This is a genomic window from Brevibacterium sp. BRM-1 (genome assembly GCF_026802075.1).
Lineage (GTDB): Bacteria > Actinomycetota > Actinomycetes > Actinomycetales > Brevibacteriaceae > Brevibacterium > Brevibacterium rongguiense.
The window spans coordinates 1946137-2002177 of the sequence record NZ_CP113788.1 but is presented as its reverse complement, the minus strand read 5'-3'; the positions used below and the strand labels follow the sequence as shown (position 1 = coordinate 2002177).

At 73.3% G+C, this 56041-nt stretch carries 51 protein-coding genes and 3 pseudogenes (2 of these 54 running past the window's edge); 25 read left to right on the top strand and 29 right to left on the bottom strand.

The features are described 5' to 3' along the window. Positions 1–1077: the 3' portion of an L-serine ammonia-lyase gene (locus tag BRM1_RS08755; RefSeq protein WP_268525254.1), read on the top strand. 411 nt of this gene lie to the left of the window's left edge; the window shows 1077 of its 1488 coding nt (coding positions 412–1488); its start codon lies beyond the left edge, outside the window; its stop codon occupies positions 1075–1077. A gap of 61 nt (positions 1078–1138) precedes the next feature. On the opposite strand, the gene BRM1_RS08750 is transcribed toward BRM1_RS08755, so the two are convergent. After that, positions 1139–2068 (bottom strand): LysR family transcriptional regulator, encoded by a 930-nt coding sequence (locus BRM1_RS08750; protein ID WP_160952296.1) that lies wholly within the window; start codon positions 2066–2068, stop codon positions 1139–1141. Positions 2069–2214: 146 nt separating this feature from the next. On the opposite strand from BRM1_RS08750, the gene BRM1_RS08745 reads away from it, so the two are divergent. Then, positions 2215–3135, top strand: a complete 921-nt coding sequence (locus tag BRM1_RS08745; protein ID WP_268525251.1) for an EamA family transporter — start codon at positions 2215–2217, stop codon at positions 3133–3135. Here BRM1_RS08745 and BRM1_RS08740 read toward each other — a convergent pair. Together BRM1_RS08740 and BRM1_RS08735 are read right to left on the bottom strand one after the other, a co-directional pair. Continuing rightward, a complete protein-coding gene (locus tag BRM1_RS08740; RefSeq protein ID WP_268525250.1) occupies positions 3053–4720 on the bottom strand; it encodes an alanine/glycine:cation symporter family protein in 1668 nt (555 codons plus the stop codon). The genes BRM1_RS08745 and BRM1_RS08740 overlap by 83 nt on opposite strands. 88 nt (positions 4721–4808) lie before the next feature. Beyond that, complete coding sequence (locus BRM1_RS08735; RefSeq protein ID WP_160952294.1) at positions 4809–5855, bottom strand: NAD(P)-dependent alcohol dehydrogenase; 1047 nt, start codon at positions 5853–5855, stop codon at positions 4809–4811. 68 nt (positions 5856–5923) lie between these two features. Between BRM1_RS08735 and BRM1_RS08730 the strand changes: the two genes are divergently transcribed. Beyond that, the gene (locus BRM1_RS08730) at positions 5924–7444 is read left to right on the top strand and encodes a serine hydrolase domain-containing protein (protein WP_268525247.1); all 1521 of its coding nucleotides are present in this window, start codon (positions 5924–5926) and stop codon (positions 7442–7444) included. A gap of 27 nt (positions 7445–7471) precedes the next feature. On the opposite strand, the gene BRM1_RS08725 is transcribed toward BRM1_RS08730, so the two are convergent. The 5 genes from BRM1_RS08725 to BRM1_RS08705 form a co-directional block, all read right to left on the bottom strand. Continuing rightward, a complete protein-coding gene (locus BRM1_RS08725; RefSeq protein ID WP_442864219.1) occupies positions 7472–8923 on the bottom strand; it encodes a sugar porter family MFS transporter in 1452 nt (483 codons plus the stop codon). 54 nt (positions 8924–8977) lie between these two features. Next, positions 8978–10159, bottom strand: coding sequence for an aminotransferase-like domain-containing protein (locus tag BRM1_RS08720; RefSeq protein WP_268525245.1), 1182 nt, complete (start codon positions 10157–10159; stop codon positions 8978–8980). An 87-nt stretch (positions 10160–10246) separates the two neighbouring features. Next, on the bottom strand, positions 10247–11041 hold the full coding sequence (locus BRM1_RS08715) for a family 1 encapsulin nanocompartment shell protein (protein WP_160952285.1): 795 nt from the start codon (positions 11039–11041) through the stop codon (positions 10247–10249). Between the two features lie 61 nt (positions 11042–11102). Next, positions 11103–12290, bottom strand: a complete 1188-nt coding sequence (locus tag BRM1_RS08710) for a Dyp-type peroxidase (RefSeq protein WP_268525242.1) — start codon at positions 12288–12290, stop codon at positions 11103–11105. A 160-nt stretch (positions 12291–12450) separates the two neighbouring features. Beyond that, positions 12451–13503 (bottom strand): FAD-dependent monooxygenase, encoded by a 1053-nt coding sequence (locus BRM1_RS08705; RefSeq protein WP_268525241.1) that lies wholly within the window; start codon positions 13501–13503, stop codon positions 12451–12453. Between the two features lie 99 nt (positions 13504–13602). Here BRM1_RS08705 and BRM1_RS08700 point away from each other — a divergent pair, with 99 nt between their 5' ends. Then, on the top strand, positions 13603–15900 hold the full coding sequence (locus tag BRM1_RS08700; protein ID WP_268525240.1) for a thioredoxin domain-containing protein: 2298 nt from the start codon (positions 13603–13605) through the stop codon (positions 15898–15900). A gap of 24 nt (positions 15901–15924) precedes the next feature. Here BRM1_RS08700 and BRM1_RS08695 read toward each other — a convergent pair whose 3' ends face one another. Further along, positions 15925–17232: a M18 family aminopeptidase gene (locus tag BRM1_RS08695; protein WP_160954025.1), complete on the bottom strand. Its 1308-nt coding sequence runs from the start codon at positions 17230–17232 to the stop codon at positions 15925–15927. Positions 17233–17252: 20 nt separating this feature from the next. On the opposite strand from BRM1_RS08695, the gene BRM1_RS08690 reads away from it, so the two are divergent. Further along, entirely contained in the window at positions 17253–18509 is a 1257-nt protein-coding gene (locus BRM1_RS08690; RefSeq protein WP_268525236.1) for an MFS transporter, read from the top strand. 160 nt (positions 18510–18669) lie between these two features. Next, complete coding sequence (locus BRM1_RS08685; RefSeq protein ID WP_160954023.1) at positions 18670–20094, top strand: DUF1684 domain-containing protein; 1425 nt, start codon at positions 18670–18672, stop codon at positions 20092–20094. On the opposite strand, the gene BRM1_RS08680 is transcribed toward BRM1_RS08685, so the two are convergent. Together BRM1_RS08680 and BRM1_RS08675 are read right to left on the bottom strand one after the other, a co-directional pair. Further along, complete coding sequence (locus BRM1_RS08680) at positions 20081–20656, bottom strand: PepSY domain-containing protein (protein ID WP_202411069.1); 576 nt, start codon at positions 20654–20656, stop codon at positions 20081–20083. The two genes, BRM1_RS08685 and BRM1_RS08680, sit on opposite strands and share 14 nt — an antisense overlap. Positions 20657–20722: 66 nt before the next feature. After that, a complete protein-coding gene (locus BRM1_RS08675) occupies positions 20723–22699 on the bottom strand; it encodes a M13 family metallopeptidase (protein WP_268525233.1) in 1977 nt (658 codons plus the stop codon). Here BRM1_RS08675 and BRM1_RS08670 point away from each other — a divergent pair. Both BRM1_RS08670 and BRM1_RS08665 read left to right on the top strand, forming a co-directional pair. Further along, positions 22698–23207: a low molecular weight protein-tyrosine-phosphatase gene (locus tag BRM1_RS08670; protein WP_160954020.1), complete on the top strand. Its 510-nt coding sequence runs from the start codon at positions 22698–22700 to the stop codon at positions 23205–23207. The two genes, BRM1_RS08675 and BRM1_RS08670, sit on opposite strands and share 2 nt — an antisense overlap. A gap of 132 nt (positions 23208–23339) precedes the next feature. Next, positions 23340–24032, top strand: a complete 693-nt coding sequence (locus BRM1_RS08665; protein WP_268525231.1) for a copper resistance CopC family protein — start codon at positions 23340–23342, stop codon at positions 24030–24032. A 4-nt stretch (positions 24033–24036) separates the two neighbouring features. Here BRM1_RS08665 and BRM1_RS08660 read toward each other — a convergent pair whose 3' ends face one another. From BRM1_RS08660 to BRM1_RS08620, 9 genes and pseudogenes are all read right to left on the bottom strand, one after another. Continuing rightward, a complete protein-coding gene (locus BRM1_RS08660; RefSeq protein WP_268525229.1) occupies positions 24037–25146 on the bottom strand; it encodes a glycerate kinase in 1110 nt (369 codons plus the stop codon). 175 nt (positions 25147–25321) lie between these two features. Further along, entirely contained in the window at positions 25322–26551 is a 1230-nt protein-coding gene (locus tag BRM1_RS08655) for an MFS transporter (RefSeq protein WP_268525227.1), read from the bottom strand. A gap of 26 nt (positions 26552–26577) precedes the next feature. Then, on the bottom strand, positions 26578–28215 hold the full coding sequence (gene pgm / locus BRM1_RS08650) for a phosphoglucomutase (alpha-D-glucose-1,6-bisphosphate-dependent) (RefSeq protein ID WP_268525226.1): 1638 nt from the start codon (positions 28213–28215) through the stop codon (positions 26578–26580). Between the two features lie 99 nt (positions 28216–28314). Then, positions 28315–28641, bottom strand: coding sequence for a rhodanese-like domain-containing protein (locus BRM1_RS08645; protein ID WP_160954016.1), 327 nt, complete (start codon positions 28639–28641; stop codon positions 28315–28317). Between the two features lie 19 nt (positions 28642–28660). After that, complete coding sequence (locus tag BRM1_RS08640; protein ID WP_268525225.1) at positions 28661–30166, bottom strand: acetyl-CoA hydrolase/transferase family protein; 1506 nt, start codon at positions 30164–30166, stop codon at positions 28661–28663. Positions 30167–30269: 103 nt separating this feature from the next. Next, entirely contained in the window at positions 30270–31073 is an 804-nt protein-coding gene (locus BRM1_RS08635) for a crotonase/enoyl-CoA hydratase family protein (RefSeq protein WP_160954014.1), read from the bottom strand. Between the two features lie 94 nt (positions 31074–31167). Beyond that, on the bottom strand, positions 31168–31836 hold the full coding sequence (locus BRM1_RS08630) for a TetR family transcriptional regulator (RefSeq protein WP_160954013.1): 669 nt from the start codon (positions 31834–31836) through the stop codon (positions 31168–31170). A 58-nt stretch (positions 31837–31894) separates the two neighbouring features. Continuing rightward, positions 31895–33250 carry a hypothetical protein gene (locus BRM1_RS08625; protein ID WP_268525224.1) on the bottom strand — a complete coding sequence of 452 codons (1356 nt, stop codon included), beginning with the start codon at positions 33248–33250 and terminating at the stop codon, positions 31895–31897. A 344-nt stretch (positions 33251–33594) separates the two neighbouring features. Next, positions 33595–33798, bottom strand: a pseudogene (locus BRM1_RS08620) (integrase core domain-containing protein); the annotation flags it as partial. Positions 33799–33826: 28 nt separating this feature from the next. Here BRM1_RS08620 and BRM1_RS08615 point away from each other — a divergent pair. From BRM1_RS08615 to BRM1_RS08600, 4 genes and pseudogenes are all read left to right on the top strand, one after another. Continuing rightward, positions 33827–34150 (top strand): transposase, encoded by a 324-nt coding sequence (locus BRM1_RS08615; protein ID WP_160954402.1) that lies wholly within the window; start codon positions 33827–33829, stop codon positions 34148–34150. Next, entirely contained in the window at positions 34147–34926 is a 780-nt protein-coding gene (locus BRM1_RS08610; protein ID WP_268525221.1) for an IS3 family transposase, read from the top strand. Before BRM1_RS08615 ends, BRM1_RS08610 begins: the two co-directional genes overlap by 4 nt. Further along, complete coding sequence (locus BRM1_RS08605; protein ID WP_442864352.1) at positions 34904–36253, top strand: IS30 family transposase; 1350 nt, start codon at positions 34904–34906, stop codon at positions 36251–36253. The genes BRM1_RS08610 and BRM1_RS08605 overlap by 23 nt, the downstream gene beginning before the upstream one ends. Positions 36254–36260: 7 nt before the next feature. After that, positions 36261–36560 (top strand): annotated as a pseudogene (locus BRM1_RS08600) (integrase core domain-containing protein); the annotation flags it as partial. Between the two features lie 27 nt (positions 36561–36587). Here the strand turns inward: BRM1_RS08600 and BRM1_RS08595 are convergent. Then, positions 36588–37280: pseudogene (locus tag BRM1_RS08595) on the bottom strand (leucine zipper domain-containing protein); the annotation flags it as partial. Positions 37281–37396: 116 nt separating this feature from the next. Further along, positions 37397–38647, bottom strand: a complete 1251-nt coding sequence (locus BRM1_RS08590; RefSeq protein ID WP_160952798.1) for a CaiB/BaiF CoA transferase family protein — start codon at positions 38645–38647, stop codon at positions 37397–37399. A gap of 137 nt (positions 38648–38784) precedes the next feature. Here BRM1_RS08590 and BRM1_RS08585 point away from each other — a divergent pair, with 137 nt between their 5' ends. The 3 genes from BRM1_RS08585 (at position 38785) to BRM1_RS08575 (ending at position 42340) form a co-directional block, all read left to right on the top strand. Continuing rightward, positions 38785–39807 carry a phosphotransferase family protein gene (locus tag BRM1_RS08585; protein WP_268525219.1) on the top strand — a complete coding sequence of 341 codons (1023 nt, stop codon included), beginning with the start codon at positions 38785–38787 and terminating at the stop codon, positions 39805–39807. 4 nt (positions 39808–39811) lie between these two features. Beyond that, positions 39812–40561, top strand: coding sequence for a histidine phosphatase family protein (locus BRM1_RS08580; protein ID WP_160952800.1), 750 nt, complete (start codon positions 39812–39814; stop codon positions 40559–40561). Positions 40562–40693: 132 nt separating this feature from the next. Further along, positions 40694–42340 carry a thiamine pyrophosphate-binding protein gene (locus tag BRM1_RS08575; protein WP_268525216.1) on the top strand — a complete coding sequence of 549 codons (1647 nt, stop codon included), beginning with the start codon at positions 40694–40696 and terminating at the stop codon, positions 42338–42340. A 15-nt stretch (positions 42341–42355) separates the two neighbouring features. Here the strand turns inward: BRM1_RS08575 and BRM1_RS08570 are convergent, their stop codons facing one another. After that, a complete protein-coding gene (locus tag BRM1_RS08570) occupies positions 42356–43414 on the bottom strand; it encodes an alcohol dehydrogenase (RefSeq protein ID WP_268525214.1) in 1059 nt (352 codons plus the stop codon). Positions 43415–43572: 158 nt separating this feature from the next. Between BRM1_RS08570 and BRM1_RS08565 the strand changes: the two genes are divergently transcribed. Beyond that, on the top strand, positions 43573–44337 hold the full coding sequence (locus BRM1_RS08565) for an SDR family NAD(P)-dependent oxidoreductase (protein WP_160952803.1): 765 nt from the start codon (positions 43573–43575) through the stop codon (positions 44335–44337). Between the two features lie 36 nt (positions 44338–44373). Here BRM1_RS08565 and BRM1_RS08560 read toward each other — a convergent pair whose 3' ends face one another. The 3 genes from BRM1_RS08560 to BRM1_RS08550 form a co-directional block, all read right to left on the bottom strand. Then, positions 44374–45006, bottom strand: a complete 633-nt coding sequence (locus BRM1_RS08560; RefSeq protein ID WP_268525211.1) for a hypothetical protein — start codon at positions 45004–45006, stop codon at positions 44374–44376. Positions 45007–45067: 61 nt separating this feature from the next. Then, on the bottom strand, positions 45068–45709 hold the full coding sequence (locus BRM1_RS08555; RefSeq protein WP_268525209.1) for a response regulator: 642 nt from the start codon (positions 45707–45709) through the stop codon (positions 45068–45070). After that, entirely contained in the window at positions 45706–46938 is a 1233-nt protein-coding gene (locus BRM1_RS08550; RefSeq protein ID WP_268525207.1) for a sensor histidine kinase, read from the bottom strand. Before BRM1_RS08550 ends, BRM1_RS08555 begins: the two co-directional genes overlap by 4 nt. 119 nt (positions 46939–47057) lie before the next feature. Between BRM1_RS08550 and BRM1_RS08545 the strand changes: the two genes are divergently transcribed. Then, entirely contained in the window at positions 47058–47978 is a 921-nt protein-coding gene (locus BRM1_RS08545) for a CPBP family intramembrane glutamic endopeptidase (RefSeq protein ID WP_268525205.1), read from the top strand. Here BRM1_RS08545 and BRM1_RS08540 read toward each other — a convergent pair. Continuing rightward, a complete protein-coding gene (locus BRM1_RS08540; protein ID WP_160952808.1) occupies positions 47968–49296 on the bottom strand; it encodes a beta-eliminating lyase-related protein in 1329 nt (442 codons plus the stop codon). The two genes, BRM1_RS08545 and BRM1_RS08540, sit on opposite strands and share 11 nt — an antisense overlap. A 149-nt stretch (positions 49297–49445) precedes the next feature. Here BRM1_RS08540 and BRM1_RS08535 point away from each other — a divergent pair, with 149 nt between their 5' ends. Genes BRM1_RS08535 through BRM1_RS08510 form a run of 6 tightly spaced genes read left to right on the top strand, consistent with a single transcriptional unit; the run spans position 49446 to position 53807 of the window. Next, complete coding sequence (locus tag BRM1_RS08535) at positions 49446–50780, top strand: sensor histidine kinase (RefSeq protein WP_268525202.1); 1335 nt, start codon at positions 49446–49448, stop codon at positions 50778–50780. Continuing rightward, the gene (locus tag BRM1_RS08530; RefSeq protein WP_160952810.1) at positions 50768–51412 is read left to right on the top strand and encodes a response regulator transcription factor; all 645 of its coding nucleotides are present in this window, start codon (positions 50768–50770) and stop codon (positions 51410–51412) included. Before BRM1_RS08535 ends, BRM1_RS08530 begins: the two co-directional genes overlap by 13 nt. A gap of 29 nt (positions 51413–51441) precedes the next feature. Next, a complete protein-coding gene (locus tag BRM1_RS08525) occupies positions 51442–52296 on the top strand; it encodes a DUF4097 family beta strand repeat-containing protein (RefSeq protein WP_160952811.1) in 855 nt (284 codons plus the stop codon). A gap of 18 nt (positions 52297–52314) precedes the next feature. After that, positions 52315–52443, top strand: a complete 129-nt coding sequence (locus tag BRM1_RS08520) for a hypothetical protein (protein WP_268525198.1) — start codon at positions 52315–52317, stop codon at positions 52441–52443. 34 nt (positions 52444–52477) lie between these two features. Further along, the gene (locus BRM1_RS08515; protein ID WP_160952812.1) at positions 52478–53158 is read left to right on the top strand and encodes a hypothetical protein; all 681 of its coding nucleotides are present in this window, start codon (positions 52478–52480) and stop codon (positions 53156–53158) included. A gap of 1 nt (position 53159) precedes the next feature. Next, on the top strand, positions 53160–53807 hold the full coding sequence (locus tag BRM1_RS08510; RefSeq protein WP_268525196.1) for a hypothetical protein: 648 nt from the start codon (positions 53160–53162) through the stop codon (positions 53805–53807). 30 nt (positions 53808–53837) lie between these two features. Here BRM1_RS08510 and BRM1_RS08505 read toward each other — a convergent pair whose 3' ends face one another. Both BRM1_RS08505 and BRM1_RS08500 read right to left on the bottom strand, forming a co-directional pair. Beyond that, positions 53838–54491, bottom strand: coding sequence for a pyroglutamyl-peptidase I (locus tag BRM1_RS08505; protein WP_268525195.1), 654 nt, complete (start codon positions 54489–54491; stop codon positions 53838–53840). Continuing rightward, positions 54488–55327, bottom strand: a complete 840-nt coding sequence (locus BRM1_RS08500) for a PhzF family phenazine biosynthesis protein (protein WP_268525194.1) — start codon at positions 55325–55327, stop codon at positions 54488–54490. The genes BRM1_RS08505 and BRM1_RS08500 overlap by 4 nt, the downstream gene beginning before the upstream one ends. 85 nt (positions 55328–55412) lie before the next feature. On the opposite strand from BRM1_RS08500, the gene idi reads away from it, so the two are divergent. After that, entirely contained in the window at positions 55413–55961 is a 549-nt protein-coding gene (gene idi / locus BRM1_RS08495; RefSeq protein ID WP_160952815.1) for an isopentenyl-diphosphate Delta-isomerase, read from the top strand. After that, a protein-coding gene (locus BRM1_RS08490; RefSeq protein ID WP_268525193.1) for a DUF402 domain-containing protein crosses the window boundary here: on the top strand, positions 55958–56041 show its beginning. The gene runs 663 nt beyond the window's last position; 84 of the gene's 747 nt are visible here — the first part of the coding sequence; its start codon is at positions 55958–55960; the stop codon falls past the right edge of the window. Before idi ends, BRM1_RS08490 begins: the two co-directional genes overlap by 4 nt.

Genomic DNA, 56041 nt, shown 5'->3' with positions numbered 1-56041 from the left:
GCCCACGAGACCTACTTCTCCGTGGGCGGCGGATTCGTCGTCGCGGCCTCGGACGAGCAGGAGGCAATCGGCCCGGACCTCGCGGACACGCCGGAGACGGCGGGAGAGACGGGGGACGCGGCGGGCGCCGTCGGCGCCTCGGCCCGCACCTCGGCTGCGGAGGCCTTCGCCGTGCCCCCCGGCGCACACGACGCCGTCTACGACTTCGCCTCGGCGGCCCAGCTGCTCGCGATCTCCCGGCGCACGGGACTGGCCTTCTGGCAGATCATGATGGCCAACGAGACGACCGCGCGCACGGAGTCCGAGGTGCGCGCCGGGCTGCTGCACATCCACGCCGTCATGGAGGAGTGCGCGGCGAACTCGCTCGACCGCTCCGGCCACCTGCCCGGCGGGCTCAAGGTGCGCCGGCGCGCCCACGACTGGCACCTGCGCCTCAAGGAGGAGGACCCGGGCCGCGACCCGCGCTTCTACCAGGAGTGGGTCAACCTCATCGCGCTCGCGGTCAACGAGGAGAACGCCTCGGGCGGGCGCGTCGTCACCGCCCCCACGAACGGCGCCGCCGGCATCATCCCGGCCGTCATGCACTACGCGCTGCACTACGTGCCCGCGGTGCTCGAGGGCGGCCAGGACGCGCGCGAGCAGGCGATCGTCGAGTTCCTCCTCACCGCCGCCGCCGTGGGCGTGCTCTACAAGGAGGGCGCGTCGATCTCCGGGGCCGAGGTGGGCTGCCAGGGCGAGGTCGGCTCGGCTTCGTCCATGGCGGCCGGCGGCCTGGCCGCCGTGCTGGGCGGCACGCCCGAGCAGATCGAGAACGCCGCGGAGATCGCGATGGAGCACAATCTGGGCCTGACCTGCGATCCGATCGCCGGGCTTGTGCAGGTGCCCTGCATTGAGCGCAACGCGATCGCCGCGGGCAAGGCGATCAACGCCGCGAAGATGGCCATGTGGGGCGACGGTACGCACCGTGTGAGCCTCGACGAGGTCATCAAGACGATGAAGGACACGGGCGCGGACATGTCCAACAAGTACAAGGAAACCGCGATGGGCGGCCTCGCCGTCAACGTCGTCGAGTGCTGAGCGGCTTGCCGTGCTGAGCCGCTGGCCGGGGTGCTGAGGCGCTAGCCGTGGTGCTGGGCGGTCAGCCGTCCGCGCGCAGGGCGCCCGCCGTCTCCACGGGCTCGAGCTGCTTCGAGGCCTGCGCGAATGCGCGCCTGACCGCCAGCAGCGCGGGGTGGCGCTCACGGCCTGACCGCACCTCGGTGTAGAGGGTACGGGCCGGCCTGCCGGGCAGCGCGTAGACATCGATTCCCTCGAGGTACTCGGCGCCGATGAGCCCCGGGACGAACGACACCGCATGGCCGGTGCGCACGAGCTCCAGGTGGAGCAGGGGATCCGGGGTCTCGACGACGGCCCGGGGCGTGAAGCCGGCCGCCCGGCACGTGTTGAGCGCCCACTGGCCCAGTCGCGACCAGGCCGGCTCGACCGCCCAGGGCAGCTCCGCGCAGTCGGCCAGCCGCCGCGGCGCCCAGTCCCGCGCGCGCGGCACCGCCAGCCACAGGGGATCGCGGCGGAAGTCGCTGCGGTGGGCGCCCGCCACGCGCGGCACCTGGGCACCGGGGAACTCCTCGCCCAGCACCAGGTCGAACTCGTGGGAGAGCAGCTCCAGGTGGGCCTCGTCCACCTCGCGGTGGGTGAGGTGGACGCTGAGGTCCGGGGCGTCGCGGGCGAGCAGGGTGAGGGCGAGCGGCGCGATCTCGAGCAGCACCGTGTGGAAGCTCGCGATCCGCACCGTGCCCGAGGCGGGCCCCTGCTCCGCAGCGAGGTCCGCCTCCGCCGCGTCCAGGGCCCGCAGGATCGTCTGCGCGTGGCGCACCAGCGTGTGCGCGGCGTCGGTGAGGCGCACGGTGCGGCCCACGCGATCGAGGAGTGCCACACCCGCCTCGCGCTCGAGCTGGGCGAGCTGCTGGGAGACGGCCGAGGGCGTGTAGCGCAGGGCCGCGGCGACATTGGCCAGGGTGCCCTGGCGCTCGAGCTCGGCGAGGATGCGCAGGCGGTTGACGTTGAGCACGGGGCCTCCTGAGGGCTGCGCGGGCGGACGGGGCGAAGTCGCGGCTGCGCCGTGGCGAGAGGCGCATCACAATGCAGTATCGCTTCACTCTACCCGTCACAAAGAGTAAGTAGACGTAACCGCGGGTGCGCCCCCACGATGGAGTCATGTCCGCAGATACCGCCCCCCTCCGCATCGTCGCCCCGGCCTCCGGATCGCCCTCCGCCCCCGCGGCCGCCGCCGGCCTCGGCCCGTCGATCCTCATGGTGGTGGGCTCGTGCGTGTCGCTGCAGTTCGGCTCCGCGTTCGCCACGATGATCTTCCCGGCGCTGGGCACCTGGGGGACGACGGCGCTGCGGCTGTCGATTGCCGCGCTCGTGCTGCTGGCGGTGTGCCGCCCGAACCTGCGCGCGTGGACGCGCAGCCAGTGGGCTGCGGTGCTGTGCTTCGGCGCGGCGCTGGCCGGTATGAACGGCTTCTTCTACGCCGCGATCGCGCGCATCCCCATCGGCATCGCCGTGTGCATCGAGTTCCTGGGCCCGCTCGCGCTCGCCGCGGTGCTCTCGCGCCGCTGGAAGGACACCGTCTGGACCGGACTGGCCCTGGCCGGCATCGGGCTGTTCTTCGTCGACGACCTCGTCGGCGATCAGCCGCTGGACCGCCTGGGTGTGCTGTGCGTCCTGGTCGCCGCCGGCTTCTGGGCGCTCTACATCCTCACGAGCGAGCGGGTGGGCCGCCTGGTTCCCGGTACGGGCGGTCTGGCCGGCGCCCTTGCGGTGGGCGCGGTGCTCATGCTGCCGTTCGGCGCGCAGACGGTGCCGCCGATCGTCGCGCAGCCGGGTCTGCTCGTGCCCGCGCTCGCCACGGCCGCGCTCGCCTCGCTCATCCCGTACTCGCTGGAGTTCGCGGCGCTGCGCCGGCTGCCCAAGCCGGTCTTCGGGGTCCTGCTCAGCCTCGAGCCGGTCGTCGCCTCGTTCGCCGGTCTCCTGCTGCTGGGCCAGGGCATCACGGCGCTGGGCGCGTGCGCGATCGCGCTCGTCGTGCTCGCCAGCGCGGGCTCCACGCTGAGCGCGCGCCGGCGACGCTAGGCTCCGCTGCCGGCACCGGGGTCACCGGCGCCGGGACCACCGGCACCCGCGTCACCGGGGCCGGGGGCCAGTGTCGCTTACCCCTGGGCGCTGCCCAGGCGTGGCCCTGCGAGTCGTCGCGGACCTTGCGGCCGCGCTTGGCCCAGAACTCGGGCTGCGTGACCTCGTCCGTGCCGTCCCAGGCCGTGATGCCGCGGCCGCCGTCGATGTCGTCCTCGTGGAAGACGGGCTCGAGGCCCGCCTTGCGCTGCTGGGTGTAGTTCTTCAGCACGCGCAGCGCCTTGTTCGACAGGGCGGCCACCGCGAAGAGGTTGATGACGGCCATGATCGCCATGAAGATGTTCGCCGCGGTCCACACGAGGTCCAGGGCGGCCACGGCGCCCAGGAACACGGCGCCCATGACGATGATGCGGTAGGCCCACAGCGCGCCGCGTGAGCGCGTGAGGTATTCGATGTTCGTCTCGCCGTAGTAGTAGTTGCCCAGGATCGAGGAGAAGGCGAAGAAGAAGATCGCGACCGTGAGGAAGTGGATTGCCCATTGGCCCAGCTCCGCGCTCAGGGCGTTCTGGGTCAGCTGCGCGCCCTCGGCGTCCCCGCCGTACTCCGGGTTGGACAGGAGCACGATGAAACCGGTGATCGAGCACACGAGGATCGTGTCGAAGTAGACGCCGAGCGCCTGGACGAGGCCCTGCTTGGCCGGGTGCGAGGCGGACGAGGTGGCCGCGGCGTTGGGCACCGAGCCGATGCCGGCCTCGTTGGAGAACAGGCCGCGCTGGATGCCGATGAGCATCATGGAGCCCAGCGTCCCGCCGGCGACCGAGTGCAGCGTGAACGCCTGGCTGAAGATGAGGCCCAGCATGCCGGGCACCTTGTCGAGGTTGCCCGCGACCACGAGGATGCCGATGCCCAGGTAGAGCACGGCCATGACGGGCACGATGATGGCCGCGGCGCTCGAGATGCGCTGGACACCGCCCACGAAGATGGCGCCGGCGGCCACCGCGAGCACGATGCCCAGGACGATCGCGAACGTCTTCGACTCGGCCATGTCGCCGAACGAGGTGGACATGCCGTCGACGATCGAGTTCGACTGCACGGTGTTGAACACGATGCCGTAGGTCACCGCGACGATGACGGCGAAGACCGCGCCCAGCCACTTGAGGCTCAGGCCGTTGGCGATGTAGTAGGCCGGGCCGCCGCGGAACTGGGGGCCATCCTTGACCTTGTAGAGCTGCCCGAGCGTCGACTCGGTGAAGGCGGTGGCGCCGCCCACGATCGCGGTCACCCACATCCAGAACATGGCACCGGGCCCGCCCGTGGAGATCGCCAGTGCCACGCCGGCGATGTTCGCGGTGCCCACGCGGGAGGCCGCGGAGATGCAGAAGGCGCGGAACGGGGAGATGTTCCTGTTGCCCTCCGCATCGTGGCCGGCGGGCTCGACGATGACCCGGAACATCTCCGGGAGCATGCGCAGCTGGACCACGCCGGTGCGGATCGTCAGATAGAGGCCGATGGGCACGAGCATGATCACGAGGATGATCGTGAAGATCTTGTCCGTGCCGTCGAGGAGGTTGGTCAGCGTTTCCACGGCGGGTCCTTCCGCGTGCGGGGGTGAGCGGGGGCGGTCGTGCTCCCGGTCACTCTACGCGGGGGCGGGACTCCGGGGCCCCGCGGGCTCAGAACGTCTTCGCGTCGATGACGAATCGATACCTGACGTCGGAGTCCACCACACGGTCGTAGGCCTCGTTGATCTGGTCGGCCCCGATGAGCTCGATCTCCGCGGTGATGCCGTGCTCGGCGCAGAAGTCGATCATCTCCTGGGTCTGCGGGATGCCGCCGATGTTCGAGCCCGCGAGGATCTTCCCCCCGCCGATGAGGGCGCCCGCGGGGATCTTCATGGGCTCCGGGGGCAGGCCCACGAGCACCATGGCGCCGTGCGGCTTGAGCGCGCGCAGGTAGTCCACGGCGTCGAACGGGGCGGAGATCGTGTTGATGATGAGGTCGAAGGCGCCGCGCAGGCGGTCGAGGGCCCGCGGGTCATCGCCGGTGGCCACGTAGTCGACGGCCCCGAACCGGCGCCCGTCGTCCTCCTTCGCATGCGAGTGGGAGATGACCGTGACCTCGGCGCCCATGGCGGCGGCGAGCTTGACCGCCATGTGGCCCAGCCCGCCCATGCCGACGACCGCGACCTTCGTGCCGGGGCCCGCGCCGAACCGGGCCAGGGGCGAGTAGGTCGTGATGCCCGCGCACAGCAGCGGCGCGGCGGCGGCCGGGTCGAGCGACTCGGGGATGTGGATCGCGAAGTCCTGGCTCACCGGGATGTGCGTGGAGTAGCCGCCCTGCGTGATGGAGCCGTCGCGGCGGTCCTTTGAGTTGTACGTGCCCACGTTGCCGTTGAGGCAGTCCTGCTGCTGGCCGGCCAGGCACTGCTCGCACTCGCCGCAGGAGTCGACGAGGCAGCCCACGCCCACGCGCTCGCCCACCTCGAACCCGGTTACGGCCGGGCCGGTCTCGACGATCCGGCCGATGATCTCGTGGCCGGGGCTCATGGGGTAGTGGCACGGGCCCCACTCGCCGCGCACCGTGTGGATATCCGAGTGGCAGATGCCCGAGTACTCGACCTCGATCATGATGTCGTCGTCGCGCAGGTCGCGGCGGTCCAGGGTCGACTTCTCCAGGGGCTTGTCCGCGGCGGTGGCCGCAACGCATGCAACAGTCTTCATGCGTTCCAGGGTACGGGTGCTGCGGGGCAAGAGGCCGCGGTGGTCCGGTGTTTGGCAGGATGGGACGCGTGAGCGAACAGGGAAGCGAACAGGCGGACACGACCTCAGCGCAGCGGGCCGCGGAGGAGGTGGGCGCGTTCCTCGACGAGGAGTTCGCCTCCCGCGACGTTCCCCGCCCGGCGTGGGGCGTGTTCCTGGGCGGCCGGCTGCTGGCCGGGGAGAACGCGGACGGCATCTACCGGATCGCCTCGATGACGAAGTCCTTCACCGCGGCCGCGGTGCTGGGACTGCGCGCCGGGCTCATCCCCTCCCGTGACGGCGCCCCGGCCCTCGACCTCGACGCGCCGCTGCCGCGCTACATCCTCGCGCTCCGGGCACCGGAGGCGGACCCCGGGCTGGCCCGGGTGACCGTGCGCGATGCGCTCACGATGGCCTCCGGCCTCCCCACCGACGACCCGTGGGCCGACCGGCAGGAGGCGCTGAGCCGGGCGGACTTCGACGCGCTGCTGGCCCGCCCCACGAGCAGCGGCTTCGCCCCGGGGGCGGGGTTCGCCTACTCGAACTACTCCTACGCGCTGCTGGGCCGCCTCGTCGAGGAGCTCACCGGCCGCGGGTACCGCGAGGTCGTGGCCGAACACGTCATCGCCCCCGCCGGGCTCGCGGACACGGGCTTCTCCACCGCCGAGGTGGACGCCGGCCGGATCGTGCCGGGCTACCGGTTCGACGCCTCCGGCGCCCCTGTCGAGCTGCCGTTCTCCGCGCCGGGCGCGTTCTCCGCGATCGGCGGGCTGTTCTCCACGGTCGAGGACATCGGCGCGTGGATGCACGGCTTCGGCACCGCCCTGCGCGAGCACGCCGGGTGCGACGGGTGGGACCGCGTGCGCCGCGACATGCAGCAGGCGCAGCGCCTCGTCGACGTCGAGGGGCTGGCGGCCGTGGCCGGCGAGGAGCGGCCGCTCGCCGTCGACTCCTACGGCTACGGCCTCCACCACCGCTTCGACGCGCGCTTCGGCCAGCTCAACTACCACTCTGGCGGCTACCCGGGCTTCGGGTCGCACATGCGCTGGCACCCGGCCAGCGGCGCGGGCATCGTCGTCTTCGCCAATCGCACGTACGGCCCGGCGACGCTGCTCGCCCGCCAGGGCCTCGACCGCTTCCTCGAGGCGGTGCTGCCCGCCCGGGCCGGTGCCGGCCGGCCGGGCCCCGGGCGGGGCGACGTGCGCCCGGTGAGCGCGCTCGAGCCGTCTGCCAAGGCGCGCGCCCTGCCTGCCCGCGTCGAGGCGCTCGTGCTCGACTGGGACGATGCCCTGGCCGACGAGCTCTTCGAGGACAACGTCGACCTCGACCAGCCGCGCGCCGAGCGCCGCGCGGCGTGGGAGGCGGTGCTCGCAGCCACCGGCGAACGGGCGGCGGACGAGGGGGGTGCGGCGCAGGGCGCCTCGGAGGGGGAGCCCGAGGCGGTCTGGGAGACGGCGGCGCGCGCCAGCTGGCGCACGGCCGGGCCGACGGGCGAGCGGGAGGTGTCGATCACGCTCACGCCGTTCGACACGCTCCAGCAGATCACGGTGCGCGCGGTGCCCGGGCGCTGAGCGCCGGGGCCGCGGCCGAGCGCCGGACTACGCGGCGCGGGTGTGCGCGCCCTCGGTCATCTCCTCGAGCTCCACGCCCTTGGTCTCGGGGACCCACTTGAGGACGAAGAACAGCGAGAGCAGCGAGCACACGGCGTAGAAGCCGTAGGCCGCGGCGAGTGAGAAGTCCGCCATCGCGGGGAAGAGCGTGGAGATCGCGAAGTTCGCCAGCCAGTTGACGGCCGCGGCCGCGGACAGCGCGACGGCGCGGATCCGGTTGGGGAACATCTCGCCGAGCATGAGCCACATGATCGGCCCCCACGTGGCGCCGAAGAAGATGACGAAGAGGTTCGCGGCGATGAGCGCCGTGATGCCCCAGGCGCCCGGCAGGCTGACCTTGCCGTCGACAGTGACGGCCTGGGCGAAGCACAGGGCCATGACGCCCAGTGAGACCGCCATCCCTGCCGAGCCCGCGATGAGCAGGGGCCGCCTGCCCACCCGGTCGACCGAGGCGATCGCGACGACCGTGACGACGATGTTCGTCACGGAGGTGATGACGGTGATCGTCATCGAGTCGCTCTCCGCGAAGCCCACCGCCTGCCACAGCGTGGACGAGTAGTAGAAGATCACGTTGATGCCCACGAACTGCTGGAACACGGCCAGCGCGATCCCGATCCACACGATCGGCATGATCCGCCCGTTCGCGCCGATGAGGTCGCGCAGCGTCTGGCGCTTCTCCGTCGTGATCGTCGACTGGATCTGCGCGATCTTGGCCTCGGCGCTCTCACCGCCCTTGAGTCCCACGATCTCCCGCAGCACCCGCGCGGCCCGGTCGAGCTTGCCGCGGGCCACGAGGTAGCGCGGGGACTCCGGGATCGCGAACGCCATGATGCCGTAGAGGACGGAGGGCACCGCCTCGGCGATGAACATCCAGCGCCACGCGGCGAGGCCGAACCACAGCTGTGCGCCCGCGCCCCCGGCCAGCTGGGCGAGGTAGGCGTCGGAGAGCAGCGCGACGAAGATGCCGGCCACGATCGCCAGCTGCCACAGCGAGCCCAGCTGCCCGCGCACCCGGGCGGGGGACACCTCGGCGATGTAGGCGGGGGCGATGACCGAGGCCATGCCCACGCCCAGGCCGCCCACCACGCGCCACACGATGAGCCACAGCACGTCGGGTGCGAGCCCGGAGCCCAGCGCGGAGACGAAGAAGAGCGCGGCGGCGACGATCATCGAGCGCACCCGGCCGTAGCGGTCGGCGAGCCCGCCGGCGAACCACGCGCCCACCATGCACCCGAGCAGCGCGCAGGAGACGGAGAAGCCCGTGAGGCCCTCGCTCATCCCGAAGCCCGCCCGCAGCGCGTTCACCGCGCCGTTGATGACGGAGGTGTCGAAGCCGAACAGGAAGCCGCCGAACGCGGCGATCACGGCGACCAGCGCCACACGGCCCGAGTGCGCGGGCCCCGCGGCCTCGGGGGTCGGCTTGAAGCTCATGGTGGACATCGGCGTCCCCTTCTCCCGGCGGGCTCCGCCGGGATCCCGGCGGAGCTCCGCTTCCTATGCGAACAGCGGCGCCATGCGCCGCAGGCCCTGCGCGATCGTCTCCGAACCGTGGGAGACGAACGAGAACCGCATCGTCCGCTCGTCCGGCTCCTCGACGTAGAAGGGCGCACCGGGGACGAAGATCGTGCCGAGCTCGATCGCCCGGTAGACGAGCTCCGAGGTGTCGAAGCCCTCCGGCAGGCGCGCCCACACGAACATGCCCCCGGCCGGCTTCGTGAGCACGGATCCGGGCGGCAGGATCTCAGCGAGCTCGTCGACCATCGTGTTCATCCGCGAAGCATACTCCGCGCGCACCGTGACCAGGCGGGATTCGAGGTCCGTGTGCTCCAGGTAGTGGGCGGCGGCGAGCTGGTCGACGGTCGAGGTCTGCAGCGCCGAGCCCTGCTTGGCCACGCCCACCCGCTCGAGGACCTCCTCCGGCCCGCGCAGCCACCCCACCCGCAGGCCCGGCGCCAGCACCTTCGACAGCGAGTTGGCCAGGAAGGACCGGTCGTCCAGGCGCGGGTCGGACACGATGGGGGGCAGCACCTCGTCCGTGAAGCGCAGCTCGGAGTATGGGTCGTCCTCGATGAGCCACACGTCGTGGGCGGCGATGACGTCCGCGATCGCGGTGCGCCGGGACCAGGGCATCGTGACGCCCGTGGGGTTCTGGAACGTGGGGATGAGGTAGACGGCCTTCGGCTTCCAGTACCGGATCGCGGTGTCGAGGGCCTCCGGGATGACACCGCCCTCATCGGAGAGCAGCGCCCGGAACTCGACGCCCTGCAGCGCGAACGCCTGGAGGGCGGACATGTACGTGGGGTTCTCCACGAGCACGATGTCGCCGGGGTTGAACAGGGTCTGCGAGAGCAGCCCCAGCCCCTGCTGGGAGCCCGAGGTGATGAGCACGTTGGCCGGCGAGGTGGGCACGCCCTGTTCGGCGAGGCGCTTGGCGGCGGCCTCGCGCATCTCCGGTTCGCCATCGGTGGGCCCGTACTGGAGGGCGCGCCCCCCATTGGCGTCGATGACGTGGGAGAACGCGCGGGACAGACCCTCGGTGTCGAAGAGCTCCGGGGCGGGGTGGCCACCGGCGAAGCTGATGATCGAGGGATCGTGGGCGATGCCGAAGAGCTTGCGGATGGGCGATTCGCCCATCCCGGCGACGTACCGGTTCAGGTGTGAGCGGACTGATTCCATGGCTCCCATGGTAAGCACGGGAAAGGCTCAGGAACGTGCGCGCGAAACGGCGGTTTCGCGCCGGCCGCGCGCACGCCCCGCGGCGGCTCAGCCGCGCAGCGCGACGGCCGCCTCCGGGGTGGCGATGCGGAAGGTCAGCGACTCCTGCAGGTAGAGCGTCACCGTCTGCGCGTCGTGGGCGAGGTAGCCCACGGAGAGGTCCTGGCCGAGGTGCAGCTCGAAGTCGCCGCCGCGCTCGGACACGAGCAGCGCACCCGTGAGGTTGGGCGCCCACATGATGCGCCCCTCGCCGAGCGCGCGCTGGATGTGGGCGAGCACCGGGTAGCCGTGGTCGACCGTCTCGACGACCTGGGTGTAGAGCTCGGCGGACAGCAGCAGGCTGTAGGGGCCGCCCACATAGGCGAGGCGGACCGCCTCGATGGCGCGGGAGACGGCGTCGGGCAGCTCCCGGATGCTCTCCGGCAGCCCGATGGCCGCGTTCGGGGTGGCCGGGATGATGCCGGTGATGCCGTCGAGGCCCTCGAAGACGGCGGAGTCCTCCGCGCGCGCGAGCTGCGCCGCGGCGTCCTGGGCGGGGCCCCAGTCCGGGTCCACGGCACCGCGGGCAACGGAGTCGATCTCCTCGCGGCTGAGGGAGAAGGGCGCGCGCAGCTCGACGACGGGCAGCACCTCGCGGCGGCGGGCGCGCACCGCCTCGACCGGGCTCGTGGCCTCGGCCTCCCGGCCCGTCGTGAGGGAGGAGAACTCGGTGCCGCGCGCCTCGGGCATGTCGACGAAGCGCCGAGCGGCGATGCGGGTGGCGAAGGTGGAGCGGATCTCCCCCTCCAGATTGGCCCAGGCGGCCTCGGAGATCGGTGCCAGTTCGCGATGCAGGTTCTTCACGGCGTCCCCCTTCGGGTCGGTGCAGCCACCGCGGCTGCGAAGTGTGGTGTCATGCTGCTGATCAGTGCTGGGGTGCCTGCCCGCTCGGGCGCAGGCTCCCGATGCCCAGCGAGCCGTCCCCGCCGCCCGCACCGGGCTGCTCGACCGCGCCGGCCTGCTCGCCCGCGCCGGGCGCGTGCGACTCGGGGCCGACCGGCTGCTCGGCGTCCGCGATGCCGGTGCCGGAGTTCTGCTCCTGCGGCCCCCGGTAGCCGCCGGGCACGGCGTTGGCGGGGGTCACGGGCGCGGGCACCGCCGGCTGCGCCCCGGCGCCCACCGGCGCCGCCGGCAGCGCGTCCATCGAGTCGAGGCGGGCGATCGAGGGGATGAAGAACAGCCCGCCCGTCACGGCGGTGGAGAAGTCGAGGATGCGGTCGTGGTTGCCCACCGGATCGCCGATGAACATGTTGACCAGCATCTGCTCGGTCACGGAGACGTCCGCGGCGTAGCCGATGAAGAACGTCCCGAACTCCTTGGCCTCGAACGAGCCGAACGGCATGTTCTCGCGGAAGATGTCGTGCTCGACCCCGTCGGCGTCCGTGATGGTGTTGAGGGCGACGTGCGAATTCGACGGCTTGACGTCGTCGGGCAGCTCCACGTCCTCGAGCTTCGTGCGCCCGATCACCCGCTGCTGCTCCTCGACGGTGAGGGACTCCCACGCGGTGAGGTCGTGGATGTACTTCTGGACGATGACGTAGCTGCCGCCCCGGTAGGCCGGATCCTCATCCCCGATGAGCACCGACTGCAGCGCGGCATCACCCTCCGGGTTGGCGGTGCCGTCCACGAAGCCCAGCAGGTCGCGCATGTCGTAGTACTTGAAGCCGTGGACCTCGTCGACGATCGTGACGGCGTCGCCCAGCTGCGCGAGCGCGATGCGCGCGAGTTCGAAGCACATGTCCACCGAGCGCGCCCGCAGGTGGAGCAGGATGTCGCCCGGCGTGGAGGGCGCGGTGTGGGTGGGGCCCTCGATGGGCGCCAGTGTGTGCAGCTGCAGGGGCGCGGGGGCTGCGTAGAGCCGCTCCCACAGCTGCGCCCCGATGCCCGCGACGCACAGCAGGTCCGCGTCCGGCACGCGGAAGGACACGGAGCGGGTGAGGCCGGAGAGGGCCGGGAGGAACGCGCGCACGGCGTCCTCGCCGCCCGGGCGCACCGTGAGCGTGAGGAACATGCCCGTGCGCGCGGGCTTCGACACGACCTGCTGGGTGACCATCTGCGCCCCACTTCCCCTCGGGCAACCGCGCGGTGTGCTCGGCTGGCTCCAGGCTAGCGCGTGTCGCACCCGGACGCCGCGAGGCCTGCCTGCCCTGACTCGCCCTGACCGCGCGTGGGGCCCGCTCCGAATCCGACAGGTCCACCGGCCGGCTCATCGGTCATGGCCGCGCGGAGGCGGCCTCGCGCAGCCAGCGCAGCCGCCGCCCCGTCGCCACGCCCATGACTGCGCGGGCCCCGGCGCGTGCGGCCTGAGTGGAGGCCAGCCTGCGGGCCTGCCATGCCGCGAGCGCGCGCTCCCGGCCGCGCGGGTGCGCCTCGGCAGTGCGGTTGAGCGCTGCGGCGAGCGCCACCGCGTCGAGGATCGCGTCGTTCGCACCGCGTCCCAGGTTCGGCAGCGCAGCGTGCGCGGCATCGCCGATCACCGCGTAGCGGCCCCGCACGTAGCGGCGCAGCGGGGGCGCCTCCCACAGCCGCGCCGCGAGGATCCCGGAGCCCGCGTCGAGCGCGCGCACGATGGCCGGATGTGCGCGCTGTGAGCGCAGCGGGATGCGGGCGCGGGCGGCGGCGGCCGCAGGATCGAGGGGCTCGGAGCGCTGGCCGTCGGGCCACGCGGCGAACCAGTACGCCCGGTGCTGCGGCAGTGGGGCCAGGCCCCACAGCAGTCCGTCTCCCCAGGCCTCGCCGTAGGGCACGGCTTCGCCGGGCCCGGCGAGCGCTGCGAGAGGCGCGATGCCGCGCAGCGCGGCCCACGGGGTGGCCAGGCGCTGTGCGCGGCCGGGCGCCACGAGCTCGCGCACGCGCGAGCGCACGCCGTCGGCGCCGACGACCAGGGCGCCGTCGAGCACGGCGGGCCGGCGCACCTCGGCGGCGGTGTGGGCGACTCCGGCCGGCACCGCCGCGCGCAGGGCGGCCAGCAGCGGGCCCCGGGCGACCATGCGCAGGGCGGGCGCGGGTGCCTGGGCGCGCGGCACCCCGTCGATGCGGCGCAGCACCGCGTGCTCGGGGGCCGCCGAGGCGCTGCCGGCCAGTGCGTCCCAGGCACCCACCCGCTGCAGGGCGCGCACCGCGCTCGGCCACAGGCCCAGCGCTGCGCCCGCGGCGGAGCGCTCCGGCTGTGCCTCGCAGACCTCGACGGCGAAGCGAGCGGGATCCAGCGCGGCGGCAAGCGCCAGCCCGGCGATCCCCCCGCCCACGATCGTGACCGATTCCATGCCCGCGAGCCTAGCCGCGCGCGCCCCGCGGCTTCGTGCAGACGGCCCCGGAGTCCCTGGGCATGGTGCTGCGCGGCCGATCCTGAGAAGCTGGGGCGCATGTCCGATGCACCGCGCCCCCAGCCAGAGCCCGTCGACAACCGCCTGGCCGGGTCCACGAGTCCCTATCTGCGCCTGCACGAAGACGACCCGGTCGACTGGCGGCCCTGGGGTGAGGATGCCTTCGCCGAGGCCCGCGAGCGCGATGTCCCGGTCCTCGTCTCGATCGGGTACTCGACGTGCCACTGGTGCCACGTCATGGCCCGCGAGACCTTCTGCGACCCGGCGATCGGCGCGCTGCTGCGCGCGCACGTCGTGGCCGTCAAGGTCGACCGCGAGGAGCTGCCCCAGGTGGATGCCGCGTACATGGGCGCACTCCAGGCCCTGCGCGGCCAGGGCGGGTGGCCGCTCACCGCGTTCGCCACCCCGGATGGGGCGCCGTTCTTCGCCGGCACCTACTACCCGCCCCGCCCGGCGCACGGCGCCCCCTCGTTCGCCCAGGTGGTGCAGGCGGTGGCGCACATGTACCGTGACCGCCGCGCGGAGGTGGACCGGGTGGCCGGGCAGCTCGACGCGCGTCTCACGGGCCTCGCCGAGCGCATCTCGATGGCCCTGCCCGCCGGCGAGGACCTGGCCGCCCCGAGCGCCGAGGAGCTCGACGCGGCCTACGAGCAGCTGGTCGGCGATGCCGACTTCACGTGGGGCGGGTTCGGCACCGCCCCCAAGTTCCCCCCGCTGCCCGTGCTCATGGCGCTCATCCGCTCGCTGGCGCGGGCCGGGCGCGGGCCGGAGGGCAGCGGCGGCCTGCCCGCGGACTCCGCGGCCCTGGCCTGTGCGGGCGCCGATGCGGACGTGGGCGCCGCCTGCCCCGGCCTGCCCGCACTGGGGGAGGTCCCCGAGCTCGACCGCCTGCGGATCGTGCGGCGCACACTCCTGGGCATCGCCGCCGGCGGCATGCGCGACCAGCTGCGCGGCGGCATCTGCCGCTACAGCGTCGATGCCCGCTGGCAGGTGCCGCACTTCGAGAAGATGCTGGGCGACAACGCCCTCCACCTGCGCACCGCCGTTGCCTGGCACCGGCTCGAGGCCGCCTGGGACCCGGACTCGCGCTGGACCCGGCTGGCCGCCCGCGAGGCGGCGGACACGGCGCGCTTCCTCCTCACCGATCTGGCCCTGCCCGGCGGCGGATTCGCCGCCGCCCTCGATGCGGACGCGCCCACCGCCTCGCCGCCGGACGCCCGCGGCGCGGGGTCTTCGCTCGGGGCCAGCGCGCTGCGGGAGGGCGCGCACGCGGTGTTCGCCCCGGCCGACGGCGGTCCGCCGGCCGACTGGGACGACTCGCCCTACGCCCTGGCCGATGCCCCCGAGCTGGGGGGCGGGGTGCTGGTGGCGCCGGGGATCCGCGCGTGGCTGGATGGAGACGATGGTGCGGCCGGGGCAGGCAGTGCGGCTGGGGCGGATGCGGCGACCGCACCCGCCCCGTGGGAGACACCCGGGGCCCGGTCGGTGAGCGGGCGGCTGGCCGCGCAGCAGGACGCCAGGCCGCGTCCGGCCCGGGACGACAAGCTCATCGTCGAGCACGCGGGCCTGGCCGCCACGGCGCTGTGCGAGGCCGCCGCCGTCTTCGACCGGGCCGACTGGGCGGCCGCCGCGGTCGCGACGCTCACCGCGCTGCGCGCCCTCGAGGCCGCCGGCCTGCCGCGCTCGGCCACCGACGGCCGGCCGGGTCCCGCCCCGGCCGGGCTCGCCGACTGGTGCGCGCTCCTGCGCGCGGAGCTGGCCGCGGCCCAGCTGCCCGCGGAGCTGCTGCCCGAGCGCCTGCCGCCCGCCGAACCGCCACCGGGCACGGACGGTGCGGGCGCATGGGCCGGTATCGCCGCCCGCGCCGCGACCGTGCGCGCCGCGTTCGCGGACGAGGAGGCGACCGGCCTGCGCGTGTGGGATGCGCCGGCCGATCCGCTCCTGCCGGCGCGCAGCGCGGACCCGATAGACGGGGCGGGGCCCGCCGCGCGCTCGGCGCTGGCCGAGCTGGCGCTGCTGCTGGGCGAGGGGGACTGCGAGCCCGCCGCCTGGACGGACTTCGCCCACCGGCTGCTCGGCGGCGGCCGCCCGCTCATGCACGCCGCGCCGAACGGGGCGGGCTGGCTGTGCTGGGTGGCGGAGTGCGCCCTCGCGCCCGTCCGGGTGGCCACCGCGGACCCCGCGCTCGCCCGCGCGGCCGCCGCGGATCCGCGGGTGCTCGCGGTCGTGACGGCCGGCGGCCAAGTGCCGGCGGCCGGCGCGGTCGTGTGCCGCGGCACCGCCTGCTCGCTGCCGCTGGCCGACGCCGCCGGGCTGCGCGCCGAGCTCGGCGCCTGAGCCGGCGGCCTCTGCCCTGGAGCCTCAGCCCTGGACGAAGGCGGCCAGCGCCGCGTTCAGCGCCGCGACATCGGCGCTTGCGCACATCTCCCGCGCCGAGTGCATGCTCCACAGCGCGATGCCCACGTCCACGGTCGTCATGCCCAGGCGCGCTGCCGTGATGGGCCCGATCGTCGACCCGCACGGCACGTCGTTGTGGGAGACGAACTCCTGGTACTCCACGCCCGCGCGGGCGCAGGCGGCCGCCCAGGCACCCGCCCCCACCGCATCGGTGGCGTAGCGCTGCTGGGCGTTGAGCTTGAGCAGCGGCCCGCGGCCCAGCACCGGGCGCACCACGGGATCGTGGCGCTCCGGGTAGTTCGGGTGGACGGCGTGGCCCGCGTCCGCGGACAGGCACACGGAGCCGGACAGGGCGGCGAGCACATCCGCCCGGTCGGCTCCGAGTGCCAGGAGGATCCGCTCGCACACATCGGCGAGGAACGGCCCGCCGGCCCCCGACCGGGTCTGCGAGCCCACCTCCTCGTGGTCGAACGCCGCGAACACCGCGATCGCATCGAGACCGGCGGGATCCACCCGCTCCATGGCGGCCGTGCCGGCGTGCACGGAGGTGAGGTTGTCCAGCCGCGGCGCGGCGAGGAATTCGCGGCGGGCCCCGAACGCCTCGGGCGGCTGGGCCGGGATCGTGTAGACGTCGTGGCCGACGATGCGATCGGCGTCCACCCCCGCCGCGCGCGCGAGCAGGTCCATGACGCCGTCGGCGTCCTCACCGGGCACCTGCAGGCCGATGACGGGCGGGAGGTGGCGCTGACGGTCCAGGGCGAGGCCGTCGTTGACCTGCCGGTCGAGGTGGATCGCGAGCTGCGGGATCCGCGCGATCGGACCCGTGCGCACGAGCGCGCGGCTGCCGTCGGCCAGCACGAGCCGCCCGGCCAGGCACAGCTCCCGGTCGAGCCACGAATTCAGCAGCGGGCCGCCGTAGACCTCCACGTCGATCTGCCGGGCGCCGGCGGAGGCGAAGTCCGCGCTCGGGCCCAGCTTGAGCGCGGGGGAGTCGGTGTGGGCCCCGAGCACCCGCAGCGTGGGGGCCGGCAGCGGCTCCGCGGGCACGGCGAAGGCGATGGCCGCCCCATCGCGCACGATCACACACCGGTCACCGGGCGCCAGCTCCCAGCGCTGGCCCTCGGCGAGCTCGCGGTAGCCGGCCGCGCTCAGCCTGCAAGCCACCTCGGCGGCGGCGTGGAACGAGGTGGGAGCGGCGGCGACGAAGCCCGCCAGATCCTGGGCGGCGGCGTCCGGGGCCGGGGGCTGCGCGGTGGGCTGCGGGGTGTCCATGTGCGGTAGCCTAGTCAACCGTGTTCGGTGCGCTGGCGAGGGTGATGGGGTGGGGCTTCTTCCCCTTGAGCCTGCTCGCGAAGCTACCCTACGCGATGAGCGTCGTGGCCGTCATGACCTCCGTCTCCGCGGTCACCGGCAGCTACGGGCAGGCCGGCGCCACCGCCGCCCTCGTCGGGGCCGGCACCGCCGTCTCGGGGCCGCTGCTGGGCGCCGCCGCCGACCGCTTCGGCCAGCGCCCCGTCCTCGTCTGGAGCGCGCTCGCCAACGCCGCGGCGCTCGCGGCCCTCGCCCTGTGCCTGCGCGCCGGGGCCCCGGCATGGGCCCAGCTGGCCATGGGCCTGCTCATCGGGCTCAGCGCCCCGCAGGCGTCCTCGATGGTCCGCTCGCGGTGGCTCTACGCGATCCCGCAGCGCTTCCCCGCCGAGCGGGCGCCCGCCGCCACCTCCGCCGTCCTGTCGTATGAGTCGATGACCGATGAGTTCGTCTTCGTCCTGGGCCCCGTCATCACCGGCGCCGTCGCCGTGGCGCTGGGCGTCGTGGTGCCGCTCGACTGCGCCGCGCTGCTCACCGCCGCCGGCGTCGTGGGCTTCGCCCTGCACCCGTCGGCCCGCTATGCCCGCGGCCGGGAGCGCGGAGCTCAGACCCCCGCCGGGCCGGATTCGGCGGGGGCCGGGGCCGCCGTGGCACCGGTCCGGGCCCTGTTCAGTGCGCGCATCCTGCTGCCCGTGGCCGGCATGATGATGATCGGCTTCTTCTTCGGCGCGACGCTGGCCTCGCTCACCGCGTTCATGGAGACGCGCGGCGATGCCGCCGCGACCGGGCTCTACTACGGGATCATGGGCATCGGCTCGGCCATCTGCGCGCTCGGCACCGCCTGGTTGCCGCGCTCGTTCGGCCTGGGCGCCCGATGGGCCGCGTTCTCGCTCCTCGTGCTCGCCGGTTCGGCCCTCCTCCACGCCGTGCCCGGCCTGCCCGGCACCGTGGTCGCGATGATCGTCATGGGCTGCGGCGTGGGCCCCACCCTCGTCACGCTCTTCTCGATCGCCTCCGCCGTGGCGCCGCTGGGCCGCACCACGACCGTCATGGCGATGATGTCCTCGGCCCTCGTCGTGGGCCAGGCCCTGTCCTCGGCGCTGACGGGCGCAGTCATCGATGCCGCCGACTTCGCGGCTGGCTACTGGGCCGTCTCCGGGGCCGCCCTCGTGCTCGTGGCGCTGTGGGCGCTCAACGCCGCGCTCGGGCGCCGGGCGAGGCGCCGCACCCGCCTGGCCTGAGCCTCGGTGGCCCCCGGGCCGACCACCGCCGCGAGCCCCGCGCGGGCGCGGTCCCCAGCTCGCGCTGAGGGGGCGATCAGCCCGGCGTGCCTAGAATGGGCCGCGGCAACCGGATCGAACGCACACGCGGGACCAGCACCCGGGATCAAGGGGAAGACACGTGGAGCAGTACGCCGCAGAGTGGCAGGAATGGCACGATGCTCGGCTCGCTGACCTGGCGAAGCCCTTCGGATGGCTGAGCGTCACCGGTCTCATCTGGCTCGACGAGGCGGTTCCGGCTGCCTGGGAGGACACCCCCGGCAGCTTCGTCCTCGACGGCGAGTGGGTCCACTTCGACCTGGCCCCGCAGGCCAGCGCCGGCCCCGCCACTGCGGCCCTCGACCTCCTCTCGCACCCCCGGGCAGACGCCGAGGTGCGCGTCGTCCCGGGTGAGCGCCTCTCCGCCCGCGTGGGCCGCGATGGGTCGCTCAGCTGGATCGTGGCCGACCACCAGCTCTTCGAGCTGCTCGACCGCGACGGCCGTGCGGCCATCCGGCGCCGCGACTCCAAGGCTCCGCTGCTCTCCCGCTTCGTCGACGTCCCCACCTATGAGGTGGACCGCCGCTGGGCCGTGGGCGCCCAGTTCGAGCGCTTCGACCCGCCGCGGGCCGCGCGGATCGCCACCGCCGCCCCCGGCCTCGAGATGGACGAGGAGCTGACCGGCGAGATCCGCTTCGAGCTCGCGGGCGCGCCCTACCGGCTGCTCGCCTCGGGCTCGCCGGAGGCGGGGCTGAGCGTGACGTTTCACGACTACACGAACGGCGAGGGCACCGAGGCGTGGCGCCGCCTGTCCGTGGGCGTGCCCGACGCGCAGGGCCGGGTCGTCCTCGACTTCAACCGGGCCGTGAACTACCCCATGGCCTTCACGCCGTACGCCACCTGCCCGGCGCCCGTCGCGGAGAACTTCCTGCCGCTTGAGGTCACGGCCGGGGAGCGGCGCCCCACCCAGACGCTCAGCGAAGGCGGGGTCAACACGCCCCTGCTGCTCATCGACACCGGCGGCGACGCGCAGCTCGAGCCCTTCGTCGCCGAATGGGCGGGGCTGGGCCTCGACGTCACCCGCGCCGACTGGCACGCCGGGGCGCCGCTGCCCCCGCTGGCGGGGTTCGAGGCCGTCGTCGTCCTCGGCTTCGACCCCGAGCGGCTGGCGCAGGCGGCCCCGGAGCGGGCCGCCGCCCTGCTCGAGTGCCTGAGCGATGCGATCGGGGCGGGCCTGCCGGTCGTGGCCGCGGGCACCGCGACGCGGGTGCTCGTCTCCGCCGTCGCCGAGGTGGCCGGCTCGGATGCGCCCTCGATGGTCGCGGGGCAGGTGCCCACCTCCGCGGTCTCGCTGGCCGTGAGCGCCGACGTCGCCGAGGACGCGCTGTTCCGCTCCCTCATCGGCGCCCCGGGCGAGGATGGGGTGGGCTTCATCGCCGTCGACGAGCTCGTCGAGGCGGCCCCCGACGAGTCGCGCTCGGCCGCGCTCCTGCGCACGTGGCTGGAGCTGGCCGAGCGCTTCGCCAGGCTCGTCCACCTGCGGGCGGGCGGCGTCAGTCGTCCTTGACGTCCTTGAGGATGTCGCCGTTGCGGTAGCCCACGTGGACGGTCTTCGCCGCCCCGCCGTTGGGCGGGATGATCTCGACTTCGTAGTTCACCTGGCCCTGCGCGCGGTCGATCGCGGCCTCGTCGATCGACCCGGCCTGGTGGTGCAGCGCGTTCTTCAGCGCCTGGGCCATCGTGATCTTCACGGTCTCGTAGTTCGCCCGGTCGTCGGCGTCCGCGGACTCCGAGGCGCCCTTCGTGGCCTTCGAGCCGGCTCCGTCGACCGCGACCTCCGTGGTCTTGCCGGACGCGTAGACGTCGACCTTCCACTGGCCCTCGTCGAAGTCGAGCTCGACGACCTGGCCGTCGACCTTCTGCTGCGCGGACTTCATGGCGGCCTGGGCCTGTTCGAGCGTGCCCCCGCTCTCCTTGTGCTCGGCGCTCGAGGGCGCGTCGCCGTTGGGGGCCGCGGAGTCGTCGCCGGCCCCGGAGCCGCTGGATTCGCCGCCCCCCGAGCAGCCGGCCAGCAGGGCCGCGGCGAGCGGGAGGGCGAGGAGCGCTGAGTTCGTCGTTGCCTTCTTCATGCCCCTGACCCTAGGAAACGCGCCCGGCGGCGGCAAGGGGCACCCCCTCGCCGCCGCCTTACCGGCTCACCAGATGGACACGCGGCGCTCGGGCGCAAGGTACATCTCGTCGTCCTCGCCCACGCCGAACGCGGTGTAGAAGGCCTCGATGTTCTTCACGACCTGGTTGCAGCGGAACTCCTCCGGCGCATGGGGGTCGATGCTCAGGCGGCGCAGGCGCTCCTCGCGGCGGAACTTCGCCCGCCACGCCCCGGCCCACGCGCTGAAGAAGTCCCGCGCATCGGCCTCGGTGACCTCGCGCCCGGCGTCGTCGGCGGCGATGCCGAGCGCCTTCCACGCGATCGACAGCCCGCCCAGGTCCCCGATGTTCTCGCCGATCGTCAGCGCCCCGTTGACGTGCTCCGAGGCGCCGAACCCGGTGGGGATGAGGGCCTCGTACTGGTCGATGAGGGCACGGGTGAGCTCGTCGAAGCGGTCGCGGTCGGCCTCCGTCCACCAGTTCACGAGGTTGCCGTGGCCGTCATAGCGCGAGCCCTGGTCGTCGAAGCCGTGGCCGATCTCGTGGCCGATCACCGCGCCGATCGCCCCGAAGTTCGCGGCGTCGGAGGCCTCCGGGTCGAAGAACGGCGGCTGGAGGATGGCGGCCGGGAACACGATCTCGTTGAGCACGGGGTGGTAGTAGGCGTTGACGGTCTGCGGGGTCATGAACCACTCGGTGCGGTCGATGGGCCCGGCGATGCGCGCGATCTGGCGCTCGTGCTCCGCCGCCGCCGCGCGGCGCACATTGCCGATGAGGTCGTCCGGGCGGACCTCGGCCGGGTAGTCGCGCCACGCATCCGGGTAGCCCACCTTCGGGGCGAAGAGGGCGAGCTTGTCCAGCGCCCGCGCCTTCGTCTCCTCGCCCATCCAGTCGATCGTGCGGATCGAGTGCTCATAGGCCCGGATGAGCTTGTCGACGAGGTCCTGGATCGCGGCCTTGGCGTCCGGCGGGAAGTGGCGCTCGACGTAGAGCTTGCCGACGGCCTCGCCCAGCAGCGCCTCGACCACGCCCACCCCGCGCTTCCAGCGCTCGCGCATCGCGGGGGTGCCGGACAGGGTGCGCCCGTAGAAGTCGAAGTTCTCCTCGACCAGCTCGCGGTGGAGCAGGTTCGCATCGGCCTCGAGCACGTTGAAGATGAGCCAGGCCTTGAGCGTGGCGAGGTCCGTCTCCTCCCACACGCGGCCCGAGCCGGTGAAGAACGAGGGCTCGCCGGCCACGGCGCTGGCGGCGCGGTCGATGCCCGCCCCGCGCGCCCAGGCGCCGAAGTCGAAGCCGCGGGCCAGCTCGGCCATCTCCTGGAGCGAGAAGAGATTGTAGGTGGCCTCCGCATCGCGGGTGGCGACGTTGTCCCAGTGGTGGGCCGCGAGCTTCGTCTCGAAGTCGAAGACGGCCGCGGCGAGCGCCTCGTCGCTCAGGCCGGTGTGCGCGCTCAGGCCCGCGATGCGCGACATCGCGGCGATGTGGCTGCGGTAGGCATCGCGCAGCGGCTGGTAGTCGGTGCCGCGGTAGTAGACCTCGTCGGGCAGGTGGATGCCGCCCTGGTCCAGGTAGAGGGCGTAGACGTCGGAGTTGCGGGCGTCCGCGGAGACGTAGGAGCGGTAGATGCCGCCGGCGCCCGTGCGCTCGAGCCGGCCCATGAGCTCGGCGAGCTGCGACTTGTCGGCCACGGCGGCGATGCGCTCGAAGTCGGCGGTGAGCGGGGCGACGGCCGCCTCCTCGATCGCGTCCGCGTCCATGAACGAGCGGAACAGGTCCGCGATCTTCTGGGCGGCGCTGCCGGCGGGGTGCTCGGTCTCGGCGAGCTCGCCGATGAGGTCGCGCACGGCCTCCTCGCTCGCGTCGACGAGCTCGCGCATGGCGCCGTCGCCGGAGCGGTCCTCGGGGATCTCGTGCTCGGCGAGCCACCGGCCGTTGACGCTGCGGAACAGATCGGTGCCCGGGGTGACGGAGGGGTCGCCGTACAGCTTGGCCTGAGCGGCGCCCATGGCGGAGGATGAAGTCATGGAACAACCGTACCGGCCGCCCCGGGTCCTCTTCGTCTGCACCGGCAACATCTGCCGCTCGGCCATGGCCGAGCACCTGCTGCGCCACCGCCTGCGCGAACAGGGGCGTGAGGATGCGCTGGCCATCGCCTCGGCGGGGCTGTCGGACGAGGAGGCCGGCAACCCCATGAATCCGGTGAGCGCCCGCGTGCTCGCCGGCCACGGGATCGAGGCGGGCGAGCACGCGGCCCGCCAGGTCACCGCGCAGCAGCTCGCCGATGCCGACCTGGCTGTCGCGATGACGCGGCGCCACCGGGCCGGTCTCGAGCGCCTGGCCGCCGGGCTGCCCGCCGAGCGGCGCCCGCGCATCGTCATGCTGCGCGAGCTCGGGGAGCCGGAGCTGGGCGCCGACGGCGAGCCGCTCGACGTGGACGATCCCTGGTACGGGGGACCGGAGGACCACGAGGAGGTCTTCCGGGAGCTCGAGGCCCACCTCCCCGCGCTCGTCGCGGAGCTCACCGGCCGCTGAGCGCGGCAGGTGCCCGCTGAGCGCGGTGGGATTCGCCTGCGAGTTCGGGGCGCCTGCGGCCCGGCGGGTTTTCCCCGCGGGGCGCCTGCGCGATACTGGGGGCACGCACCGCAGACGAATGGAGCACACCCCGTGAGCACCCGCACCCGCCCCCTCCTCGCCGTCCTCGCCGCCGCCGCGATGGCGCTGCTGGGCCTCTTCCTCGCGCCGGTTGCCAGCGCGCACGACCAGCTCGTGTCGTCCAACCCCAAGGACGGGGCGACGCTGGACAAGCAGCCCGAGTGGCTGGAGATGACGTTCAGCGGCAACATCCAGGACGTCGGCACGGAGATCAAGGTCGAGCACGGCGGCAAGGACGTCAACGCGGGCGAGTACGACATCAAGGGCAAGACGGTGAAGTCCGCGCTGCCCGATGACCTGGCGGCCGGGGACTACACCGTGAAGTGGCGCGTCGTCTCCCAGGACGGTCACCCCATCAGCGGCGACTTCGGCTTCACGATCAGCGACAAGGGCGGCGCTGGCGGCGCCGTGAGCTCCGAGGACTCCTCCGGCGAGGCCGGGCTGGGCGCCGGGGCCGTCGACCAGCCGGACGAGAACGCCGAGGACACGCGCGGCGACCTGGCCGCCGGCAACGACGGCACGGGGATGTCCGCGCCCATGGTCATCCTGCTCGTGGTGGGCGGCATCGCCATTGTCGCAGTCGTCGTCATCCTGCTGCTGCGCAAGAACCGCGGGCTCGACTCCGGCGGCGCCTCGGCGCGCTCGATCCGCGAGGGCCGCGACGGCGCGGCCCCGGAGGATCCCGCGGGCGGCCCGAAGGCCTGAGGCCTCAGCCGCCCAGGCGGGCGGCCAGCCGGCGCGCGGCACCCGCCAGCAGTGGGCCCGGGTCGGCCAGCGCCGCGGCCAGCGGCGCCTCGTCGGTGAGCGCCAGCACCCCGCTCAGGCCAGCCGCGCGCGCCTGGGCGGCGGAGACCTCGCTGCCGCCGCACACCATCCACACGGGGATGCCCGCGGCGCGGGCGGCGCGCACCACCGCGCCGGGGCCCTTGCCGGAGAGGGTCTGCGCATCGAAGCGCCCCTCGCCCGTGACGACGAGCTCGGCCTGACGCAGGGCGGCGTCGAAGCCGGCGAGGTCCATGACGTAGGAGGCCCCGGAGACCTGCTCGGCGCCCAGGGTCAGCAGCGCGAAGCCCACGCCGCCGGCGGCTCCTGCGCCCGGGCGCCCGCGCAGCTCGCCCGCCGGGTCGAGCAGGTCGGCCAGCCGCGCCAGGCCCGCGTCGAGCGCGGCGACCTCCGCGGGCCCCGCGCCCTTCTGCGGGCCGTAGACCGCCGCCGCCCCGGCGCTGCCCAGGAGCGGATTGTCCACGTCCGAGGCGAGGACGAGGCGCGCTCCGTGCGCGGCGAGCAGCGCGCGGGCCGGCTCCAGGTCCGCGGTGGCCAGGCTGGGCAGCGCGCCCCCGCCGGGTTGAAGTCCCGCGCCGTCGGCGGCGGTGAGTTCCGCGCCGAGTGCCTGGAGCAGGCCGGCCCCGCCGTCGGTGCAGGCCGAGCCGCCCACGCCCACGACGATCCTCGTGCAGCCCGCCTCGAGGGCCGCGCGGATGAGCTCGCCGGTCCCGGTGCTCGAGGCGCGCAGCGCGGTGGCGGCGGTGGACTCGGACACCAGTGCGAGGCCGGACGCCTCGGCGAGCTCGATGACGGCGGTGGCTCCGGAGCGGGCCCAGTGCGCGGTGACGGGCGCGCCCAGGGGGCCTGTCGCCTCGGCGCCCTGGGCGGACAGCCCCGCCGCGACGGCGGCGGCCACGGTGCCGTCGCCGCCGTCGGCGATCGGCACGCAGTCAACGGCGTGCCCGGCGGCGCTCAGCGGGCCCGACAGGTGCCCGGCAACCTGGGCGGCGGTGAGCGTGCCCTTGAACTTGTCGGCGGCGATGAGGATGCGCATGGGCCCACTGTAGGGCCCTGCGACCCGCGGCGGCGCTGCCGTGGGCGGTGCGCGGGCCGGGAAGTCGGGGCCATGACGGCCACGCACTATCTCAGCCTGACCGCCACGGTGGCATCACTGTAGCGGCCGCCCCGGCCCCCGGGTACATAGGCTCGCCTAAGGGCGCCCTGCCGCCCTACGGCTCGATGACGGAGCGGGCCTGGCGGGCCGCGTGGGAGCGGATCGCGGGATCGAAGCGGCCGTTGAACGCGACCGCCAGAACCGCGGCCAGGGTGGTGGCGCAGGCGGGTAGGAGGAGGGCCGCGTGCGCGCCGTGGCGGTCGATGATGAGGCCCGCGACGAACGAGCCGATCGAGACGCCGAAGCCCATCGACGTGCCGATCCAGGCGAGCGCCTCGGTGAGCCGCTTGGGCGGGGCGAGCTCCTGGATGACGGAGCTGCCGGCGATGAGCGAGGGGGCGATCATGAAGCCCACGACGAAGAGCACGAGCGAGAGCGAGACCATCCCGACGGCCAGCTGGCACATCCAGTTGCCCAGCGCCAGGAGGACGAGCGTGGCCGCATAGCGGCGGCGCACGGAGACCTTCCAGTTGATCGAGCCGTAGATCGCGCCGGCGATGAGGGAGCCCGCGGCGTAGGCGGCCAGCGAGACGCCGGCCAGCGGCTTGAGGCCCTGCTCGTCGGCGAACGCGACGGCGGAGACGTCGAGGGCGCCGAAGTTCACGCCGAAGCACAGCTCGCAGGCCACGACGAGGAGGATCCCGGAGTTCGACAGGACCTTGCCGCGCACGGCCCGCGGCGCCTTGGGCTCCGGGGCGGGCTCGGTGCCGCGCTGGGTGTAGAACAGGGCACCGCCCACGCCCACCGCGATGATCGAGGCGATGACGCCCGCCGGCGGCAGGACGGCCGTGGCGAGCGCGGTGACGACGACCGGGCCGGTGACGAAGAGGATCTCATCGGCCACCGCCTCCCAGGAGAACGCGCTGTCGAGCTGGTGCTGGTCCTGCGCGGCGGCCGCCCAGCGGGCGCGCACGAGCGCGCCCACGCTGCCCACGGTGGCGCCGGCGATGCCCGCGAAGACGAACGCCAGGCCCAGCCACAGGTGGAGGTAGACGGAGAGCATGAGCAGGCACAGCGCGACGATGTGGACGACGGTGAGCGGGACCATGACGCGGGCCTGGCCGCGCCGGTCCACCTGCTTGGCGATGAAGGGGTTGGCGATGGCCTGGACGAGCATGTACGTCGCGGAGACCGCGCCGGCGGTGCCGTAGGAGCCCGTGACGGTCTGGATGAAGAGCACGAGGCCCAGGCCCAGGATGGCGATGGGCATGCGCGTGATGAGCCCCGCGATGGTGAAGCGCAGGGCGCCCGGCAGGGCGAAGATCTCGCGGTAGTTGCTCAGCACCCGTCAATGCTACCGGGCGCGCGGGATCAGCCGATCGCCTGGTCGACGACCGCCTTCGCCTCCGCCTGGACCCGGGCCAGGTGGTCCTCGCCCCTGAACGACTCCGCATAGATCTTGTAGACGTCCTCGGTGCCCGAGGGCCGGGCGGCGAACCACGCATCGTCGGTGGTGACCTTGAGCCCGCCGATCGCCGCGCCGTTGCCCGGCGCCTGCGTGAGCTTGGCGGTGATGGGCTCGCCGGCCAGCGTGTCCGCCGTGACCTGCTCGGGGCTCAGCGCCTTGAGCGCGGCCTTCTGCTCGCGGGTGGCGGGGGCGTCGATGCGGGCGTAGGCGCTGTGGCCGAACTCGTCGGCCAGGGCGGCGAAGCGCTGGGAGGGCGTCTGGCCCGTCACCGCGGTGATCTCCGCGGCGAGCAGGTCCATGAGGATGCCGTCCTTGTCCGTCGTCCACACCCCGCCGGTGCGGGTGAGGAACGAGGCGCCGGCGGATTCCTCGCCGCCGAAGCCCACGCTGCCGTCGAGCAGGCCCGGCACGAACCACTTGAAGCCCACGGGCACCTCGAGCAGGCGCCGACCGCGCGCGGCGGCCAGCCGGTCGATGAGCGAGGAGGACACGAGGGTCTTGCCGACCGCCGCGCCCGCGGCCCACTCCGGCCGGTGGGAGAAGAGGTAGTCGATCGCGACGGCCAGGTAGTGGTTGGGCTGCATGAGTCCGCCGTCGGGGGTGACGATGCCGTGGCGGTCCGCGTCCGGGTCGTTGCCGGTGGCGATGTCGTAGCGGTCGCGGTTGGCTATGAGCGAGGCCATCGCGAAGCGCGAGGAGCAGTCCATCCGGATCCTGCCGTCCCAGTCGAGCGTCATGAACGCCCACTGCGGGTCCACGTCCGGGTTGACGACGTCCAGGTCCAGGTCGAAGCGCTCGGCGATCGCCGCCCAGTAGTCCACGCTCGCCCCGCCCAGGGGGTCCGCCCCGATCCGCAGGCCGGAGTCGCGGATGGCCTCCATGTCGATGGCCTGGGGCAGGTCGTCGACGTAGCTCGAGGTGAAGTCGAAGTTCGTCGTGTTGTCCAGGTGGAAGGCCCGCTGGAAGGGCGTCCTGGCGATCTCGCGCCAGCGGGGCAGCAGCTCGTTGGCCCGGCCCTCGATCCACGCGGTGACGTCCGTGTCCGCGGGGCCGCCGTTGGGCGGGTTGTACTTGAAGCCGCCGTCGCGCGGGGGGTTGTGGCTGGGGGTGATGACGATGCCGTCGGCCAGGCCCTGCGCCGCGCCCAGGTTCGCGTTGTGCTTGAGGACTGCGTGGGAGAGCACGGGCGTGGGGGTGTAGGAGTCGCGGTCGTCGATCATCGTCGGGACGCCGGCGGCCGCCAGCACCTCGAGCGCGGTGATCGAGGCGGGCTCGGACAGCGCATGCGTGTCCCGGGCGAGGTAGACGGGGCCGGTGTAGCCCTGCGCGCGTCGGTACTCGACGATGGCGGCGGTCGTCGCGGCGATGTGCGCCTCGTTGAACGAGCCGGCCAGGCTGGAGCCGCGGTGGCCCGAGGTGCCGAACGCCACCTGCTGGGCGGGGTCGGCCGGGTCCGGCTCGAGGTCGTGGTACGCATCGAGCAGCTCGGCGACGTCGACGAGGTCCGATTCCAGGGCAGGCTGGCCCGCACGTGATGTCATGGCCCTACTGTGGCAGAGTTCGGGCACGAGCGGGGCGCCGTCTCCCCATTCGTCTCAGTGGGCGAGCGGGCGGGCCGGGCGGGTAGAGGGGCGCGGGGCCTACTTCACCCACGCCTCGCCGTCGCCGCCGGAGACGATCGGCAGGCCGTGGTCGAGGTTCCAGGCGCCCATGCCGCCGTCGACGTTGATCGCGTCGAAGCCGTTGTCGTTGAGCCACATGGTCGCCTGCCGCGAGCGGCCCCCGGAGCGGCAGATGACGTAGACGTCCTCGTCCAGGGGCACCTCGCCGTAGCGCACGGGCAGGTCGCCCAGCCGGATGTGCTGCGCGCCGTCGATGTGGCCGGCGGCGAACTCGTCGTCCTCGCGGACGTCGAGGATGTTCGCGCCCTGGGGGATCTCGGTGACCGAAACGCTGGGAATGCTCATGGGCCCACCCTAGCGGGCGCTACATCTGCCCCGTGTCGCGCAGGCTGACGTGCCAGCTCAGCGCCTCCTCGAGCAGGTGGGGGATGTGCAGGCGGCCCTCGCCCCGGGCGATCGCGCGGTCGACGTAGTCGTGCAGGCGCGCGCGGTAGTCCGGGTGCGCGCAGTTGTCGATGATCCGCCGGGCGCGCGGCACCGGGGCCAGGCCGCGCAGGTCGGCGATGCCCTGCTCGGTGACGATGACGTGGACGTCGTGCTCCGTGTGGTCGATGTGGCTGGCGAACGGCACGATGGACGAGACCTTGCCGCCCTTGGCCACGGAGGGGGAGACGAAGAAGTTGAGGTAGGCGTTGCGGGCGAAGTCGCCGGAGCCGCCGATCCCGTTGAGCACCTGCGAGCCCAGCACGTGCGTGGAGTTCACGTGGCCGTAGATGTCGGACTCGACCATGCCGTTGATGGCGATGACGCCCAGCCGGCGCACGATCTCCGGGTGGTTCGACATCTCCTGCGAGCGCAGCAGGATGCGGCCCTTGTAGGACTCGATGTCGCGGTTGAAGCGCTCGGCTGCCTCCTTCGACAGGCTGAACGAGGTCGCGGAGACCGTGTCGAGCGAGCCGGAGTCCAGCAGGGCCAGCAGGTTGTCCTGGATGACCTCCGTATAGGACGTCAGGTGCTCGAACTCGGAGTCGGCGAGGCCCGCGAGCACGGCGTTGGCGACGTTGCCCACCCCGGACTGGAGCGGCAGGAGGCTCTCCGGCATCCGCCCGGCGGCCACCTCGGCGCGCAGGAAGTCGATGATGTGCTCGGCCATGGCCTTGGAGTCGTCGTCGACGGGATTGAACGCGTTGTCCCGGTCCGGGCCGTTCGTGCGGACGACGGCCACGACCTTGTCCGGGTCCACGCGCAGGTACGGGTCGCCGATGCGCTGCCCGGGCTCTAGGAGCTGGATGGGGTTGCGGTGCGGCGGCACGCGCGTGCCGTAGTAGACGTCGTGGAAGCCCTCGTAGGCCTCGGGGTGCCACTCGTTGACCTCGAGGATGACGCGGTCGGCCAGGTCGAGCCAGGTCTTGTTGTTGCCCACCGAGGAGCCCGGGACGAGCAGGCCGTTGGGCAGGATCGCCGCGACCTCGATGACCGCGACGTCGAGGCGGCCGTAGAAGCCGAACCACATCTGCTGGGCCAGATGGCTCAGGTGGGTGTCGACGTAGTCGACCTCGCCGCCGTTGATCGCCGCCCGCATCGCCTTGTCGCTGTTGTACGGGCTGCGCACGCTCACGCCGTCCACCTCGGCCAGCGCCCCGTCGAGCTCCGCGGACGTCGAGGCGCCGGTGAAGAGCCCGATCTGGAAGTCCTCGCCGCGCTCGTGCGCGGCCCCGATCCGCTCCGCCAGCGCCCCGGGCACGGCCTTGGGGTAGCCGGCGCCGGTGAAGCCGCTCATGCCCACGTTGTCCCCGGGGCGGATGTGGGCGGCGGCGTCCTCCGCGCTGGTGACCTTGTCCGCCAGCGCGGGGCAGGTGATTCGACTCATCCCACCATTGTCCGCCGTCTGGGCGCCAGCTCCCAATCCGCTGATAGGCAGCGGTGAGGCTTGCCTTGGTTCGCGCGGCCTCGGCGGGGCCCGAGGCGGTGGCTCAGCGGCCGGTCCAGCGGGGGGCGCGCTTCTCCGCGAACGCGGTGGCGCCCTCCTTCGCGTCGGCCGACTCGAAGACCGGGCCGACGATCTCCTGCTGGCGGGCGTAGGCCTCGTCCGCGGGCCACCCGGCCTGCTCGACGATGACCCGCTTCGTCACGCGCACCGCGAGCGGCCCGTTCGCCGCGATGCCCGCCGCCAGCTCGAGCGCCGCCTCGAGCGCGGAGCCGGCCGGCACGACGCGGTTGACGAGGCCCGCGGCGCGGACGTACTGGGCGTCGAACATGTCGCCGGTCAGCGCCATCTCCATCGCGATCGCCCGCGGGGCGCGGTTCGGCAGGGCGACGAGGCCGCCGGCGGCGGCGACGAGGCCGCGCTTGACCTCCGGCAGGCCGAACTTCGCGTTCTCCGCGGCCACGACGAGGTCGCAGGCGAGCATCGTCTCGAAACCGCCGGCCACGGCGTAGCCCTCGACGGCGGCGATGATGGGCTTGGGGGCGGGGCGTTCGGTGAGGGCGAGGAAGCCGCGGCCCTCGACGGCCGGGCGGCGGCCCTTGACGAAGTCCTTGAGGTCCATCCCGGAGCAGAACGTGCCGCCGGCGCCCGTGAGCACCGCGACGGCCAGCGCGTCGTCGGCGGCGAAGTCGTCGAGGATGTCGGCCATGAGAAGCGCCATCTCCTCCGTCGCCGCGTTCTTGGCCTCCGGGCGGTTGAGCGTGATGACGAGGATGCCCTCGCGCTTCTCCGCGAGGACGGCGGGCGGGGCTTCGTGGGGGTCGCGGGGCGGCGTGTGCGGTGCGGTCATGGCGGGCTCTCCTTCGAGCTGGCTGGATCGGGCAGGCGGTGGAATGCGGGCAGGCGGTGGAATGCGAGCGGGTGCGCGGCGGCCGCCCGGCGGCTCAGGGGCCGTCGGGGTCGTCGGGGGACAGGCGGGTCTCGCCGGTGGGCACGGGCTGGGCGAAGAGGCGCTCGAGGTCGCCCGCCCCGGGCTCGGCGCAACCGAGGATGCGCAGGGCGTGGAGCGTGTAGGTCCGCTCCAGGTCCTCGGGCGTGATGTCCCCGCCCGGGCGGTACCAGAGCGGGATCGCATTGCAGATGGCGAGGATGGAGCGGCTGGCGAGTGCCGCGTCGACGACGGCGAACTCGCCGGCCGCCTCGCCCGCGCGCACGATGTCGAGCAGCAGGCCGCGCGATTCCTTCTGCAGCTCGTGGAGGCGTGCGAAGCGGTCGGGGGTCAGGCGCTCGGTGTCGCGCAGCACGACGCGGCTGATCTCCGGGTTCGCGATGCGGAAGCGCACGAGGTAGCGCACGAGGGCCGCGACCCGCTGGGCGTGGTCGTCGCCGGCGGCGGCGATGACCTGCCGGCTATGGGCGTTGAACCGCTCGTAGGAGGCGCTGACGAGTTCGTAGAGTGCGTCCTGCTTCGAGGAGAAGTAGTAGTAGAGCGCGGAGAGGCTGAGGTCGGCGGCCTGGGCGATGTCGCGGATCGAGGCGCCGTCGAAGCCCTTGGAGGCGAAGGTGTCGCGCGCGGCGCGCAGGATCGCCTCGCGTCCGTTGGTTGCGCGCATGATCCCTCCCGTGGGCTCCGCCGGCCGGGGCTCGCACCCCGGCAGAACGAACAATCAGTCAATAATCGGTCGATGGAGTGACCCTACCGCACGGGCCCGCACCGCACGGCGTCATGCGGCGCTGGCGTTCCACGCATCGACGAACGAGCGGGCCCCGTCGTCCAGGCCCACTCCCGAGGCGGCCGCGGCCTGGCGGGCGCCCTGGGCGCGGCCGGTCGCGGTGGAGTCGAAACTCAGGGCGCTCAGCTGGGCGACCCGGATCGTGGCGGTGCCGGTCCAGCCGCTCCCGCGCAGGATGCGGATGAACCGGGCCCGGGTCGCGCACCGGATCCGGGGCCGTCTGGCTCGCGGGGCTGCTGCCCACGTCGAGTGTGAAGTCCGGGCTCGAGGCGGTGCCCGCTAGCCGCGCATCGGCCCAGCCCGCGTCCCACAGGTCGGCGAGCAGCGGCGCTGTGTGCGCCCGGTCGGCGCCGAGGGCCGAGGTCACGGCGCCCGCGCCCGTGGTGCGCGCGGCCATGAGCACGGTGGCCTTCGCATCGAAGCGGGCCGCGGCGAGGTCTGCGGAGCCCAGGCGGCGCAGCGCGGCGGAGTCCCCGTGGACGTGCCAGGTGGAGTCCTTGCCCGCCTGGTAGCCCGCGAAGAAGGCCGTGGCGCGCATCCCGGTGCGCTCGATGGCCGGCAGCAGGGCGAGGGCGCGCGTGGCCTGTTCCTCGGTGCCGCCGATGCGCAGCCCGGGACCGTTCGCCTGGCCCTCGCCGCCCTTGTGCGCCGCGATCGCGCGCAGCGCGGCCGGGATGTCCGCCCGCCGGGCCACCGTGAGCTCCGTGCGCTGCGTGGAGCGGTAGTCGGCCTGCGCGAGCGCGCTGCCCGGCACCGCGGCGACCATGCGGCGCAGCGCCGCCACCCGGGAGCGCGCCTCGGCACCGGAGGGCAGCACCAGCTGCGCGGTGTCGGCGCCGGAGCGCCGGAATGACAGCATGCCCTGCGGTGCTGTCGGCATGGCCTGCGGCGCCACGTTCAGGGCGTCTGCGCCGCGCGCCAGGCGGGCGGTCGTGCCCTGCCGGGCCGCGCACACCGCGGTGATCCAGCGCTCCGCGAGGAGCGCGGGAACGTCGGCGAGCACGGGCGGGCCCAACTGGGGCACACCGGGCGCCGTGCCGGCGGGCCCGATGACGAGCGGCGCGATCGCGCGGCCCACCTCGATGGCGACCGACGGCACCGTCTCGTCCCGGTAGCCGTCGAGGATCCGGTAGGCGCCCTCGCCCAGCGCCTGCGCGGCCGCCGCCGAGGCGGGGCGCGCCTCGATCCGCAGGTGGTCCCCGGTGGTCGCCGTGGCCCCGCCGGGGCACAGCGCGCGCACGCGCTCGCGTGTCTGCGCGGCCTGGGACCCGCGCAGCGTGCGCACGCTCTGCACCCCGGCAGTCGCGCGACCTCCGCGGCGACCGCCTGCGCGTCGTAGGCGGGCCGGTCGTCCCGGTCCTCCGCACCTGGGGGCACGGACTTAGGCCCGCCGATGAGGGCGAGGGCGACAATACCGGCCATGACGATGACCGTGGCGAGCGCCACGAGGAGCGAGAGGACGAGCGCGAGGCGGCGGCGCTCCTGCGGGGTGCGCGGCCGCCCCGGGCCGAGGAGGTAGACGAACGAAGACAGGTCCATGGCCCCAGTGTTGTCCGCGGGCCCGGCGCGCGGCAGGGGGCGGCTGCGCCCAGCGGGACACGCGTGTGGCGGATCGGCGACACGCGCCTCGGTGGGGGGCTAGCTGTGATGTCCAGGCAGGTTGTTGAGTCTGCTGATGGGCGGGGCTCCGATCGCGGAGTGAACCCTGTGGTGATTGTAGACATGCAACCAACCAGGAAGTTCACCTCGGCGTTCGGTCTCGGAACTGTAAAAACGCGCGTAGGCCCAGCCCTCGGCAAGCGTGCGGTGAAACCGCTCGATCTGAAGCGCCCTGGGTTTGGTTCCGACTCATCTGAAGGAGAATCGGATCATGCCCAAGAAGTACGACCAGCAGTTGCGTGAGCACGCCGTCAGGATGGTGCTCGACAAGCGCGCCGCCGAAGCATGCTCACAGCGCGTCGCGATGGACGCCGTCGGAGCCTCGCTCGGTATCGCGCCGGCGACCATCCGTAACTGGATGCCCCGTGCCGGCGAACAACTAGCCATGGCGGGCGCGGCAGCGCCGCGTGAGTCGCTCGAGGAAGAGAACCGGCGCCTTCGCCGCGAACTCGCAGAGACACGGCGCGCGAACGAGATCTTGAAGAAAGCATCGGCTTTTTTCGCAGCGGAACTCGACCGCCCCACGACGAGATGATCCGGTTCATCGACGAACACAAGGGTCAGTTCGGGGTCGAGTCCATCTGTCGCGTGCTGGGCGCGACGGAGTGTGGGTTCATCACGTCGCGCGGCTACCGGGCAGCGAAAGCCCGCCCGCGCTGCGCGCGAGCGATCCGTGACGAGGTCCTCATCGACGAGATCCGGCGCGTCCACCAGCAGAATTACGGCGTGTATGGCCACCGCAAGATGTGGCACGCGATGCGCCGCCAGGGCTGGATGATCGGACGCGACCAGACCGCCCGGCTCATGAGAGTCGCTGGGCTGCACGGTGTTCGGCGCGGGCGTCGCCCGTTCACGACCGTCGCGTCGAAGCTGCCCGATCACCGCCCGGACCTGGTCGAGCGTGACTTCCACGCGTTGGCGCCGAACGAGCTGTGGGTGGCGGACATCACGTACGTGCGCACCGTCGGTGGGTTCGCGTACACGGCGTTCATCACCGATGCGTGCACAAGGAAGATCGTCGGTTGGTCGGTCGCGTCGTCGCTGACGACGCAGGCGTTGCCGATGATCGCGTTGCAGCAGGCGATCACCACGACCCCGGCGGCGCGTCAGAGCGGACGGCTCGTGCATCACAGCGACCGCGGAGTCCAGGGCGGATTCAACTGGTTGTCGCAACACCTCGATCGAGAGGTGTTCAACGATGGTGACGGCGGATTGGAGCAAGAAGACCAGCGAAGTGCCCGTGAGTGCGCGTCGGCAGTGGCGTGCGGATCGGGCGTTGCGTCCGCCGATGCGCTCGCCCGGGCGGCCTGAGCCTTCGCGGGAGGTGCAACGGCAGTTCTGGCGTCTGATCGCGACGGGTATCACCTCCGCCGAAGCGGCGCTGACGGTGGGCGTGTCTGTGCCGGTCGGGACCCGTTGGTTTCGTCACGCTGGCGGCATGCCGCCGATCAGCCTCGCCCCGCCCACAGGTCGTTATCTGTCCTTCGAGGAACGCGAGGAGATCGCGCTTCTCCGCGCCAAGCAGCTCGGCGTGCGTGAGATCGCCCGCAGGATCGGCCGCGACCCGGGAACGATCTCCCGCGAGCTGCGCCGCAATGCCGCTACGCGCAGCGGCAAGCAGGAATACCGGGCGCTGGTGGCGCAGTGGAAGGCGCAGCAGGCGGCGAAGCGGCCGAAGAAGGCGAAGTTGGTGACCAACGCTAGGCTGCGCGAGTACGTCCAGGACCGTCTCGCCGGCAACGTCCGCCGACCCGATGGCAGCGTGGTCGTCGGCCCTGAGCCGCTGGCATGGAAGGGGCGGAACAAGCCACATCGGCAGGACCGGCGGTGGGCGATCGCGTGGAGCCCGGAGCAGATCTCACACCGCCTCAAGGTCGACTTCCCGGATGATGAGTCCATGCGCATCAGCCACGAGGCGATCTACCAGTCGCTGTTCATCCAGGGCCGTGGCGCGCTCAAACGCGAACTCGTCACCTGCCTGCGAACCGGTCGCGCACTCCGGCAGCCACGAGCTCGAGCGCAGAACCGTCCGCAAGGGCATGTCACCGCCGATGTCGTGTTCTCCGAACGTCCTGCGGAGGCGGCGGACCGCGCCGTTCCTGGGCACTGGGAGGGGGATCTGATCATCGGAACGGGCCGATCGGCGATCGGCACTGTCGTCGAGCGCAAGAGCCGCTCGACTCTGCTGGTGCACCTGCCCCGCCTGGAGGGCTGGGGCGAGAACCCATATGTGAAGAACGGTCCTGCACTGGGAGGCTACGGCGCCGTCGCGATGAATGCTGCTCTCGTCGCGACCATGACCAAGCTTCCAGAACAGCTTCGCAAGACACTCACCTGGGATCGCGGCAAGGAGCTTTCTGCGCATGCCCAGTTCGCGCTTGAGACGGGCACGAAGGTGTTCTTCGCCGACCCCCACTCGCCCTGGCAGCGGCCGACGAACGAGAACACAAACGGGTTGCTGCGTCAGTACTTCCCGAAGGGCACGGACCTCTCGCGGTGGTCGGCCGAGGACCTCGAAGCCGTCGCTCTCGCGCTCAACAACCGGCCACGGAAAAGCCTGAACTGGCGCACTCCCGCGGAAGTCTTCGAGGAGCAGTTACGCTCGCTTCAACAACACGGTGTTGCAACGACCGATTGAGCCCAAGCAGTACGTTTCGCTGGCGTACACCGACACGTTGGCCGAGCACGGCGTCGCGCCTTCGGTTGGGACAGTAGGCGATTCGTATGACAACGCCTTGGCTGAGACGGTCAACGGCTTGTACAAGGCCGAGCTGATCTACTCACGCACGACGTGGCCGTCGACATCGGCGGTCGAATTGGCGACGCTGGAGTGGGTCAGCTGGTGGAACCGTCAACGCCTGCACGAAGCTCTCGACTACCGCACGCCCGCCGAGGTCGAAGCGGCCTACGATCAATCCCAGGCGAGAGCCCTCGTCACCACATAAGCGCGGAACGAAACCCAGGGCGCTTCAAACACTCACGCCACGGTCTGCAAACCACGCCACGGCCCTGTTGAGCACACCAATGGCAGTGAGGGCCTTCTCATCGGCGCATATCTCCGCGTAGGCCACCCGGGAGTGGTCATCGATGACAGTGTGGACGAATGCGGTGCCGATACGAGGTCGGTAGTCGTGGCCGCGCTCACCGGTGAGGCGGGCCTGGGCACGGGCGTTGAGCTTGCTCTGGCGCCGGGTGAGGAACTTGTGGCCGCCACCGTCGGGGATGTTGCCAAACTTCGTGACGTCGACATGGATCAGCGCCCCAGGGTGGTCGTGCTCATACCGGCGGATCGGTTCACCGGTGACGCGGTCGATACGGTTGAGTCGGTTGATCCGGCAGCGCACGAGCACCGCGTGAACCGTTGATGCCGCGATGCCCAGTTCGCCGGCGATCTGCACCGGCCCCAACCGCCTGCGCCACCGCGCTTTGACGATCTGCTTGACCACCGCAGGCGGGGTCTTGGTTGGCATCGAGTGGGGCCGGCTGGATCGGTCCATCATGCCTGCGGGGCCCTCGATGCGGAATCGGGTCGCCCATTTTCGGGCCGTCGGCGGTGAAGTCATGAACATTCTCGCCGCGGCGGCGACCGGCCATTTCTGCTCAACGATGAGCTTGGCTAGGCGCAATCGAGCGCGTGGGGTCAGAGCAGCGTTAGCGTGGGACATGAAGGCCTCCTGTGATGCGTGAGCGGTTTGTCGACAGCTCCACTCTCGCAATGGGAGGCCTTCACCTGTCAGCGGGTAGACCGCGATTCACGCAACAACGTCCCTGGACACCACAGCTAGCCCTGCGCGCTGGGGCCGCCGCCGGCGCCGCCCAGCTGCCCCTCGCCGGCGAGCCACGCGCGCACCGCCTGCGAGTCCTCGCCCAGCGCGGGCGGCTCCTTGCGGTACGTGGGCGGGGTGGCCGACATCCGCAGCGCGTTGCGGACGGTGGGGATCGTGCCCTCCTCGCCGGCCGTCCACAGGGGGTCGAGGCCCAGCTCATCGGCGAACGCGAGGCCCTCGGCCACGTTCTGCACCGGCGCGCACGGCAGCCCCGCCGCGCGCAGCTTGGCGAACCAGTTCGCGCGGGTGTCCGCCGCGAGCTTGACGTTGATGAGCGGGGCCAGCGCGCGCCGGTTGAGGTTGCGCTTGCCGGGGGAGTCGAAGCGCTCGTCCTCCAGCCACTCGGGGGCATCGAGCACCGCGGCCAGGCGGGCGAACTGCCCGTCGTTGGCGGCGACGACGATGAGGTCGCCGTCCGCGGTGGGGAACGCGTTGTAGGGGTAGAGCGTGGCGTGCTCCTTGCCCTGGCGGCTGGGCAGCTCATCCGTGGTCGCCACCACCTGGTACTGGTTGGCCATCGTGAAGATCGCATTGGCCATGAGGTTGTTCTCCACGAGCTGGCCCTGCCCCGTGCGGTCGCGGTGCCGGATGGCCGCGAGGATGCCGTAGGCGGTCATCATGCCGGTCGAGATGTCGAAGAGCGAGACGCCCGAGCGGGTGGGGGCGCCCTCGGGGTCCCCGCACATGTCCATGAAGCCGGAGAAGCCCTGGATGAGCACGTCGTAGCCGGGCAGGCTGCCGCCGCCCTGGCTGCCGAAACCGCTGATGTGGGCGTAGACGGTGTCGGGGCGCAGGGCCCGCACGTCCTCGTAGCCCAGCCCGAACTTCTCCAGCGAACCGGGCTTGAAGTTGTGGATGAAGACATCGGCGCGCGCCGCGATCTCCTTGGCCGTCGCCAGGTCGTCCGCGTCTGCGAAGTCGAGCACGATCGAGCTCTTGTTGCGGTTGACCGCCTGGTAGTAGCTCGCTTGATCCTGGAACGACGGCGGGGCCCACTTGCGCGTGTCGTCCCCGGTGGGGCCCTCGACCTTGATGATCGTCGCGCCCATGTCCGCCAGCATCATCGTCGCGTAGGGCCCGGCCAGCACCCGCGAGAAGTCGGCGACCACGATGTCGTCGAGCGGGCCGGCGCCGGTGGGGCTCGCCTTCGCGTGCTGCCGGGCCGGCGCGGTGATGGCCTCGGCCGCGCTGTGCGCTGCGCTCATGGGGTACTCCTGTCTGCCGCGCCCCCGTCCGCAGCTGCGCGGGCGCGGGGGCTTCGGCGCTCGTCTTCCTTGACACCCTACGGGGCCAACACTAGTTTTAATGAGCGTCGAACGATTGTTCAAACTGGAGGTCAGCGGTGACGGATCAACGGCTCCCGGCGGGCATCGAGCCCAGTGTCGTGGGATGGATCTCCGACCGCTTCGACGCCCCGGAGCTGGGCTGGGAGGTCCTGTCCGTGGGCCGGTCGAACCTCACCTACGTCGTCACCGTCGACGGGCAGCGCCGCTGGGTGCTGCGCCGCCCGCCGCTCGGCCATGCCGGCGGCAGCGCCCACGACGTCGCCCGCGAGGGCCGCATCATGCAGGCGCTCGGCCCCACGGACGTGCCCACCGTCACCGTCCTCGACATCGTCGACGACCCCGCCGTGCTCGACGTCCCGTTCGTCTTCCAGGACTACTGCGCGGGCTTCCCGCTCAACGACCCGGACGACCTGGCCCGCATCCCGGAGGCCGAGCGCCGCCGCGCCGGGTTCAACCTCGTCGACGCGCTGGCCGCGATCCACCGCGTCGACGTCGACGCAGTGGGCCTGGGCGACCTGCGCCGGCCCGGCAGCCTCATCGAGCGCCAGCTGCGCCGCTGGCTGGGGCAGTTCCAGCAGATCAGCATGCGCGAGATCCCCGCGATCGAAGAGGTCCACGACCTGCTGCTGGCCCGGATGCCCGATGCCGCGCACTCGCCCACGGGCCTGTGCCACGGCGACTACAAGCCCAACAACCTCATCTGGGCCGACGGCGGCGACATCCGCGCGGTGGTGGACTGGGAGCTCTCCGCCGTGGGGGAGGTGCTCTCCGACCTGGGCTACCTCATCGCCATGCTCACCGCCAAGCTCGACCTCACCAGCATCTGGGTGCCGCGGCCCGGCACGGACCTGCCCAGCGTGGACGAGCTCGTCGCCCGGTACGAGGAGGCGTCCGGCATCACCGCCCACGACATCGACTACTACCAGGCCTTCGCCCTGTGGAAGCTCGCCTGCATCCGGGAGGGCGTCTACACCCGCCTCGTGAAGGGCCAGATGGGCGACCTCGACATCGACGTCGAGGCGGCCGGGGCCGGGGTCGAGGAGCTCGCCCTCCAGGCCCGCGCGCTGCTGGGAGCCTGAGCCGGTGAGCGACTTCCTCAACCGCGCCCTGGGTCGCGCGCTGCTCAGTCGGGGCATGGGCGCCACCGACGTCATCCTCATCCGGCACGGTCAGCAGGAGCGGCCCGGCGCCGATGCCCCCGAGTCGGATGCGTTCGACCCGCCGCTGTCCGAGCTGGGCCGCGCCCAGGCCCAGGCCGCCGCCGAGGCGCTGGCCGGCGAGCCGCTGCAGGCGGTCTTCGCCTCGGACCTGCGCCGCGCGAGCGAGACGGGCGAGGCCATCGCCGCCCGCCACGGCCTCGGCGTGGAAGCCGATGAGCGCCTGCGCGAGGTGGGGATCTTCGAGCGGGTCCCTCCGGGCGCCAGCATCATGGACACGGTGGGGCAGACGGCCGCCCAGGCCGCGGCCGCGGACCTCGTGCGCACGCGCAAGTGGGACGCGGTCCCGCTCAGCGAGTCCTCGGACGCCTTCCGCCGGGGCGCCCACGCGGCGATCTGGGACATCGTGCGCACGTTCGCCCGGGACCAGCCGCCGGTCGAGGAGGGCGAGCCCGGGCCCACGATCGCGATCGCCTGCCACGGCGGCATCATCAATGCCTTCCTCGCCCAGGAGTACGGCATCGCGATCGACTTCCTCTTCCGCCCGGTCCACGCCGGGATCACCCGGGTGCGCTTCGACCTGCAGGGGCCGCTCGACACGGAGGCCGGGCGCGCCATGATGGTCACCGGCAATGAGCACGCCCACCTGGTGCCCGGCGGCCTCGTCACGTACTGAGCGGGCGCCCACCGGGGGTGCGGGCCCGCGGAGCTCGGTGCGGGCCCGCCCGCACCGGCTGCCGCCTCCCCGGCGGCTATGATGCTCCGGGCGCACCGGCGCGCCCGGCAGACGACGAAAGGCAGTGTGGACATGAGGCTGTTCGAGGCGATTGCGCGATTCCTCGCGGACGAACGCGACGGGCGGCCGGTCTTCGGCCTCATGGGCGATGCGAACCTCGCCTACCTGGGCGCCTACATCGAGCGCCACCATGGGCGCTACATCGCCGCCGCCGTGGAGGGCGGAGCCGTCCTCATGGCCGACGGCTGGGCGCGCATGAGCGGGCAGCTGGGCATCGTCACGGTCACCCACGGCCCGGCCCTGACGAACACGCTCACCGCCCTCATCGAGGCCGTCCAGGCGAAGACGCCCATGGTGCTGCTCACCGGGGACACCCCGGACGTCAACGAGCACTTCCAGTACGTCGACATCCAGGGCTTCGCGCGCTCGGCCGGGGCGGGCTACGAGCGGGTGAAGACGGCGGCGACCGCGCTGCAGACCCTGCGCAAGGCCTTCGTGCGGGCCCGGCTGGACTCGCGGCCCATCGTCGTCGACGTCCCCTACCCCCTCGTCGGCCATGACGTCGAGTGGACGGAGACCGCGTGGCCCTCCACGGACCTCCAGCGCATCGCCCCGGATCCCGACGCCGTCGACGAGGCGCTGGGACTGCTCATGTCCGCCAAGCGCCCCCTCGTCATCGCGGGCCGCGGCGCCGTGGAGTCCGGGGCGCGCGCTGACATCCTCGCGCTCGCCCGCGCCGTGGGCGCGCCGGTCATGACGACGCTGCTGGGCCGCGAGCTGTTCCTGGGGGAGCCGGAGAACCTGGGCGTGCACGGCACGCTGTCCACGCCCGCGGCCGTCGACTACATGGGCCAGGCCGATGTCGTCGTGAGCTTCGGGGCCTCGCTGAACAACTGGACGACGGACCACTACGAGCTGCTGGCCGGCAAGCGCGTCATCCAGTCCGACCGGGATCCGGGCGCGCTCGCGAAGTACGGGCCCATCACGCACGGGGTGGTGGGCGATGCGCGCGCCGTCGCCCAGGCCATGCTCGCCCGGCTGGACGAGGCCGGCCACACGGGGCCGGCCAAGCCCCCGCGCTACCTCGCCGCGATCGCCGCGGCGCCCGGGCGCGAGGCGAAGGACCTCTTCCGCTCCACGAGCGGCGGGGGCTTCATGGACATGCGCGAGGCCGCGCTCGCGATCTCCGATGCCCTGCCCGCGGGCACCCAGCAGGTCCACGACGTGGGCCGCTACTCCTACTCCGTGTGGCCCCACATCACGACGACGCCGGGCCGCTGGCACTACGCCGGCCACTTCGGCTCGATCGGCCTGGGCATCGCGTTCGGCGCGGGCGCGGCGGCCGTGCGCGATGACGTGCCCACGGTCGCGTGGGTGGGCGACGGCGGGGCCATGCACGGCATCGTCGAGGTCAACACCGCGGTGCGCCACGGCCTGCCGCTCATCGTCGTCGTCATGAACGACCAGTGCTACGGCGCGGAGTACATCAAGCTCCAGCTCGTGGGCTCGCAGGCGAGCACCTCGTTCGTCCCGTGGTCCTCGTTCGCCGAGGTGGCCCGCGGCCTGGGCGCCCACGCCGTGCGCGTCACGGACCGCGGCGGCCTGGACCGCGCGGCCGAGGCGATCGCGCAGCAGCGCTTCCCCCTCGTCATCGAGGTCGTCGCGGACCCGGACAAGGTCGTCAACCAGCCCTCGGTCAGCCCGCTGCCGGAGGAGTGAGGCCCCGCGCCGGGCTCAGTTCGTCAGCACCGTGCGGCCCGTCGCCCGGCCCTGCTCGAGGGCGTCGAGGGCCTCGTTGACCGCCTCGGCGCTCATGGGCCGCTCCGAGATCGGCAGGCGGGGCAGGTCCTGGGACTTCGCGAGCTCCACGAGGGCCTTGAGCTCCGGCAGGCTGCCCACGAAGTTGCCGAGGATGGAGATGAGGTTGAGCGCCAGCACGGTGGTGGGGTAGGTGTGCTCGCCGCCGAACAGGCCCACGCTCACCAGCGTCCCGCCCTTCTCCAGTGCGCGCATCGCCATGGACGCGGTGGCCCCGTTGTTGACGAAGTCGATCGCGGCGGACAGCCTGCCGCCGGCGGCCTCGACGAGCCCCGCCACGGGGTCGTCGGCCCGCGAGTTGAACGTCACCGTGGCGCCGAGCTCGCGGGCCGCGGCGAGGTTATCGTCGTTGACGTCCACGGCCGCGATCCTCCGATGCCCCAGCGCGTGCAGCAGCGCCACGGCCATGAGCCCCACGCCGCCGGCGCCGATCACCGCGATCGTGTCGTCCGCACCGCGCGGCAGCACCTTGTTCACGGCGGAGTACGAGGTGACGCCGGAGCACGCGAGCGTCGCGCCCCACGCGGGGTCCAGATCGCCCAGCGGGATGAGATAGCGCTCATCGGGCACCCACACCTGCTCCGCATATCCGCCGTTGAGCTGGACGGACAGGTTGCGCCCCTGCGGGCAGTAGTTCTCCCGGTCCTCCCGGCACGCCTGGCACTTCCCGCAGCCGATCCACGGGAAGACGATGAACTTCTCGTCCCCGGGGCGGACCTTCGCGTCCGGCCCGGCGGCGGCGACGGTGCCGACGATCTCGTGCCCGAACACGGCGGGGTAGGTCACCCCGGAGGCGCTCAGCGGCAGCTTTCCCGCCGAGCCCAGGTCGAAGAAGCCCTCGCGGCAGTGGACGTCGGAGTGGCAGACGCCGGAGTGGGTGACGTCGATGAGGACCTCGCTGCCGGAGAGCTCCGGCGCGTCGATGTCCATGGCCTCGATGCGGGCCCCGGCCTCGGGTGCTGCGTAGACGTGCATAAGCGCCTCCTGATCGATGGTGTGAGCTCATTCCACCACCGCGCGGGGCCCGCGTCGAGATCCGCGTCACGTTTTCCTCCGCGCCGCGTGAGATAGTGAGCCCACAGCGGTGCCGAGGGGCCCGCCGATCGCAGCAGCACCCCATCCCAAGGAGAGACATGGAACTGAACAACGCCGTCGCACTCGTCACCGGGGGCGCCTCCGGCCTGGGCCGGGCCACCGCCGAGGCCCTGCTGGCACAGGGCGCGCAGGTCGTCATCGTCGACCTCAACGCCGAGGCCGGCCAGGCCGCCGCAGCGGAGATGGGCGAGCGCGCGCACTTCGCGCAGGCCAATGTGGCCGACGAGGCGCAGGTGCAGCAGGCCATCGACACCGCCACCGGGCTGGGCGAGCTGCGCGTGGTCGTCAACTGCGCGGGCGTGGGCACGCCGGGCAAGCTCGTCTCCAAGCGCGGCCCGCTGCCGCTCGAGGACTTCGTCAAGGTCGTGACGATCAACCTCGTGGGCACCGTGAATGTCTGCCGCCTGGCCGCCGCCGCGATGGCGGAGAAGACCGCACCCCAGGGCGAGGAGCGCGGCGTCATCGTCAACACCGCCTCCGTGGCCGCGTTCGACGGCCAGATCGGCCAGATCGCCTACTCCGCCTCGAAGGGCGGCGTCGCGGCGGTCACGCTGCCCATGGCCCGCGAGCTCGCCAGCTCCCTCATCCGCGTCGTCACGATCGCGCCGGGCATCTTCTGGACGCCCATGATGGCGGGCCTGCCCGAGGCCGCGCAGGAGTCGCTCGGCAAGTCCATCCCGCACCCCTCGCGCATGGGCAAGCCGGAGGAGTACGCGCAGCTGGTCGAGGCGATCGTGGCCAACCCCATGCTCAACGGCGAGACGATCCGCCTCGACGGCGCCATCCGCATGGCCCCGAAGTGAGCCGCGCCCGCGGCTGAGCAGTCGGGGGTCGGCCCGTCAGGGCTGGTCTGGCCGGTCCGCGCCCGAGGTGCGGACCGGCTGCGGCTGTGTCCGCACCTCGGCCTCGTGGGCCTGGCGGCGCAGGACGAGCCCGCGCACGCTGCCCATGAGGATGAGCAGGAGCGTGAGCAGCAGTGCCCCGGCGACCACCGGCGGGTCGATGCTGGCGCGCGCCGGGTAGTAGGTGAGCTCGTGGACGATGATCGACAGGAGCGAGGCGAAGACCGCCGGCACCGTCCAGTTGGCCGACAGCCGCGCGGACAGCGAGATGAGCACGACCGCGCCCGCCGGCGCGGCGAGCACGGACACGAGCCACACGCACAGGATGACGAGGCACGCCACGAGCGCCGACGGCGGCCCGACGTAGGACTCCTCGACCTCCATGGGGTCGTGCCGGATGGCCGAGGGCAGGAGCGCCAGCGCGAGCACGCCCAGGCTCAGGTCGACCCCGAAGCGCACGCCGCCCAGGCCGTCCCCGCCGGGCACCGTGGACTCGATGACCCCGGTGGCCATGAGGATCTGCTGGGCGGCGAACATGACGACGCCGGCCACCGCGGCTAGCCAGAACAGCACGGTCGTGCGGGTGCGCGAGCGCACGGGCGAGGGCTTGAGCGGTCGGCGGGACTTCATGCGGTCACTGTAGCGAGGCACCTTGAGACACAGCCGAGCGCGCGGTGCGGGCCGCGCGCGGTCAGGACTGGGCGCGCAGCACCTCGATTGCCAGGCGCACCCGGTTGTCCGCTCCGGTCTTGTGCAGGATGCGAGCCACGTGCGTCTTCACCGTCGGCAGCGCCAGGTGCAGCGCGGCGGCGATCTGCGCGTTCGTCTGCCCGTCGGCGATGAGGCGGGCCACCTCGCGCTCCCGCTCGCTCAGCGCGTCGAGCACCGAGGCGCCCGGGCGCGGTGCCGCGGTGCGCCGCTGCGCGTCGGCCAGCCGGCGCAGGGCTCCCGGGTCGATCGCCGAGGTGCCGCCCGCCACCGTGCGCACGGCGGCCAGGAGCTCGCGCGGCTCCGTGGTCTTGAGCAGGAAGCCCGCGGCGCCGGCGGCCAGCGCGTCGACGACGAACTCGTCGGCGTCGAAGGCGGTGAGCACGAGCACGCCCGGCGGGGCCAGGCTGCGCGCGAGGAGCCGGCGCGTGGCTTCGATGCCGTCGAGCACCGGCATCCGCACGTCCATGAGCACGACGTCGGGGCGCAGGGCATAGGCGCGCTCGAGCGCCTCGCGGCCGTCCCGGCATTCGGCCACGACCGCAAGGTCCGGCGCCGATTCGAGGATGAGGTGCAGCCCGGCGCGTACGAGCGGCTCGTCATCGGCCAGCAGCACGCGGATCACGGGGCGGCCCCGGCAGTCCCCGCGGCCCCGCCTGCCAGGTCGAGCGGGGCGCTCACGCGCACGGTGAACCGCGGGCGCTCGGCCGTGGGCTCCTCGACCGCGACGGTGCCGGCCAGGAGCCCGACCCTCTCGCGCAGCCCGATGAGCCCCTGCCCGGTGCCGGGGCGCCACGGCTGGCCCGGGACCAGCGGCACCGGATTCTCCGCGCGCAGCTCGAGGCGCCCTCGGACGTGGCCGATGACCACCGTGATCGGCTGGCCCGGGGCGTGCTTGCGGGCGTTCGTCAGCGCCTCCTGCACGGCGCGGTAGAGCATCTGGGCAATGAGGGCGGGCATTGCGCCGAGGGAATCGGCGCCCAGCGGCTCCCGCCACTCAACGGCGGCGGGCGTGCCCGCTGCCCGAGCATCGGCGACGAGCTCGGCCAGGTCGAGGCGCGGCGCGCGCCCCTCCTCCTCGCGCAGGAGGACGAGCACCGAGCGCAGGTCCCGGTCCGCGGCGCGCGCCGCGGTGGCGATCGTGTGGGCCTGGGCGCGCACCTGTTGCAGCGGCAGGTCCTCGCGCAGCTCGAGCGCACCCGCGTGCATTGCGATGACGCTGAGCCGGTGGGACAGCGAGTCGTGCATGTCGCGGGCGATGCGCGCGCGCTCGCCCAGCCGCGCCTGCTGGGCCAGCGACTCCGCGTACGCCTGGCTGAGCCGCGCCCGCGCCGCGATGAGCGCGCGTGCCTCGCACCGCCGGCCGCGCGCGGTGCCCAGCGCCAGGAGGAGGGCCGGCGCGCCCACCCCGCCGAGCACCGCGGCGAGCCAGTCGGCACCCGTGAACCCGCTGGGGGAAGTGACCGCGAGCCCCAGCACCGTGGAGACCGCGGCGACCGCCAGCGCGGCGCCCGCCCACGCGGTGCGGCGGCGCCCGCCCAGGACGAACAGCGCGGCGGCCGCGGCCGGCAGCGAGGTGGCGGAGAAGCCGGAGACGGCGGTGACGATGAGGGCCGTCGCGAGAGCGGAGGCGGGCGCGCCGTCCGGCCGACGCAGCGCTACGGGCAGCAGGGCGAGGGCGGCCGCGCCCAGGGCCACGTCGACGGCGAGGAGGGCGAGGGCACGCTCGGCATCCCGGCCGATGAGCGCCTCGGGCTCGGGGCCCACGTAGATGTAGGCGGCGACGAGCACCATGAGCGCGCCGGCCGCGGCGCACACGGCCCAGACGGCGAGGAGGTGTCGGCGCGAACTCACCCCACGATCGTAGGCGAGGCCGCCGCGCCCGGGTGTCGTCCGAAAGGATGACTCCCGGTGCTGCGAACCGTTCCGCCGGACGATACCGGCGCCCACCGCGGGGCGGGAGGGTGGGGGCCATGACTTCGACACAGACCTCGACACCGAATCCGACACCGACCTCCTCGCCGAATTCGGCCCGCCCCGCCTTCCACCGCCTGGGCGCCGCCGCGCCCAACGCCCGCTGGTGGCGCCCCCTGCTGGGCCTGCTCGTCTTCGGTCTGTCCGCGGCGGCACTGTCGCTGCCGATCCTCCTGGCCGACGACATCTGGGGCGTTTTCCGGCTGGACGCGCCCACCGACCTGCGCGACCCGCGCCAGATCGCGGCGCTGGGCCTGTTGCTGGCCGTGTTCGTGCCCGCCGGCTGCGCGGCCGTGCGCTGGGGCTGGCACCGGCCGATGGGCACCCTCTTCTCCACGGCCGGGCGGCTGCGCTGGGGCTGGCTGGGCACGTGCACCGCGCTGGCCGTCATCGCCACCGCCGTGACCGCGCCGCTCATGCTGCTCGATCCCGCCACCCGCCAGTTCCACCCGCACCTGAGCGGCAGCGCGCTCGCGGTGCTCACCGTGGTGATCCTCCTCGTCCCGCTCCAGGCGGCGGGCAAGGAGGTGCTGTTCCGCGGGCTCCTGCCCCAGGCGGTGGGCCAGTGGCTGCGCGGCCCGGCCTGGGCGATCCTCCTGCCCATCCCGCTCTTCGTCGCCGGGCACGAATACGGCTGGGTGGGCAGCGTCGACGTGGGGGCCTTCGCCCTCATCGTGGGGGTCGTCGCCTGGCGCACCGGAGGCCTCGAGGGGCCCATCGCAGTGCACGCGGTCAACAACGTGACCGTGTTCGCCCTGGGCGCCGTGGGCCTCGGCGATCCCAACGCCCAGGACGCGAGCCCCTGGGCGCTTGTGGGCTCCGTGAGCACTCCGCTGCTGGCCGCGTGGCTCATCTGCCGCGCACACGCGCGCCGGCGCGTGCAGCCCCGCGAGGCCGCGCCCGCGCCGCTCACACCGTGAAGCGCACCCCGCTGAACTCGGAGCGCCACGCGGCGGCCTCGCGGCCCACCGCCTGGCGGGCCGCGGCGTCGGCGGCCGGGTCCAGGGCGCGGGCGATGAGGCCCGCCAGGCGCTCCATGTCCGCCTCGACCATGCCCATCCGCACGATCTCCGGGGTGCCCAGGCGCACGCCGTTCGCATCGCCGTCCACTGCGGGCGCCGGCAGCCCGATGCCGTAGGCGAGCAGGTTCGCCTCCTCGAGGGCGGCCGCAGCCCGCGAACCGCCGCCGTAGGGGGCGGCGAGCAGCGCGAACTGGTGGGAGTCGGTGAAGCCCTGCGCGCCGGCGAAGACCTCGAGGCCGGCCGCGGCGAGCTCCTCGGCCAGTGCCCCCGCGCAGGCGCGCATGAGCGCCGCGTAGTCCTCGCCGACCGCCAGCCAGTCGGCCAGGGTGATGCCGAGGGCTGCGACCTCCGCCACATCGAAGTTCGCGGTCAGCCCGGGGAAGGCGATCTGCTCGACCCGCTCGGCGAGCCCCGGGTCGTTGCTGAGCACGAGGCCGTGGACGGGCCCGCCCAGCGACTTGTACGTGCTCATCGTCATGAGGTGGGCGCCCTCGGCCAGCGGATTCGCCCACTGCCGCCCCGCGATCATCCCCGACACGTGCGCGGCGTCGAAGAGGAGGACCGCGCCCACCTCGTCGGCGATCTCGCGGACCTGGGCCACCGGGTGCTCGAAGAGGTTGAGCGAGCCGCCCAGCGTGATGAGCGAGGGGCGCACGGCCCGCGCGAGCTCGGCCAGCGCCGCGACGTCGACGCTGTAGCGGCCGGCATCCACCGGCGCCTCGACCGTCTGCACCCCGTAGAGACCCGCGGCGCCGTCGGCGTGGTGCGTGACGTGGCCGCCGATCGTGTCCGGCGACGCGATGATCGTGTCCCCGGGCCGGCAGGCGGCCATGAACGCGGTGAGGTTCGCGGCCGCACCGGACATGACCCGCACCTCGGCGAAGTCCGCATCGAACACCCGCGCGGCGAGCTCGGCCGTGGCGACCTCCAGCTGCTCGATGTCGAACAGCCCCGTCTCGATCTTGGCCCCGGGATAGCCCAGCGAGGTGCGCGGGGCGAGGTCCATGCCGAGCAGCGCCTGCGCCCGCGGGTTCATGAGGTTCGAGGCCGGGTTGAGGTTGATGGCCGAGCCCGCGTAGTAGCGCTGGGCGGCGGAGGCCAGCGAGTCGATCGCGTCCGCGAGCTGCGCGGGCCCGCCCCCGAGGCGCTCCTCCCCGATCGCCTCGATGCGCGCCTGGGCGTGGGCTGGGATCCAGGGGCGGGGGCTCAGTCGCATGCGACCATCCTGGCCCCGCGCCGGGGCTGAGACAATAGGGCGGACGGACTCCCCGCGTCCCGCGCGGCCGCGCGGGTGGGGAAAACCGGAACCCGGGCGGCGGGCCAGCCGCGTGGGCAGCGGCTTGCGGGCCCAATAGCGTGGGGGACATGGAGACAAGAGAACTGCCGCGCGAGTCACCGCCCCCCGCGGCGTCGCAGCGACCGCAGCAGCCCCTGCCGCCGCGGCCAGCGCAGCCGCCGCGCACCCGGCGCCGCGGCCCGGGGCCCATGGGCTTTGCCAACGTCACGGCCTCCGCCGTGCTGTGCGTCGTGTGGCTGTGGGTGCCGGTGGCGCTGTTCGCCACCGGGATCGGCGGCCTGTTCGCACTGGGCGCCGGGCTCATCGCCCTCGCCGCGTGGTTCTTCCTCCAGCGCGCGATCAACGCGGGTGAGCGGGTGCGCGCCGAGGCCGTGTACGGGCTCGGACTGCCCGTGCCCCGCCCGCGCCGCAGCGCCCGGGACGGCTTCCCCGGCTTCCTCGAGGACCAGTGGTTCGTCCTGGCGTCCGCGCCGTTCTGGCGCGGCACCGCACACCACCTGCTCAAGCAGCTCTACGGCGGTGCCGTCGGCATCCTCTTCCTGCTGGCCGTCGGCACCGGCGCCTACCTGCTGTGCGGCGCGCTCAACCCGGGACTGCGCGGCTCCCTGGGAACCGATGCGAGTGCCTGGGCGCGCCTGGCCGCGGGCACCGGCGGGGCGGCGCTCTTCCTCACCGCGTGGCCCGTCGTGTGGTTCTCCGCGTGGCTCGACCGGCTCATCGACCGCTGGCTGCTGCGCCCGGCTCGCGCTGCGGAGCTGGAGAAGGAGGTGCACACCCTCGACCGGGCGCGCACCGGGGCGATCGACTCCGCGACCACCGAGCGCCTGCGCATCGAGCGCGACCTCCACGACGGCGTCCAGCCCATGCTCGTGGCGCTGTCCATGAAGCTCGGCATGGCCAAGGCCAAGCTCGCCTCCGACCCCGACGGCGCCGCCGTGCTCGTCGCGGAGGCCCACGCGGACTCCAAGCAGGCGATCACGGAGCTGCGCCAGCTGGCCCGCGGCATCCACCCGGCCGTCCTCACCGACCGCGGCCTCGACCCCGCCGTCTCCGCGCTCGCCGCCCGCTCCGTCATCCCCGTCGAGGTGGACGTCGCCGTGTCCGGGCCGGTGGGGGCGGAGGCCGAATCCGTGGCCTACTTCGTCGTCGCCGAGGCGCTGACGAATGCGAACAAGCACTCCGGCGCCGCCCGCATCCGCGTCGCCATCTCCGAGCACGCCGGGCTGCTCACCGTCTCCATCGCCGACGACGGGCGCGGCGGCGCGCGCATCGGCGGCAGCGCCTCGGCCTCCGGCCTGGCCGGGCTCGCCGGCCGCGTGGCGGCCGCCCGCGGCACCCTGACCCTGACCAGCCCCGAGGGCGGTCCCACCGCCATCGTTGCGGAGGTGCCATGCGCATCGTGATCGCCGAAGACTCCGTCCTCCTGCGGGAGGGCATGGTCCGCCTGCTCACCGATGCGGGCCACGAGGTGGCCGCCGCGGTCGCGGACGCCTCCGCGCTGCTCGCGGCCGTCGCGGAGCACTCGCCGGACCTCGCGATCGTGGACGTGCGGATGCCGCCCACGTTCACCGACGAGGGCATCCGCGCCGCCGTGCTCATGCGCAAGCAGAACCCGGGCTCGGCCGTCCTCGTGCTCTCCCAGTACGTCGAGGAGCGCTACGCCAGCGAGCTCATCGCGGAGAACACCGGCAGCTTCGGCTACCTGCTCAAGGACCGCGTGGCCGATGTCGAGGACTTCCTCACCGCCGTCAGCGAGGTAGCGGGGGGCGGCACGGTGCTCGACCCCGAGGTCGTGGGCCAGATCCTCGTGCGCTCGCGCAAGCAGGAGGGCCTGGCCATGCTCTCGGCCCGTGAGCGCGAGGTGCTCCAGCTCATGGCCGAGGGCAAGTCGAACTCCGCGATCGCCGGCCAGCTCTACCTGTCCCCGGGCTCGGTGGAGAAGCACATCAGCTCCGTGTTCGCCAAGTTCGGGCTCATCGCGGATTCGGATGAGAACCGCCGCGTGCTCGCCGTGCTGAAGTTCCTGGGCAACTGAGGCCCGCCCCTGAGGCAGGAAGGACCGCCATGCCGACCCCCGCGCTCCACGACCAGCGACCCCCGCAGCCCCCCGCCCAGCCCCCCGCGCAGTCGGGCGGACCGCGGCCCGCCCCTGCCCGCCCCCTCAACCTCTCCCCGGGGGCGCGCACGGGCGTGCGCGCCGCCATCGCGATCGTCGCGGCGCTGGCCGTGCTCACCGCGCTCACGGCCGTCGCCTTCGGGTTCGCCGCCGGACTGCGGACCCACCAGGAGACGAAGACGGCAGACCTGCCCGCGGACTTCTCCGCCCTCACGGTCACCGGCTTGGGCGCCAACGTGAGTGTGCGCGCCGACGACGGCGCCCGGGCGCCGGTGGCCCGGCTGACGTACACGGGCAGCGGGAGCGCGCCGGGCATCGACATCCGCAGCGACAAGCGGGGCGCCACGGTGGGCGTCGAGGGCGAGCGCGGCGTGATCGGCAGCAGCAGCGCCCAGCTGGAGATCACCGTGCCCGCCGCCATGGCCGCCTCCCTGCCGCTGAGCCTCGATGCGAAGTCCGGTGCGGTCGAGGTCGACGGCGGTGCGTGGAAGCGCATCGCGGGCACCGCGGGCAGCGGCGTCATCACCGTCCACACGAAGGCCGATGCGCTCGAGCTGAGCGCGAGCTCCGGGATCCTCAACGTCAAGGGCGAGTACGGGACCGCGGATCTGCGCGCGAAATCCGGGGCGATCCACTCGGAGAGCCTGTGGGTCAAGCGGCGCGCCTCCACCCAGGTCTCGGTCGGCACGGCCAACCTCGACCTGTCCTCCGGCGCCCCGCCCCAGCAGGGCATCTCCGCGACCACGGACTCCGGCTCGACGAAGCTCATCGTGCCCCGGCCCGGCAAGGACGCGAAGGGCTAGGACCGGCCTGGCTACACGGTGAACTCGTCCAACGGCTCCGGCAACGTCGAGATCGACATCCCCCACGCCAGCAGCGCGGGCGCCGCCGGCATCCCCATCGACATCGACAACCGCTCCGGCGAGACGTCCGTAGAGTACGGACAGTGAGGAGAGGACGGACAGCGACCCGGGTGCGCGGCCGGTGACGGCCTACCTCTCCGAGATGGCGGCGCTGGGCGTGTTCGGCTTCGACCCGCTGGGCGCCGTCATCATGCTCGCCTTCATCGCCGGGGGCTCCCGGCTGCTCCACACCGTCGTCTTCACGCTCGTCAACTGGGCGGTCACCGTCGCCGTCGCCGTGCTGGGCGGCCTGCTCTTCACCGCGCTCGCCGCGCGCGTGCACCGGTGGGCCTCCGAGGTGCCCGTCTGGGCCTGGGTGGCCGCCGAGGCGGTAGTCGCCGCGGCGCTGCTCGCCTGGGCGATCGTGCGCATGGTCCGCGGGGTGGCCCCCGAGTCCGACCGGCCGCCGCGCACCGCCTCCAGCTGGGCGGTGGCCGCGGCCAGCGCGGGCTTCGCGGTCGCCGCGTTCGTCGACCCCGGGTACTCCGCGGCGATCGTGCTCTCCGCCGGCCATCCCCTGTGGGAGACGACAGCGGGCATGACCCTGTGGTTCGCGATCACGCAGTCCCCGCTCCTCGTGCTGCTCATCGCCGCCCTGTGCGGCAGGACCGAGGCGGCCGGGCGGTGGCTGCGCGGCTGGATGGCCCGCATCCGCCGCCCCGTGGCGTACGCGATCACGGGGCTCATCGTCGCCTGCGTCGTGCTGCTGGCCGCCGATGCCGTGCTGCTGTCCGTCACCGGCCGCTTCCTGCCGAGGCTCTGACGTGGCAGGCGATCGCACCCGGCTGCGCTTCACGGGCCACATCGCGGGGGCGGGCACCGCCGGCGGGACCCGGCTGGTCCTCGGCTGCTGGACGCGCACGCCCTGGGGGCCGTTCGCCGATGTCATGGCCGCCCTGCCCGATGGCCGCCGCGTGCTGCTGGCCCCCGCTGAGCGGGTGGCTGAGTTCGTCGCCGCCACCTATGCGTTCGACGAGGTGCGGATCGTGCCCGTGGCGGTGCACCGGACCGGCACGGGCGCGGGGTCCGGCTGGCGGGTGCGCGCGGGCGGCCCCGAGGGCGGGGCGCCGGTGCTCGCGTGGGACTTCGAGGTGGGCCGGCGCACCGCGCTCGGGGCGCTGCTGCGCGCCGTGCCGCCCCCGCTGGCCCGCACCGCCGCCTTCTGCCGGGCGGTCGATCCGCTGGCCCGCCGGGTGGTGCCCGGGGTGCGGACCTACGGCACAGCCGGCGCGGGGCGCACGGAGTGGTACGCCGCCTCGGACCTCCACGCGCTCGCCGCCAGCCGGGCCGCGTGGGAGGGCGCGGACCTCGGAGCGCTGCGCCCGGTGGCGTCGGACCCCGCATTCGGGTTCGGCTCGACGCCCCCGGCGCCCAGCCTCACCGCGCTCACGAGCACCGTGCGGCTGGGCTGAGCGCCCGCCAGCGCTCCTCTGCCGCCGCTGCTACGCCTCCGCGCCGCCGGCCGCACGCAGATCGGGCCGCCCGGAGCGCACGTGGGCGGCCGTCGTGAGCACGCAGCGCAGCACCGCCGCGGCGATGCGCTCCTGGTCCATGTCGCGGGTGTGCGGGACGTGGACGAAGCCGGCGGCGGGAGCGCGCCCGCCGCGCGCCCCGAGGTCCTGGCACACCCGCATGAGCCGGTAGAACACGGCGTTGCACACGTAGGTCCCGGCCGTCTGGGACACCGCCGCCGGGATGTGCGCGGCGCGCAGGTCGGCGGTGATGGCCTTGATGGGCAGCGTGGCGAAGGCGCCCGCCGGCCCGCCCGGCTCCAGGGGCTCGTCGATGGGCTGGGCGCCCGCGTTATCGGCGATCCGCGCATCGGCGATGTTGATCGCGACCCGCTCGGGCGTGACCTCGCGCCGCCCGGCCGCGAGCCCCAGGGCGATCACGGCGGCCGGGTCCGCGGCGCGCACGGCGGCCTCGAGCGCCTCGGATGCGCGCGCGAAGTCGACCGGCAGCACGCGCGTCGTGACCGCGATGCCGGGGTGGGCCGGCGCCGCGGCAGCCAGAGCCGCGAGCGCGGCCACGGTGGGGTTGTCCGCCTCCCCGCCGAAGGGCTCGAAGCCCGTGACGAGGACGCGCACGGCGCTCACAGCTCGACGGTGCCCGTGATCGTCGAGGCGGTGGCCCCGCCCACCCAGATCTCGCCGTCCGCACTCGTCACGCTCACCCGGCCCGCGCGGCCGAGCGCGGTGCCCTGGGCGGCCGTGTAGTCCTCCGGCAGGTCGCCCGCGGGGATGAGCCAGCGCGCGAAGCCCGCATTCAGGCTGCCGGTGACCGGGTCCTCGGGCACCCCGTAGGCGGGGCAGAAGGCGCGCACCTCCACGTCGGCCGGACCGCCGGCGGGGTGCGCGCCCAGCACGCCCACCTTGAGGTCGCCCAGGGCCGCGAAGTCCGGCTCGAGGCCCAGCACCGTCTGGGCGGAGTCGAGGTGGAGGCCCAGCCAGCCCGGGCCGTTGTCGATCCAGTTCGCGGCGAAGAGGCGCTCCTCACCGATGCCCAGCGCGGCGAGCGCCCCGTGGAGGTCGATGAGCTCCGGTTCGCCCGTGCGCACGAACTCCGGGGCCGCGAAGGCGATCGTGGCGTCCGCGCCGATCCGCAGGTCGATGAGGCCCAGGCCGCACTCCTGGCGCAGGCGCCCGGGCTCGCGCGGCTCGCCGCCGGCGGCCAGCCACGCGTGCGCCGAGCCCAGCGTGGGGTGCCCGGCGAACGGGATCTCCGCGCCGGGGGTGAAGATCCGCAGGCGGTAGTCGGCCTCCGGGTGCGCGGGCGGCAGCAGGAACGTCGTCTCCGACAGGTTCGTCCAGCGGGCGAAGGACGCCATCCGGTCATCCGGCACGTCCTGGGCGGCGTGCACGACGGCCACGGGATTGCCGCTGATGGGCCCGGAGGCGAAGACGTCGACCTGGGAGAAGGGGTGAGCGCTCATGCCCCCAGCGTAGTGTCTGCCTCCAGCGCAGTGTCGCGGGTCCGCGGGCGGTGCCGCGTCCGTGCCCGGCGCTAGGCTCGGGGACATGGATGAGACGCCGGATGCCCCTGAGGATGCCACTGAGCTCGTGGTCCTGTTGGACGATGCGGGTGCCCCGGTGGGCACCGCGCCCAAGGCCACGGTGCACGGCGCGGACACGCCGCTGCACCTGGCGTTCTCCTGCTTCATTCACGACGGCGCGGGCCGCGTGCTGCTCACCCGCCGGGCGCTGGCGAAGAGGACGTGGCCGGGGGTGTGGACGAACTCCGTGTGCGGCCACCCCGGCCCCGGGGAGGACTTCGCCGCCGCGATCGTGAGGCGCTGCGCGGACGAGCTGGGCTGCCTCGTCACGGAGATCACCGAGGTGCTCCCGGACTTCCGCTACCGCGCCATCGACGCCTCGGGCACGGTGGAGAACGAGGTCTGCCCCGTCTTCACCGCCCGCCTCGACGGCGACGTGCGCGCCCGCGCCGAGGAGGTCATGGACTTCGCGTGGCTGGAGCCCGCGGCGCTCACCCGGGCACTCGAGGCCGCGCCGTTCGCGTTCAGCCCGTGGCTCGTGCTCGAGTGGGCCCAGCTGGCAGCCGGCGAGTGAGCATCCACGACCCGTTCGCCCTGCGGGTCCCCGCGGGGACCCGGCCCGTGGGCGCGGGGCCGCACTGGGCGCCCGGTGAG

Excerpts from the sequence above, each read along its gene's own strand:
- BRM1_RS08660 (WP_268525229.1), bottom strand. The coding sequence starts at position 25,146 with ATGCGCATCCTCATCGCCGCCGACAAGTTCAAGGGCACGCTCACCGCC.
- BRM1_RS08720 (WP_268525245.1), bottom strand. The coding sequence starts at position 10,159 with ATGGAATCAGTCCGCTCACACCTGAACCGGTACGTCGCCGGGATGGGC.
- BRM1_RS08615 (WP_160954402.1), top strand. The coding sequence starts at position 33,827 with ATGCCCAAGAAGTACGACCAGCAGTTGCGTGAGCACGCCGTCAGGATG.
- BRM1_RS08500 (WP_268525194.1), bottom strand. The coding sequence starts at position 55,327 with ATGAGCGCTCACCCCTTCTCCCAGGTCGACGTCTTCGCCTCCGGGCCC.
- BRM1_RS08675 (WP_268525233.1), bottom strand. The coding sequence starts at position 22,699 with ATGACTTCATCCTCCGCCATGGGCGCCGCTCAGGCCAAGCTGTACGGC.
- pgm (WP_268525226.1), bottom strand. The coding sequence starts at position 28,215 with ATGACATCACGTGCGGGCCAGCCTGCCCTGGAATCGGACCTCGTCGAC.
- BRM1_RS08640 (WP_268525225.1), bottom strand. The coding sequence starts at position 30,166 with ATGAGTCGAATCACCTGCCCCGCGCTGGCGGACAAGGTCACCAGCGCG.
- BRM1_RS08610 (WP_268525221.1), top strand. The coding sequence starts at position 34,147 with ATGATCCGGTTCATCGACGAACACAAGGGTCAGTTCGGGGTCGAGTCC.
- BRM1_RS08725 (WP_442864219.1), bottom strand. The coding sequence starts at position 8,923 with ATGTCCACCATGAGCTTCAAGCCGACCCCCGAGGCCGCGGGGCCCGCG.
- BRM1_RS08545 (WP_268525205.1), top strand. The coding sequence starts at position 47,058 with ATGACTTCGACACAGACCTCGACACCGAATCCGACACCGACCTCCTCG.
- BRM1_RS08700 (WP_268525240.1), top strand. The coding sequence starts at position 13,603 with ATGTCCGATGCACCGCGCCCCCAGCCAGAGCCCGTCGACAACCGCCTG.
- BRM1_RS08735 (WP_160952294.1), bottom strand. The coding sequence starts at position 5,855 with ATGAAGACTGTTGCATGCGTTGCGGCCACCGCCGCGGACAAGCCCCTG.
- BRM1_RS08590 (WP_160952798.1), bottom strand. The coding sequence starts at position 38,647 with ATGAGCGCAGCGCACAGCGCGGCCGAGGCCATCACCGCGCCGGCCCGG.
- BRM1_RS08605 (WP_442864352.1), top strand. The coding sequence starts at position 34,904 with ATGCGCTCGCCCGGGCGGCCTGAGCCTTCGCGGGAGGTGCAACGGCAG.
- BRM1_RS08670 (WP_160954020.1), top strand. The coding sequence starts at position 22,698 with ATGGAACAACCGTACCGGCCGCCCCGGGTCCTCTTCGTCTGCACCGGC.
- BRM1_RS08680 (WP_202411069.1), bottom strand. The coding sequence starts at position 20,656 with ATGAAGAAGGCAACGACGAACTCAGCGCTCCTCGCCCTCCCGCTCGCC.
- BRM1_RS08565 (WP_160952803.1), top strand. The coding sequence starts at position 43,573 with ATGGAACTGAACAACGCCGTCGCACTCGTCACCGGGGGCGCCTCCGGC.
- BRM1_RS08540 (WP_160952808.1), bottom strand. The coding sequence starts at position 49,296 with ATGCGACTGAGCCCCCGCCCCTGGATCCCAGCCCACGCCCAGGCGCGC.
- BRM1_RS08630 (WP_160954013.1), bottom strand. The coding sequence starts at position 31,836 with ATGCGCGCAACCAACGGACGCGAGGCGATCCTGCGCGCCGCGCGCGAC.
- BRM1_RS08695 (WP_160954025.1), bottom strand. The coding sequence starts at position 17,232 with ATGGACACCCCGCAGCCCACCGCGCAGCCCCCGGCCCCGGACGCCGCC.
- BRM1_RS08570 (WP_268525214.1), bottom strand. The coding sequence starts at position 43,414 with ATGCACGTCTACGCAGCACCCGAGGCCGGGGCCCGCATCGAGGCCATG.
- BRM1_RS08560 (WP_268525211.1), bottom strand. The coding sequence starts at position 45,006 with ATGAAGTCCCGCCGACCGCTCAAGCCCTCGCCCGTGCGCTCGCGCACC.
- BRM1_RS08705 (WP_268525241.1), bottom strand. The coding sequence starts at position 13,503 with ATGGAATCGGTCACGATCGTGGGCGGGGGGATCGCCGGGCTGGCGCTT.
- BRM1_RS08575 (WP_268525216.1), top strand. The coding sequence starts at position 40,694 with ATGAGGCTGTTCGAGGCGATTGCGCGATTCCTCGCGGACGAACGCGAC.
- BRM1_RS08535 (WP_268525202.1), top strand. The coding sequence starts at position 49,446 with ATGGAGACAAGAGAACTGCCGCGCGAGTCACCGCCCCCCGCGGCGTCG.
- BRM1_RS08645 (WP_160954016.1), bottom strand. The coding sequence starts at position 28,641 with ATGAGCATTCCCAGCGTTTCGGTCACCGAGATCCCCCAGGGCGCGAAC.
- BRM1_RS08635 (WP_160954014.1), bottom strand. The coding sequence starts at position 31,073 with ATGACCGCACCGCACACGCCGCCCCGCGACCCCCACGAAGCCCCGCCC.
- idi (WP_160952815.1), top strand. The coding sequence starts at position 55,413 with ATGGATGAGACGCCGGATGCCCCTGAGGATGCCACTGAGCTCGTGGTC.
- BRM1_RS08530 (WP_160952810.1), top strand. The coding sequence starts at position 50,768 with ATGCGCATCGTGATCGCCGAAGACTCCGTCCTCCTGCGGGAGGGCATG.
- BRM1_RS08525 (WP_160952811.1), top strand. The coding sequence starts at position 51,442 with ATGCCGACCCCCGCGCTCCACGACCAGCGACCCCCGCAGCCCCCCGCC.
- BRM1_RS08710 (WP_268525242.1), bottom strand. The coding sequence starts at position 12,290 with ATGGTCACCCAGCAGGTCGTGTCGAAGCCCGCGCGCACGGGCATGTTC.
- BRM1_RS08745 (WP_268525251.1), top strand. The coding sequence starts at position 2,215 with ATGTCCGCAGATACCGCCCCCCTCCGCATCGTCGCCCCGGCCTCCGGA.